A 44,868-nucleotide genomic window follows, 5' to 3' on the forward strand; every position below is an offset into this window, starting at 1 on the left:
CAGGCTGATCATTCCCAAGAGTCCATATCGACGARTGGTTTGGCACCTCGATGTCGGCTCGTCGCATGCTGGGCTGGAGCAGGTCCCAAGGGTTCGGCTGTTCGCCGATCAAAGCGGCACGCGAGCTGGGTTCAGAACGTCGTGAGACAGTTTGGTCTCTATCCTCTGCGCTCGTCGGAATACTGAGGAGACCTGCCCATAGTACGAGAGGACCTGGGTGGACGAACCTCCGGTACGCCGGTTGTCACGCCAGTGGCACCGCCGGTTGGCTGCGTTCGGAAGGGATAACCGCTGAAAGCATCTAAGCGGGAAGCCCGCTCCAAGATAAGTATTCCCTGGCTCTTCGGAGCCGTGACCCCCCATGTAGAACACGTGGTCGATAGGCCGGACGTGGAAGCCCCGCGAGGGGTGGAGCCGACCGGTACTAACGGGGAAGCGCGACACACACATCCCAACCATGTTGGGACGGCATCGACCTCTTTCTGCGAATACACGCGACACGGAGCAACCGTGACGTCACGACAAGACGATCAGCATAGCGTCCACCATCCGGTCCCCAAACCACCAGCCCGAGGGGACACACGAGGAAGCGAGAGCACCTCGCCCCACAATTGAAGATTTGCGGCGGTCATAGCCCAGGAGAGACGCCCGGTCCCATTCCGAACCCGGAAGCTAAGACCTGGCACGGCGATGGTACTGCACCCGAGAGGATGTGGGAGAGTAGCACGCCGCCGCACCACAACGAACAGGACCCCCGGTCGAGCCACACGGCTCCCGGGGGTCCACGCATACCCGGACACGTCTCACCACACGGGCGAAAAGTGGACATCGCCCGTCATTCCAGCCGTTGCCGTTGTTACGATGGGCTGTTATGAGCGAGAACATCATGCGAATCATCGACCTTCGCGGTCAAGTCCTGTCCCGTGCCGAACTGTTGGCCGCGATGCCGCGCGCCGCAATGGGCACCTCCGAGGCCACCGATCTGGTGCGTCCTATCCTCGACGACGTCAAGGAGCGTGGCGCGGCCGCCCTGCGCGACTTCGAGGAGAAGTTCGACCACGTGCGCCCCGAGCACCTCCGCGTGCCCGAAGAGGCCATCCAGGATGCGCTCACCACGCTCGACCCGGAAGTACGCGCCGCCATCGAGGAGTCCGTGCGCCGCGCCCGCGCCGTCGCCGCCAACCAGGTGCCGAAGGACTTCCACACCGATCTCGCGCCCGGCGCCCGCGTCGCCGAACGCTGGATCCCAATCCAGCGCGTCGGCCTGTACGTGCCCGGCGGCAAGGCCGTGTACCCGAGCTCCGTCATCATGAACGCCGTGCCCGCGCAGGCCGCCGGCGTCGAATCCCTCGCCATCGCGACCCCGCCGGCCCGCGACAACGACAAGGGCCTGCCGAACAAGACCATCCTCGCCACCTGCGCCATCCTCGGCGTCAAGGAGGTGTACGCGGTGGGCGGCGCCCAGGCCATCGCCATGTTCGCCTACGGCGCGAAGGGCTCCGAGCCGCAGGATGGCGCCGTGCTGTGCGATCCGGTCGACAAGATCACCGGCCCGGGCAACATCTTCGTCGCCACCGCCAAGTCCCTCGTCTCCGCGTTCGTCGGCATCGACGCTGTCGCCGGCCCCACCGAGATCGGCATCATCGCCGACAAGGACGCGAACCCGAGCCTCGTGGCCGCCGACCTCATCGGCCAGGCCGAGCATGACGAGCTCGCCGGCTCCGTGCTGTTCACCGATTCGCCGGAGCTCGCCGAGAAGGTGCAGGAGAACCTGAACTACCGCGTGCCGCGCACCGAGCATGCCGAACGCGTCCACACGTCCCTGTCCGGCACGCAGTCCGCCATCGTCCTCACCGACGGTCTCGACCAGTCCATCGACGCGGCCAACGCCTACGCGGCCGAACACCTCGAGATCCAGACCGCGAACGCGGACGAGGTCGTCAAGCGCATCAAGAACGCTGGCGCCATCTTCCGCGGCCCCTACTCGCCGGTGCCGCTCGGCGACTACATGTCCGGCTCCAACCACGTGCTGCCCACCGGCGGCACCGCCCGTTTCGCCGCCGGCCTCGGCGTGCACACGTTCATGAAGCCCGTCGAGGTCATCGAATACGACGAGGAGGGCCTGAAGACTCTCGCGGCGCGCATCAACGCGTTCGCCGTCTCCGAGGACCTGCCCGCCCACGGCGAGTGCGTGCTGTCCCGCTTCGTCAAGGACCCGTACGACAAGGCGACCCTGCGCGAGCAGGAGAAGGAAGCTGGTCTGCTGTGAGTGCCATCCCCTCGAACCTGCCCCTCAGGAACGATCTGATCGGCGAGGAGCCGTACGGCGCGCCGCAGCTCGACGTGCCCGTCTGCCTCAACGTCAACGAGAACCCGTACGCCCCCGATCCGACCGTCTGCGACACGATCGCCCGCCGCGTGCGCGAGATCGCGCCCACGCTGAACCGTTACCCGGATCGTGAGCACGTCGAACTGCGTCAGGCGTTCAGCGACTATCTCGCCCGCGAATCCGGCACGCGTCTCGACGTGGACGAACTGTGGGGCGCGAACGGCTCCAACGAGATCATGCTCCAGCTGTTCCAGGCGTTCGGCGGTCCGGGCCGCACCGCGCTCGGCGCCGACCCCACGTACTCGATGTACCCGGAGTATGCGCGCGACACGTTCACCGGCTGGAAGCTCGCCCACCGCAACGAGGACTTCACGCTCAACGTGGAGAAGACCATCGAGGCGATCCACGAGGTCAAGCCGTCCATGGTGCTGCTCACCAGCCCGAACAACCCGACCGGCACGCCGTTGCCGATGGAGGACATCGAGCGCATCCTCGCCGCCTGCGAGACCGCCGAGGTGGAGGGCGCCGGCGAAGGTGTGCACCCGATTCTCGTCATCGACGAGGCGTATGTGGAATTCCGCAACCCCGGCACGCCGAGCGCCGTGAGCCTCATCAAGGACCATCCGAATCTGGCCGTCAGCCGCACGATGAGCAAGGCGTTCGCCTTCGCCGGCGCGCGCGTCGGCTATCTCGCCGCGTCCAAGGGCATCATCGACTGCGTGCGCATCGTGCGCATGCCGTACCATCTGTCGGCCGTCACGCAGGCCGCCGCCCTCGCCGCGTTCGAACACACCGACGAACAGCTGAGCCGCGTCGGCCACCTGCGCGAGACGCGCGAGGCGACCGCCGCATGGCTCAAGGAGCAGACCTACAAGGGCGTGCACCTCGAAGTCGCCGAATCCGGCTCGAACTTCCTGCTGTTCGGCGGGCACTTCGACAAGCGCGACGCGATCTTCGACGAACTGCTGAAGCGCGGCGTGCTCATCCGCGTCGTCGGCCCGGACGGCTGGCTGCGCGTATGCATGGGCACCGACGAGGAGATGGCGCGATTCCGCGACGCCCTCGCCGAGACCCTGCGCATCGTGGAAGCCGAATGACGTCAGGCGAGCAACGTCCCGACATCACCACGTCGCAACGCAGACTTTCCCGCAACTTTCCGAAGGAGCAACACCATGGCGCGCACCGCGCACATCGTCCGTGAGACCAGCGAGTCGCACATCGACCTCGAACTGAACCTCGACGGCACCGGTCAGACCGACATCGACACCTCCGTGCCGTTCTACAACCACATGATGAACGCGCTCGGCAAGCATTCGCTCATCGATTTGAAGATCCACGCGCACGGAGACACCGACATCGACGTGCACCACACCGTCGAGGACACGGCCATCGTGTTCGGCGAGGCGCTGAAGCAGGCGCTCGGCGACAAGCGCGGCATCCGCCGCTTCGCTGACGCCACCGTGCCGCTCGACGAGGCGCTCGCCAAGGCCGTCGTCGACATCTCCGGCCGTCCGTACGTGGTGTGCACCGGCGAGCCGGAAGGCTACGAATACTGCATGATGGGCGGCCATTTCACCGGCTCGCTCGTGCGTCACGTCATGGAGTCGATCGCGCTGCACGCCGGCATCTGCCTGCACCTGCAGGTGCTCGCCGGCCGCGACCCGCATCACATCGCCGAAGCCGAGTTCAAGGCGTTCGCGCGTGCGCTGCGGTTCGCCGTCGAACCCGATCCGCGCATCGAGGGCCTGATTCCGAGCACGAAGGGATCGCTGTGATGTCCGGCTGGGACGACGACAAAAACCTCGGCCCCGACGGTTTCGACGGTTTCGGCTCGGACGACGGTCATCTTTCCGACGACGACATCGCCAAGGCGATGGAAGGCTTCGAGAAGGAGTTCGCGCAGGAGAGCAGTGCCGGTGGTTCCGGCGCATCCGGCGATTCCGGTGACGGCGTCGCATCCGACGGCGACCTGCCGGACATCGACGGCATCGACATCCCCGACGACGCCTCCTCGATCGACCCGTCGACGGGCTTCGAGGACGCGCTTGAGGGTCTGCTGGGCAACAAGGCGAAGATGGCGGCGCTCGTCACGCGTATCGCGTCGGCGCAGCTGCTCGCCGCGTTCTGCCAGCTGTCCGACGTCTCCGCCGACTGCATCGGCTCCAATCAGGGCGCCGTCGCCGTGCTGCGCAATCTCGACGGTGACGCGCCCGAGGCCGCGGCGCGCGACATCACCACCGTCGTCGGCGGGATGAGCGTCGTACTCGGCGTCAACCGCGCCGACAAGCTCGAAGTCACCCTGTACGCGGGCGGACAGGCGGGCTCCACGCTCGCCCCGCCGATCCTGTTCAACTCGACGCCGCGGTTCGTGGAGGATCTCATGCTCGGCATCACCACTGTCGCGCAGTTGGAGACGAAAGGCTTCGAAGTGGTCGACTCGGGGAGCATGGACCACGATCAGGCGATGAAGGTGATCGCCGACCATACGCGCATGGGGCGCGGCGGATCCACCCGCGGCTCCAGCATCGACTGACCGCCGCATCCCCGCGGCCCGGGCCGACGGGGATACGGCATCGCCGCAACAGCAGTGAAGGAGAACGAACCATGACCACTGCGGTCGTATTCGATTATGGTTTCGGCAACGTGCGCTCCATGGTGCGCGCGCTCGCCCGACTCGGCGTGGACACCACGCTCACCTCCGACTATCGGCAGGCGCTTGAGGCCGACGGTCTCGTCGTGCCCGGCGTCGGCGCGTTCGCCGCCTGCATGGAGGGTCTGCGCCACGTGCAGGGCGATCGCGTGATCGTCGACCGTCTGCGCGCAGGACGCCCGGTGCTCGGCGTATGCGTCGGCGAGCAGGTGATGTTCGAGACCGGTCACGAGCACGGCGAGAACGCCGCCGGCGTCGGACTGATCGGCGGTTCCGTCGACCCGCTCGACGCGGACGTCGTACCGCACATGGGCTGGGACACGGTCGAAGGCGCGGAAGGTTCCACGCTGCTCAAGGGCGTGGAAGGCGAACGCTTCTACTTCGTCCACTCCTACGCCGCGCATGAGGCGACGGCGAAGGATCTGTCCGGGCTTCAGATCGACATCACGGACGAGCAGCACGTCACCTGGTGCACGTATGGCCGCAGCCGGTTCGTCGCCGCCTACGAGCGCGGACCGCTGTCCGCCACGCAGTTCCACCCGGAGAAATCCGGTGACGCGGGCGCGCAGCTTCTGAAGAACTGGATCGCCACGTTCTGACCGGTTGTTGCCGGTAATTGCCGGTTGTCGCCGGTCACCATCGCGGTCGGCCGCGCCGTCACGTCCATCTCGTCAACCGTACCAATCCCCGAGAAAGGCTCCCATCATGTCACTCACCCTGCTTCCCGCCGTCGACGTGCGCGACGGCAAGGCCGTGCGCCTGCGCCAAGGCGAATCCGGCTCCGAAACCGACTACGGCTCGCCGCTCGAGGCGGCGCGCACGTGGGTCGAATCCGGCGCGGAATGGATCCACCTCGTCGACCTCGACGCCGCGTTCGGCACCGGCGACAACCGCGCCCAGCTGCGCGAGATCGTCCACGAACTCGGCAATCGCGTCAACATCGAGATGTCCGGCGGCGTGCGCGACGACGCGTCGCTCGACGCCGCGCTCGAAGCCGGCGCCGCCCGCGTCAACATCGGCACCGCCGCGCTCGAGAATCCGGAATGGACCCGTAAGGCGATCGCGAAATACGGCGACCGCGTGGCCGTCGGTCTCGACGTGCGCGGGCACACGCTCGCCGCGCGCGGCTGGACGCGCGAAGGCGGCGACCTATTCGAAACGATGAAGATGCTCGACGACGCCGGATGCTCGCGCTACGTCGTCACCGACGTCGCGCGCGACGGCATGATGAGCGGGCCGAACCTCGACCTGCTGCGCGAGGTCGCCGAGCGCACCGACGCGAAGGTGACCGCCTCCGGCGGCATCTCCAAGCTCGACGATTTGCGCAATATCCGCGAGCTCGCCGAGCTCGGCGTCGACTCCGCGATCCTCGGCAAGTCGCTCTACGCGCGCGCGTTCACGCTCGAAGAGGCGCTTGAGGTCGCGAAGTAGAGGCCGGGTGGTCCGTGCTCCCGCTGGCGAGAGCTGTCGACGAAGTCGACTGAGGGTGGTTTCGGGGTGACCGTGACCACCCTCAGTCTCGCTTCGCGAGCCAGCTCCCGCCAGCGGGAGCGGAATGTCTTCCGTGGGCGGGAGCGCAATGACTTCCGTGGGCGGGAGCGCAATGACTTCCGTCGGCGGGAGCGGTTCTTTTATGCGCAGGGGAGCTGGCCTTTTTTGATCATCTTCTTGAAGACGGCGTAGTCCTCGTCGTTCTGTTCCGCGTAGCTGACGGCGAACGAGGCGATCGCCTGATCGAACTCGTCGGAGCCGCCCAGATAGTTCGCGATCGCGATCGAGTCGCCGGTGCGCGCGTGCGCGTGCGCGAGGCACCAGGCGCACATGCGCGCCAGATCGGACAACGCGGTCGCGTTGAGGTTGTCGATGTCGATCGACCCTTTGCCGTTCCACAGCTGGCGCACGTAGTAGTCGCGCTTCTTGCCGTCCTCGGCGAGGAAGCTCGTCCAGCCGAGCAGCACGTCCGCCGTGGACTGGATGAGCTTCTGGCCCTGCACCACGCGTTCGCCGTGCGTCGCGTACGGGGAGGCGCCGCAGTAGTGTTCCAGCACCGAATGCGTGGCCTCCTTCATCTGGATCATCATCGGATCGTCGATGTCGCGCGCGATCCACACGCTCGCCCAGGCGCGCTGTCCCACGGAGCCGACGCCCACGACCTTGCGCGCCGCATCCTGATAGCGGAAATGGTCGAACACCCAGCGTCGGTCCTCGTACAGGGAATGGCGGTAGTTCTCGAACAGCGTGTCGAGACGGGCCTGCAGCGCGTCGAGGTCCGCGTAGCTGTCGAGCTCGTTGATCGGCACGAGTTCGGGCGGATTCGACTTGAACCTCAGCTTGCCGTCCTTGAGTCGGCAGAGTTTCGCGGCGGCCGCGTCGTTGTCTTTGAGCAGCGCCTTCATCGCGGCCTGACGCAGCGTGCCGTTGCGCTTGCCGCCGCCGGTCGTCTCGAACCGGTCGAGCGTCTCCTCCACGTCGAGATGCTCGTACCAAGCGTCGAGATAATCCATTTCGGAGAACCATTTGATGCGTTCGCGGTATTCGCGCGTGCATTGGAGCACGGCGTTGCGGATGTCCTTCTCCTTGAGCTTGTTCGCCCGGCCGCAGATCTCCACCGACACGGCGAGACGTTTGAGATCCCATTCCCACGGTCCGGTCGCCGTCTCGTCGAAGTCGTTGATGTCGAACACGAGACGTGCGGAGGGGGAGCGGAAGATGCCGAAATTGCCGATATGCGCGTCGCCCACGCACTGCACGGGGATGCCGGTGACCGGCGTGGTCGCCAGATCGTTCGTCATGATGAGCACCGTGCCGCGGTAGAACGTGAACGGGCTGGCGCTCATGCGCTTGTAACGCAGCGGGATCAGATCGGGCACGCGGATCGCGGACTGCTCCTCGAGCAGCGCGATCGCCTCGCGGCGGCCGGAACGCACCTGCCAGACGGCGTGCGATTCGAGCGGCGCCTTCGCGCGGGCGGCGATGCCGGCGCGCGAACGCTCGCGGGGGGAGTCGGCCCGCTTCCAAGACGTGACGTCGACGGGAGGATTGGCGGACGGGGTGAGATGGTCTTGTGCAGCTTCGCTCATGCGCACCACTGTAGCGTGACGTGCGCCGAGGTAACAAAGCCCTAACACGTGGGTGTGAGGATTGGGCACTATGGATAAGCAACAGGAGTTCGCCCTGCGCACCGTCGAGGAACGCGACGTGCGCTTCATTCGTCTATGGTTCACGGACGTGCTCGGCACGCTGAAGTCCGTGGCCATCGCGCCGGCGGAACTGGAGGCTGCGTTCGAGGAGGGGCTTGGATTCGACGGTTCGGCCATCGAGGGCATGACGCGCGTGTCCGAGGACGACATGATCGTCAAGCCCGACCCCTCCACCTTCCAGATCCTGCCGTGGCGCGGCGGACCGCAGGGGACGGCCCGCATGTTCTGCGACGTGCTCACCCCGGACGGCGAGCCGAGCCTCGGCGATCCGCGCCACGTGCTGAAGCGTTCGCTCGCCAAGGCGAAGGAGAAGGGCTTCACGTTCTACGTGCACCCCGAAATGGAGTTCTACCTGTTCGAACAGCAGGAGGACTGGTCGAAGGCGCCGACGCCAATCGACGAGGGCGGCTACTTCGACCACGTGCCGCGCAGCCCCGGCATGGACTTCCGCCGCGCCACCGTGAACATGCTCGAACAGATGGGCATCTCGGTGGAGTACTCGCATCACGAGGCGGGCCCCGGCCAGAACGAGATCGACCTGCGGTATGCGGACGCGCTCACCACGGCCGACAACATCATGACGTTCCGCACCGTGGTCAAGGAGATTTCGCTGGAACGCGGCATCCACGCGAGCTTCATGCCTAAGCCCTTGGCCGACGCGCCCGGCTCCGGCATGCACACGCATCTGAGCCTGTTCGAGGGTGACGCGAACGCGTTCTATGAGGCCGGCCAGGAGTTCAACATGTCCCTGACCGCCCGCCAGTTCGCCGCCGGCATTCTCCACCATGCGGCGGAGATCTGCGCGGTCACCGACCAGTACGTGAACTCGTACAAGCGTCTGTGGGGCGGCAACGAGGCGCCGAGCTACATCTGCTGGGGCCACAACAACCGTTCCGCGCTGCTGCGCATCCCGCAGTACAAGCCCGGCAAGGGCAATTCGGCGCGCATGGAGTTCCGCGGTCTCGACCCGGTCGCCAACCCGTACCTCGCGTACTCGGTGCTGCTGGCCGCCGGCCTCGACGGCATCGAGAAGCAGATGACGCTGGCCGAACCGACGAGCGACGACGTGTGGGAACTCACCGACGAGGAGCGCCAGTCCATGGGCATCGAACCGCTGCCGCGTTCGCTCGGCTCCGCGCTGAAGATCATGGAGAAGTCCGATTTTGTGGCGGACGTGCTCGGCGAACACGCGTTCAACTACTTCCTGCGCAACAAGCGTCAGGAGTGGGAGGAGTACAACCAGCAGGTCACGCCGTTCGAGCTCAAGAAGTATCTGCCGAAGCTGTAGCGCCTGCGGGGAGGGGAGCGGCATCGCGATACGCGCTGTTCCGCCTCCCGACCGCATTGGAGGGGGTCTTCCGGATTGATCGTCCGGAAGACCCCCTCTGCGTGTCATGGGTGCGTTGTTGTAGGGCTGGGCCAATAGCATGCACATGGAACATCACGACGAGGAAGAACCAGACGCATGACGAATACTCCACGCCCCACGACGGCCCCTGAAAAGAAACCGGTTTCACCCCGATCCGACCGCTTCTTCAACCTGCCGGTCACGATCCTCATCCTCGCGAGCTTCATGCTCGGCATGAGCGAATTCGTGGTCGTCGGCATCCTACCCGACATCGCGCAGGGACTCAACGTCTCCGAAGTGACCGTCGGCAACCTCGTCGCCCTGTTCGCGTTCGTCTACGCGCCGGTCACGCCGCTCGGTTCCGCCATCTCCGCGCGTTTCCCGCGCTTCGCGACCTATCTGACGCTCATGGGCGTCTTCCTCGCCGGCAACCTGCTGTGCGCGCTCGCGCCCAACTACGCCGTCCTGCTGGTCGCGCGCATCATGATCGCGCTCGTCTCCGGCACGCTCGTCGCCATCGCCATGACCTACGCGCCCGACGTCACCACCGACAAATACCGCACCAAGTTCATCGCATGGGTGTTCTCCGGGTTCTCCATCGCCTCCGTCGTCGGCGTGCCGTTCGGCACGTGGGTGGCGAACACGTTCAGCTGGCGCATCACGTTCCTCATCATCACCGCCGCCACCGCCGCGCTCATAGTGCTCATGTTCCTCGTCCTGCCGCGCAACTCGCACCCGGTGACCATCGGCTTCCTGCGCCAGTTCCGCCTCTTCTTCGACCACCGCATCTGGGGCGGTGTGCTCACCGTCGTGTGCGGCGCGGCCTCCAGCTACGTGTTCTACACGTATCTGACGCCGATCATGCGCGACGAGATCGGCGTGCCCGAACAATACGTGAGCATCGGGCTCGTCCTGTACGGCGTCGCTTGCCTGTGGAGCAACCTGTACGGCGGCAAGCTCGCCGAACGCGGCCGCGGCGTCGAACCGCTCGTGCACACGCGCCCCGTCTTCTGCCTGCACACCATACTGCTCGCCTCGCTCGCGCTCGCACCCGTCGTTCCCGTGTACGGTGCGATCCTGCTTGTCGCCCTCGGCATGATGATGTACCTGTTCAACTCGTCGTCGCAGGTGCTGTACATGGACGTCGCCGCCCAGTCGCACCCGGGTTCGATGAATCTCGCCGCCTCACTCAACTCGATGAGCTTCAACATCGGCATCGCCATCGGCTCCGCGGTCGGCGGACTCGTCAACGACCATCTGGGACTCACCTGGCTCGGCCCGTTCGGCGCCGTCTTCGCCGCGCTCGCCGTCGTCATCACCACGCTGCTGCGCCGCTATGTGCCGGCGGATGCCGCCCGGAACGACTGAGATGGGCGGTTTGCGGCTCCCCTCCGGCATGCTTCGTACTTCTTAGGTACATTCCGCACTTCTTAGGTAGGTGTTTGCCGGGGAATAGGGGCTGATTACAGGAATTCCCGGCCGGGGTTTGGACTTCCACCTACCTAAGAAACGTTGGATGTGCCTAAGAAGTGATTGACAGGGGGAAAATGGTGCCGATGGCGTAGCGGATGAGCACCGTATCAGATGAGCACCGTGTCAGATGAGACCGGGGAGTATGGCCAGCGCGACGAGTGCGATGAGATACAACACGAGCATGGCGATGAACGCCACGTCGCGTGCGGAGACGCGCATCACCCGCCAATGCGTGCGACGCACGCCCTCCTCATAGCAGCGGGCGTCCAGCGCGAGCGAGAGATTGTCCGCGTGGCGCAGCGCGCCGGCGAAGATCGGGACGATGATCGACGTCATCGCCTTCACCCGCTGCGGCAGAGACCCGGTCTCGATCGAACCGCCGCGCGCCGCCTGCGCGTCCGCCACGGCCTGCGCCTCCACGGCCAATGTGGGGATGAACCGCAGGGCGAGACTCAACACGAGCGCGATCTCCTGCGTGTGCACGCCGAGCCGGTGCAACGGCGAGAGCAGCGAGGCGAACGCGTCGGTGATCGCCGTGGGTGTGGTCGTCGCGAGGAACACGGCACCCAGAATGATGACGAGCGCGAAACGGCACGTGTACAGCACGGCCGTGGCCACGCCGTCGTCCGTCACGGGGATGGGGCCGACCGTGAACAGCGTGGAGCCGGTGCGCACGAAGAACATGTTGAGCAGACCCATCATCGCGAACAGGCCGAGGAACATCCTCACCGAGCCGAGCAGCCGCGCGGGCCGGAGGCGTGCGGCTGCCGTCACGCCCACGGTGAATGCCGCGCCGAGCAGCAGCTGCCATGCGTTCCCGATCGCGAACGCGGAGAACATGGCGACGAGGAACGCCACCATCTTGACACGCGGGTCGAGGCGTGCGATGGGGGAGGATTTCGCGGCCGTATGGGAGACGCTGCGTGAAACATTCCGTGAAACGCGTTGTGAAACGTCTCGTGAAACGTTTTCCGGAGCATTCTTGCCGGCGGGGATGCCGAGCGCGGCATGCGTGTCGGTCCCGCCTGCGCCGGACAACGACACCATGTCGACGATGCGGTCCGCCATGCGACGGGCCTCCGTATGACTGTGCGTGACGACGAGCACGGTCACGCCGCGCGCCTTGAGATCGTCGACGAGACGATAGACGCGTTCGCGCGCATCCGCGTCGAGACCCGCGGTCGGCTCGTCCATGACCAGCAGCTTCGGCCGGCATGCGACGACGCCGGCGATGGCGGCGAGCCGCTGCTGCCCGCCCGACAGGTCGAACGGGGAACGGTCGGCGAGACCGTCCATGCGCGCGATGCGCAACGCCTCGTCGACGCGCGCATCGATTTCGGCCTGCGGCAACCCCTGGTTTGTGGGACCATACGCCACATCATCGCGCACCGTGTCGGCGAACAGCTGGCGTTCCGGATGCTGCATGACAAGTCCCACCGTGCGCCGCAGCACGGCCAGATCACGCCGTTTCGCCTTCTCGACGCGGATGCCATCCACCGTGATCGAACCGGAATCCGGTTTGGCGAGCGCGCAGATGAGACGCAGCAGCGTCGACTTGCCGGAACCGTTCGCGCCCATCAGCGCGACCGTCTCACCACGGCGGACGGCAAGCGACACGTCGTCGAGGATCGGCCCGTCGCCGCCGGCGTAGGCGTAGGAGACGTGGGAGACGGAGAGCATGATGCCGGCGGCAGGGGAGTGCGTCGTCTGTTGCAAGACCACCCCCACCCGCTGCGCGGGAGCCCCCGCCGGCGGGGGCGAGGGGAGTGTGCCGGAGACATCTGCTACTTGGCCGTGTTCTAGGCGTATGATTCGGCGGGCCCGGGCGATCTCGTCGGGATGGTGGGTCACGTGGACGATGGTCGTGCCGGCGGCGTGCAGTTCGTCGAGCACGTCCATCACCTCGCGCCGCGCCAGCGGGTCGAGCATGGCGGTCGGCTCGTCGAGCACGAGCAGCCGCGGTCGCATGGCGAGCATGCCGGCGATGGCGGCGCGCTGCTGCTGGCCGCCGCTCATGCGGATCGGGTTCGCGCGGCGCATATCGTCCAACCGCACGGCGTGCAATGATTCGGCGATGCGTTCGCCGATGCCGCCGCGGCCGCGGCCGTTGTCATTGCCATCGCTGTTGCCATTGTCGTCGCCGTCGCCGTCGCTGCCGCGGCCGTTGCCGTCGTCGCCGCGGCCGTTGTCGTCGCCGTTGCCAATGCCGTTGCCGTTGCCGCCGTCGCCGTCGCGCGGTATGCCGAGATTCTCCGGTCCGAACGCCACGTCGTCTTCGAGCACGGTGGTGACGAGCTGGTCCTCGGGGTTCTGGAACACGGCGCCGATGCCGCGGCGGGCCGCGCGGTAGGCGTCCGCGTCGGGGCCGGCGGGGGAGAAGACGGTGTGGCCGAGCAGGATCACGGTACCGGTGTCGGGGGCGGCGAGACCGGCGATGAGACGAGCGAGCGTCGATTTGCCGGAGCCGTTCGCGCCGGTGAGTGCCACATAGTCGCCCTCGTGCACGGTCAGGGAGGCGTCGTCGAGCGCCCAGGTGGCGCCGCCGTCGTAGCTGAAGCGGATGTGGTCGAGTTCGGCGAGGTTCACGTCGATGGTCCTTATGAGGGTGTGGGAGTGGGAGTGTGTCGGGACGGTCGGTTCCGGGCGGTGGTGCGAGGGGTGCGAAAACGGCGACGGCCGTGCCATGGCTTCGTCATGGCACGGCCTTGCCGGGATACATGTCTTGCGACGCACACCGCCGGGGCGGATGTCGGATACGGGAGGGCGGTCACGGGCCGCCCGTGGCAGCGGGACTACTTGTCGAGCAGTTTGGTGATCGGCTTGTAGATGAGGAACGTGACGACCGCGTGGATCGCGAACTTGAGCACGTTGAACGGCAGCAGGATCGGCACGATTATGGCGGCGACCTGCGCGACGGTCATGTGCGCGTAGATCGGCGTGATGACGAGGTTGCCGAGGATGGCCGCGGCGAGCGCGACGACCGCGCCCACGACGATGCCGATGATCGCGCCCTTGCGCGTGCGGTCGCGGCGGTAGATGACGGACGCCGGCAGCGAGAGCGCGAGCGCGACGAGGATCGCCATGAGGGCGCCCCACGGGTCGGTGAACGCGTGCGGCAGGAAGCCGAGCACGGAGACGATGGCGGCTGCTGCCGGTCCGAACGCGAAGCCGGCGATGAGGCTCACGATGCCGGACGGATCGTACTTCAAGTACGGGGCGGCCGGGAAGATCGGCAGTTCGATGAAGCTGGTGACGATCGCCAATGCGACAAACAGCGCGTAGACGGCGATGCGGCGGGTGGACCAGCGGCCGGAGTCGGCGACGCCCGTGGCGTGCGTCCCGGTGGCGTGGTCGACCGGCTTGGACTGGATATGGCTATCAGAAGATACGCTCATGTTGAGCTCTCCGTTTCTTCCATCCGGACTTTTACCGTTGGCTCCGGATTCTCACCGGATCGGCCGCTTCCGCGGTTCGCGGGCTTCCCGATTCTTCCCGTTATGAATCCCGGGGGTCGGGTTACCGCCAGTAAGGAATTGCACCTTCCCTGAAACTGACAGGAAACTGTATACGCGGATGGATGGGTTCGCGCAAGTCGTGTTTCGCTGTGCGGGCACGGGGCGGTGGCGATCGGGGGCGGCCGGTTGGCCGCGGTACGTAGTGTGGGTGTCGGGACGGCATAGGGGCAATAGGGGGTGCAGGGGGTGACGGAGGCTGACGGGAGGAATATCAGGGTTGCGTTGGAAAATCCAGTGAGTTCTCTGAAAGTGAACAGGAAACGCCGGGGTAAGAGGGGCTTGGAGGGGGTGGCGACACCGGCAATCGGCATGATCGCTTCCCTTGGTATGTAAGCGTTTCCATGTGTCCGTCGGTTCTGCTACCGGGAGTGATTGTCGTGTCCACGGGCTGTCCATGATGTGGATTCTTCGATATGTTATTGGACGTTCCGCTACGGCGTGTCCACTTATATTCCAACCGGTTCGATAAGGCTGGTGCAAGCGTTTGTTCTGAGGGGGGGGGGGTATCACTTTCCATAGCTGTAGCTACGAAGCTACGTATTGAGAGATTGTACGGATACCGCCTTGAGGAGGTGCCTGGAAGTTGCGTGGTTCGAGGAACTTCGATCATGTACGCCGGGTCGTTCGTCGTGTGAGGTCGGCCATGGGCTGGCGGCGCATGACGGCGTTGGTGTTGGCCGCGGCCATGCCGCTTACCTGTTCGGCTTCGGCCGTGGGTACGGCCGGAACGTCGATGCGTGCCGGTGTCGTAAGCGATTCCAGCGGTTTCGGCACGACGCCGGTCACGGTCGTATCCGACGGCAAGATCGTCACCGATCCCACCGTGGTCGCCGCTGCCGCCTCCTCGTACGGAAGTTCCGGCGGAAACGTCGTGACGGTGGCCGATACGGGTTCCACCGGCGGCGATGCGAACGGCAACGGCGGCAACGGCAATGACAGCGGCAACAGCGATAACGGCAATGGAAACGCCAACGGCGGCGACTCGAACGCGAACAACGGTGTAAGCGGTAACAACAACCGAACGGCACCACGGGCGACGGCTCCGCCGACTCCACGAACGGTTCCGACGGCACCGCCGGCTCGAACGGCGTAAACGGTCAGGATTCCTCCGCACAGGGCGATACGCGCGACGACGGCGGGAACGGTCAGGACGCGGCCGCGCAGGACGACGGCGCGCAGGCCCAGACCGCGACGAGCGCGCTCGGCGGCCGCGACTACGAGGGCCAGGTCACCAAGACCATCAACGGCAAGACGTTCATCCTCATCGGCAACGAGCAGCAGCTGCGCGCCATCGGCTCGGACAAGAAGGTGACGAGGCCGGTCTGGAGAATCACGCAGGAATCGAAGCAGACCGGAAGCGTGCTGGGCATCCCCACCTACGAGTGGCAGGATATCGCCGATTCCAAGACCGAGGTGTATGCCGGCGACGCCGATCTGGCCGCAGGCAAGACCCTCGACGAGGGCGCCAGCGAGAAAAACGACGACACCACGATCGCAGGCAAGAACAAGACCCGCTATCGCTATGTGACGTTGGATGACGACGGCAACGAGGTCAAGGCCAAAGGCCACGCGACCCAGAGCGGCGTCACCTATGCGAACGACGCGAACTACATCATCTTCCGCGACATCGACCTGAGCTCCGCCAACTGGAGCCCGCTCATGTTCTCCGGCACCATGCTCGGTGCCGTGAGCGCAGACACCACCACCGCCAAGACCCTGTGGAACACCATCGGCACCGACGGCGCCACCGTCAACGCGGGCACCGCCAAGCCGGTCATCTCCCATGTGACGGTGGAGCAGTCCGGCAAGCGGCTCGACGTCAGCAAGCAGCAGGGCATCGGCTTCTTCGCCTCCATCACCAGCAGGACCGTGATGAACAACGACAGTCTCGGCAGCGCCGGGACCGTCGCGGTCGCCAATCTCAGGCTCAGCGACGTCTCCGTGACCAACAAGGCGAGCGAAGCGTATGTACCGCCGACCCTGCTCGGCACGCTGACCGGCGCCGTGGGCCTGCTGCTGAACGGCCTGGTGGACGCGCTCGAGGTGCTGGCCAAGCTGATAGGCATTAACGTGGAGCTCAACCTGCACCTCGACCAGCTGCTCAAACTGCATAAGGACAATCCGTCGAACCTCGCCACCGGCGCGTTCGCCGGACGCATCTACGGCGACGTGAAGGTCTCCGACTGCGATGTGGCCGACGTCGCCGTCTCCAGCGTGAGCGACATGACCGGCGGCTTCGTCGGCTACGTGCAGGGCGCCACCCGATACGATCCGGTCTCCGGTCTCGTCTCGGCGTTGACGAACCTCCTCTCCAAGATCCTCGGCATCATCCCCTTCCTGGGACTCGGCGATCTGGTCGACTGGCTGCTCGACGGCACGCTCGGCCTGACCACGTTGTATGCGGTGGGCTACTACAACCCCGTCATCTCCGGATCCTCGGTGACCGGTTTCAAGAAGAACGTCGTCATCGGCTCGTCCGACCAGGACTATGCGGGCGGCTTCGTCGGCGACCAGATCGGCGCGGTCATCGAGAACGCGACCGTCTCCAGCGACAACGCCTACACCGTGAAGGCCCGCTACTATGCGGGCGGCTTCTCCGGCCTCACCCGCAACGACGTGATGAAGGGCGCGCTGAAAAGCCTCGGCGTCAACCTGCCCGAAATCCCCATCGTCCAGCCGCAGGGACTCGTCGAGGGAACCACGCTGAAGTCGGCCGTGACCGTCGAAGCCGGCAGTTACGCGGGCGGTTTCACCGGCGCGATGGCGAACAGCTTCGCCGTCAACGACACGTTGAACGGCACCGTCAAGGTCACGGCCCTCGGCATCGCCCAGACCGACGACAACAACGGCACCACCAAGAAGGTGAAGGGCTACGCGGGCGGTTTCACCGGCGCCGCGACACTCGGCTGGTCCAGCGACCTCGGCGCCGGGGACGCGAGCGACACGAACCTCCTCAAATCCCTCGAACAGGTTCTGGTCGACGTGCTCAAGGGAGGCGGGGAGAACGCCACCGCCCTCCTGAGCCTCGTCGGCGTCGACCCCTCGGCGATCCTCGGCGTGGCCATGTCCGGCACGATCACCGTCCGTTCCGACAACGACTATGCGGGCGGCATCGTCGGACGTGGCGACGGCGCGCTCATCGCCGCCTCCGACACGCAGCACCTGAACGAGTTCTCGTATTGGAAGCACGGCCGTACCGCGCCCGCCGCGCGCGACAACACCGTCGACGGCCTCAAATCCGTCACCGCGGGTGGCGACTATGCGGGCGGCATCGCCGGCCAGCTCGGCACCGCCTCCGTCGGCGGTGTCATCAACGGCACGGTCGGACTCGGCGGATTCCTCCCGTTCGAAGTGAGCGCCCTCACCGTCAACGGCGGCAGGAACGGTCTCACCGTCACCGCCGGCGGCGCCTACGCCTCCGCCGGCATCGGCAAGGCCACCGGCGGCGACATCGGCAAGGCCACGACCGCATACGAGGTGAAGGATTCGACCGGCAAGGTCACGTCCAACCCCGTGCCGGACACGGCCGGCGTCACCGTGAACGGCGTCGCCGCCGTCAAGGCCGACAACTACGCGGGCGGCTTCATCGGCGCCGCCGGTCCCGGCGACCTCGTCAACGGCGACAGCCTCAACTTGCTCGGTCTGGGCGTGCTCAAGCTCTCCGGCCTGCTGTCGGTCGCCGAAGGCGTGATGGTGGACGCGCAGACCGTGACCGTGAACGGCATCACCACGGGCATGACCGTCACCGCGACGCACGGCCACGCCGCCGACTCCGTCAAGCAGGTCGTTGCCGGCGGATTCGTCGGACAATCGAACAGCACGCAGGTGACCGACGCGCACGTCACGAACCTCCTCACCGTCACGGCGGACGACGTGAACGGCAACGCGGGCGGCTTCGTCGGCGTCTCCACGACCGGCGGACTCGCCGACGTCGCCGACGACACCTCGATCAAGAACCTCCTCACCGGAGGCAACGGCAGCGTGATCGAAGTCGACCAGCTGGTCACGGCGATCAAATACCTCATCCCCAAGTACGTGAACGCGGACGTGCGCTACGTGAACGGCGGCTCCGTCGCCGCGAACATCGCGGGCGGCTTCGCCGGCGACTTCCAGAGCGGCACGGTCGACGATTCCACGAAGACCACCGCGGGCGCGGACGGCAATACCGTCGCCGACCCGTGGGCCGTCATCAACATCGACACCGTGACCGGCGGCAAGTACGCGGGCGGCTTCGGCGGCAAGGTCCACTCCGGAGCACTCGCCGACGCCGGCAAGGGCGTGAGCGTCCTCGGCGGACTGGGGCTGAACATCAGCGCCTCCGATCTCGCCTCCGTCGCCAGCGTCTATGTTCCGGTCATCACGTCGGCGGGCGTCCATACGGACGGATCCACCGTCGAGACGACCAGCGGCCTCAAGACCTCCGACCCGGACGATCCGGGCCTCAAGGTGACGGCGACCACGTGGGACGACACCGACACGCAGGCCGGTTCGGCCGGCGGCTTCATCGGCTACGGCTCCGGCGTGCAGGTCTCCCGTTCCAACGTGACCCAGCTGCGCCGCACCGACGTCAAGGCCCCCTCGGATCTGGAAACCACCGGTTCCATCGACTCGACCTATCTCAACGCCGCGAAGAGCTCCTACGCGGTCACCGGCGCACGCTACGCGGGCGGCTACATCGGCAGAATGGACGTCGGCTCCGCCGCATCCGTCGGCGGCGGTCTCAAGGTCCTCGGACAGAGCGTCAATGTCGGCGACCTGCTCAGCGTGCTCGGCGTGGTCGTCTCCACGATCGAACACTCCGACGTGACCGGCGGCGTGGGCGGCTATTCGGTGCTCGCCAGCACCGCCGACCACAAGTCCGGCGGCGAGGACGACCCGCTCGGCATGGCGGGCGGCTTCGCCGGCTCCATCACCGGCGGCCACATCCAGGACTCCAACGCGCACGAGTTCGTGTACATCATCGGCCAGGTCTCGGCCGGCGGCTACGCCGGCACCATCGAACCCGGCGACGTGGCGCACGTGCTCGACGACGGCAGCGTGCTCAACAAGCTCGCGGACATCAGCAACCTCGTGTCCGTCGCGCAGGACTTCGTGCCCACCATCCGCAACTCGTCCACCGACGCGGTCATCTGCGGCGGCGCGGTGCGCGCCCAGGGAGTCTCCGGCACGGTCCGCCGCGGCATGGCCGGCGGCTACGTGGGCCACAACAGCGGCGGCCACATCTGGGGCAACAACACCGCCTCGTGGAAGAGCGAGAACACCGACGGCAAGTACAACGGCACCCAGCGCGTCGCCTACGCGGCCCGCATCCGCAGCGTGTACGGCCAGGAGATCGCCGGCGGCTACAGCGGACTCATGGAATCCGCGGACACGGCGGAGGGCGGTTCGCTCTCCCTGCTCTACGGCGTGATCAAGGTCGGCAACCTCGCCAGCGTGCTCACCATGGTGTACCCCACCGAGGAGCACACGAAGGTCACCGGCCCCCTGCGCAACGTGGCGTACTCCCAGTGGGAGACGTGGCGCGACAACGTCGGCAAGTACGGCGCGTACGGCAAGGAGTTCACCGACGTCGTCACGTCCGGCGGTGCGAAGGATGTCACCGATCAGACGCTCAATGCGTTCCTCGCGGACTACGTCTTCGGCTTCAACGTGGTCGCGGGACGCGCCTCCTACGACAAGACGATGACGACGCGCATCGACTCCGGCGTTGCCGGCGGCCACGTGGGCCTCATGCGCACCGGCACCATCACCGACGGCCAATCGGTCGATGTGCGCGACGTCACCGCGATGCGCGCAGCCGGCGGCTACGCGGGCACGATGGAATCCGGCACCGCGGCCAAGTTCGGCTCCGTGGAGCTGTTCGGCAAGGGGAGCCTGTTCGGCGAGACCCTGGCGAGCGTGAACCTCGGTGAACTGCTCGGCGTGGCGCAGGTGTTCGTGCCCGTCGTCAAATCCTCGTCCGTCGTCGGTTACCGCAAGGGCATGAAGGTCGCGGCCACGGGCGTGGGCGTCACGACCGGCGTCGGCAACGCCGGCGGCTACGTCGGCATGGGCGTCGGCGCGCAGATCTGGGGCGACCGCGACGCGAACGGCGACGAACTCGACCTCAAGGCCGACCCGGACGCCTACAAGAAGGCGGCCGGCGCGAACGTGGACAACCTGCGCAAGGTGTCCGGCACCAACAACGTGGGCGGCTACATCGGCATCGCCACCTCCGGCGCCGTGGCCGACGTGAACACCGACGGCATCGGCGGATTCCTGCACAAGATCACCGACCAGGTGCTCACGCCGGGCAAGCTCGTCAGCGTGCTCGACGCGACCGTCGTGACCATCCGCGGCGCGCACGTCACGCCGGACAGCAGCGAATGGGGCTACACGGTCGAAGGCGCCTACCAGGACGGCGGCACGACCCGCTACGCGCTGAACGCCGGCGGCTTCGCCGGATCCCTGCAGGCCGCGATCCTCGGCGACAGGAAGTCCGCCAAGGGCACCGGCACCGCCGTCGACACGGCCGCCGACCCGGCCGCGGTGACGGCCAGCGGACTGCGCGGCGTCGAAGGCGGCCAGTACGCTGGCGGCTTCTTCGGTCTCGCGGACATCTCCTCCGTCGCCTCCGTGGCCGGCGGCGAGGCCGCGGCCGACCAGAGCACCAACCTCGTGCTGAAGCTCGTCAAGGCCGGCAATATCAGCGTGCTCGACGCGTTCCGCACGTTCATCTACGACGGCCGCGTGGACGGCGTCGCCGACGGCATCCAGGTCAGGGCGCACGACTCCACCACGCAGGGCACGCTCGACTCCACGCGCTTCACCGGTTCGGCCGGCGGCTTCGGCGGCGGCCTCATCAACGGCTCCGTCAAGAAGTCCTCGGTCACGAACCTGAACAGCGTGAGCGGTCTCAACTACACGGGCGGCTTCATCGGCCACCTCGGCAAGGCCGGCACCGTGGACGTCGACAACATCGGCGTCGCCCAGCAGTACCTCGTCAAGCTCACCGCGGGCGTGCTCGACATCTGGGGCGCGCACGTGGAGGATTCCTCCGTAGCGGGCATACCCGCCGGCTTCACCGTCACCGCCACGCACGACGGCAAGGACTACGGCCGGGACGAGTCGCTCACCGACTCCACGAACCGCAAGGGCGAGGAGATCGCCGCCGGATTCGCCGGCTACGCGGACCTGTCGCGCATCTCCGGCAGCACGGTGACGAACTTCAAGAAGGCGTCCAGCGGCGAACTCGCCGGCGGCTTCGTCGGCCAGACCACCAAGGCGTATCTGGTGGACTCCGGCGTGAACTCCGAGGTGCTGAACCTGATCATCAAGTACCTCATCAACCCGCTGCTCGACATCCTCTATCTCCCGGAGGCCGAGAACATCGGCAACAAGCTCGACGACTACAAGGAGACGTACTTCAGCGCGCTCACCAAGTATCTCGACCTCGAACTGTTCACCGACGGCAACGCGCTATACGTGAACCTGCTCGGACTCAAGATCGGCGTCGCGCTCGACAAGCACGGCACCGAGAACGACGACACGGACGACACCGCCGAGATCTTCATCGGCGACTCGTCGATCACCGTCGGATGCTCGAAGAAGGGCGTGAACGACGGATCCGTCGACAACGTGCACGCGCAGCTCATCAAAGCCAACCGCACGAAGATCGCCTCCTCCTCGGTCGAGGGCATCGCCGACGGCTACGACGTGTTCGGCGGCGGCGCCACGCAGACGTCCGACGGCGCGGAAGGTGTCAAGACCGGATACGCCGGCGGATTCGCCGCCGTGAACGACGAAGGCCTGCTGGAGAAGAACACCATGACCTACGCGGACACGATCCGCGGCACGAGCGGCCTCGTCGGCCCCTTCACCGGCAAGACGAACCTCAAGTCCGTCTACTCGTTCAACAGCGTGTACGGCATCGAAGGCAACGGCAACACGTACCGCATCTACCGCGACGTGCCGTCCAGCTGGTCGTACGCGCTCACCAAGGACCGCGAACAGTTCACCTACGGTTCGCACCTGGACAACGAGACATACTCGGAGCACGGCGTCGACATGACGGGCGCGCACAAGCTGACGCTCAACCGCTACATCGTGGCGCATCTCGCCAAGAGCGGCGGGAACGGCGACAAGGAGCCCGCCATCAAGCAGTTCTCGGACTACGAGGGCGCGGTCATGTCCAACAACGAGTCCGGTTCGAACAGCGGCCAGAACGCCTCCGGCGCGAACCGCTCGGAGAGCCTCGGCGTGTACGTGTCCGCCGCCAAGGCGGTGCTCATGCTCGACAAGGCGGTGTCCGACAACAACGGCGGCGTCACGCCCGAACCGGATGACGGCCAGGACCCGTGCGGCAAGGACGGCTGCAAGACCGTGGACCTCACCCTGCAGAAGGTGTGGCGCAACGGCCAGCTGGAACGCCCGGACAAGATCACCCTCCAGGTGACCGCCACCTACACGGACGCCCACGGCAAGCAGCAGACCGCCGAGAAGCTCGAATGTTTCAAGGACGACTGCACCACCGAGAAGCGTGACAACCCGTTCACGGTGACCATGACCGCCAAGAACAACGGCTCCGCGTGGAGCGACACCTGGCGCACGAAGCTCACCGGCCTGCCGGTCGCCTTCGTGGACAAGGGCTCCGGGCCGAACGGCGAGGACGTGACGCGCTACTACACGTACACCGTCAAGGAACTCGACATGACCTTCGCCAGCGGCGGCGCCGACGGCAAGGACGTGACGAAGACCCCAGCCGAAGCCGGCTACTCGGTGTCCGTCAAGTACGGCAAGGACAAGGACGGCAAGTATGTGGCCACGGTCACGAACTTCTCGCCCCTGCCCGAAACCGGCGGCAACGGCACGCTGCTGTTCGTCATGCTCGGCGTGCTCATGCTCGCGCTCGGCACCGCATGGTACCTGCGCGCGAACCGTACGGAACCGGCCACGGCCGGGGGAGCGGGCACCTCCCTGCCGTTCGGCGGCAAGCGCGGGCGCCACACCAGATAACCAGATTTCCCGCCGCTCCGGCGGCGGGCCAACCAATGTAACCATCATCGGTTCCGGAACGTCCGGAGCCGGTACAGAAAAAGGGAAAGGAACAGTGATGAACTCACTGATCAGGAAGGTAGCGGCCGGCGTCCTCGCCGCCGTCACCATGCTCGGCATCGCCGGCCTCGGCGCCAGCACCGCCAACGCCGCTCAGACCGACAACGGCAGCATCAAGGTGAGCAGCACCAACGCCGAGTTCGCTGGCAAGGAAGTCAAGGCCTACCAGATGTTCTCCTACGATCTGGATGCCGTCAACGCCGGAACCGCCGACAACGGCGGCTTCACGCTGAACTCCGAGTGGAACCAGTTCTTCATCGACAACGCCACCGAATTCAACCTCAGTGACGTCACCACCGCCAACGTTGCCCAGAAGGCCTACGACTACGTCTCCGGCCTCAAGGACGAGAAGACCCAGGTCGTCCCGTTCGCCAAGAAGGCCTCCGATTGGGCGAAGACCCAGACCGGCCTGACCGTTAAGACCGAGAACGCGGCCACTACCGCCGCGGACGGTAAGTACACGGCGACGTTCACCGGTCTGGCCTATGGTTCCTACCTCGTCAGCCCGAAGGCCGGTTCCACCGATACCAAGGACAAGCGTGGCACCGATGCCATCCTGCTCAATGTGCTGAACGGCACCGCCGTCGAGCGGGACCTCAAGAGCACCTACCCGACCATCCAGAAGACCGTCAAGAACGGCACCGACGACAAGAAGCACAACAGCGTCGAAATCGGCGACACCGTGGACTTCAAGCTCTCCTCCACCGTGCCGGACATGACCGAGTACACCAACGGCTACACCTTCAAGTTCACCGATACCCTGTCCAAGGGCCTCGACCTGAACGGCACCCTCGAGGACGGCACGTTCACTCCGACCGTCAAGATCGGCACTACCGAGCTGATCAAGGGCACCGACTACACCGCCACGTACACCACGAACTCCGATACCGGTAAGACCGCTCTTGAAGTCAACATGCTGAACTTCAAGGATCTGCACAAGGATGACGCCGGCAAGGCCATCACCGTCGAGTACTCCGCCACCCTGAACAAGGACGCCATCGTCGGTTCCACCGGCAACCAGAACGACGCGAAGATCACGTACAGCAACAATCCGAACGGCACCGGTACTGGTGACACTAACGAAGACCACACCTACACCTACACCTTCAACTTCGACATCGAGAAGGTCAACGCGGCCGACCCCACCGAGAAGCTGAAGAACGCCCAGTTCGAACTCCAGAACGACAAGGGCGACAAGATCAGTCTCGTGAAGGTCTCCGAGGGCGTCTTCCGCCCGGTCAAGGGCACCGAGACGGCCGCTGAGGACAAGGATGTGGTCACCGGCACCGACGGCAAGCTGCAGTTCACCGGCCTCAAGGAAGGAACCTACAAGGTGAAGGAGACCAAGGCTCCGGAAGGCTTCAACCTGCTGAAGGACCCGATCACGGTCACCATCTCCGCGCAGTACGACGAGAACACCGGCAAGCTGACGTCTTGGTCGGTGACCAACGGCTCCACCACCGCGGACGGCAAGACCCCGGTCATCACCGTCCAGAACAACAAGGGCGTCACCCTCCCCGAGACCGGCGGCATGGGCACCGTGCTGTTCACCGTGTTCGGCGTGGCCATCGTGGCCCTCGGCGCGGCCTGGTACGTCAAGTCCAACCGCAAGTCCCGCCACACGGCCTGAGAACGCCGCTGACCCCCGGTTCCCCTGACCGGCGTCAAGGGAACCGGGGCACCGGCCTTCCCTGACGGGGAAGGCCCTACCCAAGGAGATCCATGGGAAAGAAGCTGCGCGGCCTCGCGCCATTGCTCGTCATCGTGATAGGACTGCTCGTGCTGTTCTACCCGACGATCAGCAACTTCCTCGTCATGAAGAACGCCTCCCGCGTCGTCAGCAACTACGACGCGGCGGTCGAAGCGCTCTCCGACGAGGAATACCGGCAAATGCTCGAAGCCGCGCACGCCTACAACGCCAAGCTCGCCCAGGAAAGCTCCGGCGACACCAGCGCCCTGACCGGCGCGGTGAACACCGAAGCCACCGACGCCGAGTACATGAAGCTCCTCAACCTCGCCGGCGACGGCATGATGGGCTACATCACCGTGCCCCGTCTCAAGGAGACCATGCCGATCTACCACGGCACCGCCGAAAAGGTGCTGCAGGTCGGCATCGGCCACCTCGAACGCACGTCGCTGCCCGTCGGCGGCGCGAGCACGCACGCGGCCCTCTCCGGCCACCGTGGCCTGCCCACCGCCAAACTGTTCACCGACCTGAACCTGATGAGAAAAGGCGACCGCTTCTACATCAGGATCCTCAAGGACACCTACGCCTACCAGGTCGACCGCATCACCACGGTGCTGCCGACCGACACCAAGGAACTCGCCATCGACCCGGGCAAGGACCAGGTCACGCTCATCACCTGCACGCCGTACGCGGTCAACACGCACCGCCTGCTCGTACGAGCCCACCGCATCCCCTACACGCCCGCCATGGACGACGACTCCAAACCCACGTTCCACGTCGACATCCCCCTGCAGTACCTGCTGCCCAGCCTGGGCCTGATCGCCCTGCTCGTCGGATGGCGCGTGATCCAACACCGACGGCGACGCGCAAACGCCCCGTCACCCACCACGACTTCATCACACGCCGGCGCACGCCGCACGACCAAGAGGAAAGGAACGGCCAGACATGGCAGACATGCATAACCACGCGCAGCGCGGAGCGATCGGCATGCCGCGCACGCTGGCGGCGTCCCGCCTCGCCGCGTGCCTCGCGGCCATCATCATGCTCGTCGGCGTCATCGCGCTCGCCGCCACGCCCGCGAGCGCGCACGCCGCGCAATCCGGCGTAACCGGCTCACTCACCGTCGACGCGCAATGGGACCGCGGTCGGGACGACGCCACGCCGCTCGCCGGCGACACCTATTCGATCGTGCGCGTCGCCTCCGCCGACCTCGACGACAACGGCACCATCGCCGCGTTCCACACGCTCGACGCGTTCTCCCATTTCGACGCCGACTGGGGCAAACTCACCTCGTCCCAGCTCAACGCGGCCGCCAAACGCATGGACGCCCACGCGGCCGAACACCATCTCTACGCGGCCACCGGCGTGACCGACGCGAACGGGCGTGCCACGTTCGCGCGTCTCGCCGCCGGCATCTACCTCGTCGCGCGCACGCACGTCGCCGACGCGAACGCGCGATACGCGTGCGACCCGTTCCTCGTCTCCGTGCCCGACGGCAACGATCTGACCGGCGGCGCACCCGCGTTGAACGTCACCGTCGAACCGAAATTCGCCGACAACGGCACCGTCACGCCGCCCGGCGACCATGACCAGCCCGGCGGTCCCGGCAGCACGGCCCTCACCGGCGCGAACGTCGCCGCCATCGGACTGCTCACCGTCGCCGTCGGCGTCACGGGACTCGTCGTCGCCACGATCCGACGGCGCGCGCGGACGATCGACGAATGATCGACGGACGGTCGGCGCGTACGCCGTCGGATCGTTACTTGTGGAGGAACAGGCCGCCGTCGCCCCACGCCCACTGGCCTTGGCCGGCGCCGATCTGGAAGTGCAGTTTCGCGATGCCCAGATCGTTGAGCGCCCAATGCTCGTCGCCCGCCGAGGGGTCGATGTGCGCGGCGGCCGTATCGTCGTCGGCGTTGTAGGTGAACGTGACCGGCTGGCGGTTCATCGCGCTCGGAGCCTTCATCGCCGCCTCGACGCCCGCCTTGAACCACGCAGGAGCCGCCTCGCGCGCCTCGTCGGACATGCCGGCCGTGAACTGTTCGAACGACTTCGTCGGGCGATGCGTGCGTTGGAATTCGGCGAGCTCCTCGTACGACTTCGCCAAGCGCTCCACGTGATGCTCCGGATGCCCGATCACCACGGCCAAGTACAGTTCCTCGCCGTTGCGGATGTGGCAGTGTCTCGCCGCCTCCGCACGGTCCCAACTGCCCGCCACCCACAGGGTGCCGAGGCCCCTCAAGGTCGCGGCGAGCACGGCGCGCTCCGCGTAGAAGCCGGCGCGCTCCTTGGCCTCCGCGTCGTTCTTCGGGCCGACGACGGCCAGATAGTTCGCCGCGTTCCTCAAATGCCCTGAGGCGTTCGCCTCCGCGAACACCTGGGGACGGTTCCGCACCAGCTGCAGGTGCAGGTCGCCGAGGAGGTTCAGCGGGGCGAGGGTCATGTCGAGCTGGCGGGCCGTGTCGTCGTCGATCGGTTCGTCGTCGAAGGAGCGGATGGCGGTGCGGATGTTCACCGCATCGATCAGTTGGTTGTGTTCTGCCATGCCTCCCATTATGGCACCGCATGGTGCGGCGTCGGCGTCTTCCCGGGAGTGACCTGGGCCACGAACGGGCGGATGGAACGCACACGTGCGCACGACATGCGGGCGTCCGTCCATGGTTTGGGATGCGAGGGCGGTACGATGCAGATAACGGTTAGGAAATCCAATACAAGGAGGAGAATCGACGATGATTGAAACCGCACAGGCGTTCGGCATCGATATCGGCGGCTCCGGCATCAAGGCCGCGCCCGTCAACCTGGAGAAGGGCGAATTCGCCGAACCCCGACTCAAGATCCTCACCCCCGAAGTGTCCACGCCGGACGCGGTCGCCAAGATCGTGCGCCAGCAGCTCGACCACTTCGAAGTGCCTGAATCCGCTCCGGTCGGCATCGCGTTCCCGGCGCCGATCAAGCCGGGCAAGCCGCTCGACTTCATGGCCAACCTCGACCAGTCGTGGGTCGGCGTCGACGTGACCGCCGTGTTCTCCGAGGCCGCGGGCCGCCCCGTCACCGTCGTCAACGACGCGGACGCCGCCGGTCTCGCCGAACAGCAGTTCGGCGCCGCCAAAGGCAAGGACGGTCTCGTCATCGCCACGACGCTCGGCACCGGCATCGGCACCGCGCTCATCATCGACGGCGTGCTCGTGCCCAACACCGAGCTCGGCCACCTCATCCTCTCCGACAAGCACCCGGACGCGGAGAAGTACGCGGCCAGCTCCATCCGCGAACAGGAGGAGCTCGGCTACAAGAAGTGGGCGAAGCGCCTCACCAAGTACTACGGTCTGCTGGAGAAGTACTTCAACCCGGATCTGTTCGTCGTCGGCGGCGGCGTGAGCCGCAAGGCGGACAAGTTCCTGCCGTTCATCGAGATCAAGACCCCAATCGTGCCCGCCGCGCTGCGCAACGAGGCCGGCATCGTCGGCGCCGCCTACTACGCGAGCACCAAGCAGCACTGAGCCTGCCTCCGAGCGCGTCGCGCGCCGGTCGAAGACGGCGAAGGGCCGTCCGGACGTTTGTTCCGGACGGCCCTTTTCATCGCCCGCGCTACAGTGGAGACATGACCGTTCGATTCTCCTCCCGCGTGGACATCTCCGCGCCCAATCCGATCGCCGCCGCCGAAGCGAAGGCGCGCGCGCAGGGCGTGACGCTCGGCAAGCTCAACGACTCCAACCCGACCCGGCACGGGCTCGCCCCGGCCGAGGTGCCGGGGGAGTACACGGCGGAACCGCGCGGACCGCGCGCGGCGAGGGAGGCTTTGGCGAGGTTCCTATCGGCCGGGCTGGACCACCCCCAGTCCGCTTTGCGGACAGCCCCCGCCGGCGGGGGCCGAGAGGAAGGTGTTGATCCGGATTCGTTGTATTTGTTGAGTTCCACTTCGCAGGCGTATTCGTGGCTCATCAAACTGCTGTGCGACGCCGGTGACGCGGTGCTCGCCCCGAAGCCCGGCTACCCGCTCATCGAATCGATCGCGCGTCTCGAATGCGTCGACACGATCGAATACCAGCTCCAGTTCGACGGCTCCTGGTACATCGACACCGCCGCCATCGAGGAACTGCTCTACTCGCCGGAAGGCGACCGCATCCGCGCGCTCGTCCTCATCAACCCGAACAATCCGACCGGCTCCTACGTGAAACCCGAGGAGCGCGCCATGCTCGTGCGCCTGTGTCGGGAACGCGGCATCGCCATCATCGCCGACGAGGTGTTCTACGACTACGCGCTGGAACCGTTCGACGGCAACGCGCGGCTCGCGGGGGAGACCGGCGCGCTCACGTTCGCGCTCGACGGCTTCTCCAAGATGCTCGCCGCGCCGCACGCCAAAGTCGGCTGGATCCGCGTCTCCGGCCCGGAAGGCGACGTGCGCGAGGCGCAGCGCCGACTCGACGTCATCGCCGATGACTACCTGCCGATGAGCGACATCATCGCCGCGCGTCTTCCCGAACTGCTGTCGGTCGCGCCGCGCCAGACGGCGCGCGTGCGCGACCGCGTGCGCGCCAACCTCGCCACTCTGCACACGCTGCTCGCACGTGACGAGCACCGGCTCGTCGACGTGCTGCGCGCGGAAGGCGGCTGGAACGTGCTGCTGCGCGTGCCGGCCGTCATCGACGAGAACGAGCTCGTGCTGCGGCTCATCGGGACGCGGCGGCTCACCGGACAACCCGGCTACTTCTTCGACATGACGACGAACGGCTATCTCGCGTTGTCGCTGCTGCCCGAGGCGGACGAGTTCCGTGCGAACGTGACGGCCGTGCTCGACACGGTCGCCGCGATGCTCGACCTCGACTGACGGCGAACGTGACGGCGGCGACGGCTATCCCGATGACGGCGGACCGGCCTCAGGCCGCCGACTTCGCCGCCTCGTAGCGTTTGCGGATCAGATCCATGTAGAAGGCGACCGCGTCGGCCGGGGAACCGTCGAAGACGACATGCTGCGCGTCGAGCACGAGCGTGCGGTCGATCGCGTATTCGGGGCGGACGATCATGTCCGTGTCATGCGTGGCGACGATCACCTGCTTGTCGTAGGTGAACAGCGCCTCGGCCACATGACGCGTGCCGATCTCGTCCAATCCCTTCGACGGCTCGTCCGCGACGATCGCCGCCGGGTCGAACGCGAGCGCGGCGGCGATGGCGAGCAGGTGGCGCTTCTCCGAATCGAGTTCCGCCGCCTTCGTCTTGCGCATGCGCTGCAGGCCGAAATGCGCGAACAGGTTGCCGATGCGGGCCGCCCGCTCGGCATCCGCGATCTTGTGCTTCTTCAACGACTCGTCAACCGCCTGCGTGATGTTCTCCGCACGGTAGAACACGTTCGGGATCTCCTCGCGGCGCACCTTGCCCACCCACTCGTCGACCGTCTTGAGGTCGCGTTTGGATGAGGTGCTGAGCGTGGGGGAGGCCGGGTCGCCGTCCGTTCCCACGCCGGTGATCGTGACCGTGCCGGCGGAAGGCGTGAGCGAGCCGTCGAGCAGTCCGAGCAGCGTGGATTTGCCGGAGCCGTTGAGGCCGATGATCGCGACGCGTTTCTCCGTGATTGTCAGATTGGTGGGGTTCAGGCCCACGTGGCCGTCATCGTAGACGTGGCCGGCGCCGGAGAGCGTGAAGGTGAGCGACGCCGGCTTCGCGGCGGGTTTGCGGGAAAAGAAAAAGCCCATGCCGCCTACTGTAGTAAGTGGCATGGGCCGATGCGCCTTGAGGGGCCGCGCGGTGCACCCCCCTCAGTCCGCTGCGCGGACAGCTCCCCTGAAGGGGGAGCATCCCACTGTTGCGCCCCTTTTCAGGGGGAGCTGGCGGCCGTAGGCCGACTGAGGGGGTCGGGGCGGGGCGGGCGTCAGGCGAAGTAGAAGCCCTTGAAATCGTAGTGGTAGACGCGGTAGATGTAGCCGGTGGACAGGGCCATCCTGTACTGCGCCTGCAGGTTGCCGGCGTCGTCGTACACGCCGAACACGCCTTGCATGCCCGTGTCCACCAGATTGATCGTGTCGGTGATCTCCTGCGAGGAGCTCACGTACGGGGAGTACGGCACGTCGAACGACTGCACTTCCGTGTAGGTGCCGGCGTTCTCGTCGATCAGGTACTTGCGGAACTGGGAGCGGGAGTTCTCGTCCTTCGAGCTTTGCGCGGTGGAGATGCCCTTGATCGTCGTCCAGTCGAAGTCGGGGCGGGTCATCGCGTAGCCGAAGTTGTTGTCGAACATGTACACGTAGTACTGGCCGTCGGGCAGCGACGGGTCCTCCTCGTAGGTGATCGAATGCTGGCCGCCCGTGTCGCCGAAGTCGCCGATCTTGGTGAGGAACGAATCCTTGTACGAGGTGCCGTCCCACACGCTCGGCTCGCCGACCATCCAGTCGAGCTTCGGCGTGCCCTCGATGTCGTCCACCTTGATGATGGTGGAGGTCTCGCGTGCGGAGAACAGCGCGGAGCCGTCGGGCAGCAGCTGGATCGTGTTGAAGTGGATCCAATCCCAACGGTTCGTGGCGCTCGGATCGGATTCGTCGATGCCGGAATGGTCGGTGGACGCCTTGTAGTCGGGGAACATGTCGCCGAAGTCGATGAGCTGCGTCACCTTGCCGGTGGTCGTGTCCACCTTGATGACCTGGTCCTGCACCGCATGGTCGGAGCGGGTCAGATCGGTGGCGAGCGACACGATGTTGCCGTCCGAATCGAGCGCGTAGTCGTGGTGGAGGATGAACCGGTCGCCCAGATCGATGATCTTCTCCAGTTTGCCGAGACGGTTCATGCCGACGAAGTGCTTCGTCGAGGCGGAGAACCACATGAGGCCGTCGTCGTCGAACAGGAGGCGGTGCGAACGGTAGTAGAGCACCGGCACCTCGCCGCGCAGCACGCCGTTCACGTCGTAGTAGTACATGAAGTCCTGGTCGTTGGAATCGTTGCCGAGGATCGCGTACAGGCCGTTGCCGAGCGCCTGCGTGGCCGCATCGGTCGGTTCGACTGGCTGTTCGAGCCGCACCTCCTCCTCGCCGAGGGTCTTCGCGCCCTTGTGCGTGATCTGCTTGGTGGCGACGGTCTTGCCCGAGGAGTCCTTCAGGGTGAGCGTAATCGTGTTCTTCACGTTCGGGATGAGGCCGAGCACGAGGAATTCGTGCGTGGTCGCATAGTCGTCGCCCTGTTCGGCGGTGGCGGAGAAGTCCGGGTATCCGGCGGCGCTCACCGTGTAGGAGACGCTGGTGGCGTCGTCCGTCGTGAAGTACACGTACAGGGATGTGGTGTTCGTGCCGTACGGGTTCTCCTCGACGAACGGGTCGTCGAGCGTGGCGGCCGACTTGCCGCGTGCGGCGGCGAGGTTCTCGTCGGCCATCTTCTGGTAGTCGGCGGTGTAGATGTTCTCGATGCGCGCGTTCAACCGTTCGACGCGATGCTCCTTGATCGCCGCCTCGACGTTGTCCTGCGTGAGCAGGCACAGGCCGCATGCGACGGCCAGAGTGACGATGGCCGCCACGATCTTCAATGCGGTCTTGCCGCTTGCTGTTCGCTTCATTGTGATGGTTCCGGCTTTCTGGCTACGGACTGCACGTTGACCAGTTCAGTATTATGCCCAAGTCCTTGGAATTCGTGGGGTTCCGCTGGAATTTGCCTGAAAAGGCCGGCGCCGCGAACGCTCAGAGCGTGAACCAGGTCATCACATCATGGAAGAGATCCGGGCGCGTGACGATCATCTGATCCTGACGGCCGATCGTGAACAAACACAATACGTTGACCAGCACCATGACGGCGAACATGACGAGGACGACGATCCGCACGATCCTCGTCCCGGCCGGTGCCGGCGCGCACCCGTCGCCATCACCGCCGTCGCCGTCGCCGTTCACCGCCCGCAGCAGGCCGGGCAGCGCCGCCAACGCGAACAGCCAGCCGAAATCGCCCATGTACCGCCATCCCAGACCGGCGCTCGACGCGTCGAACACGGTGATGAGCAGGGCGAGGGCCAATGCGGTCGCCATCATCGGCATGAGATGCGAGGCGGCGAACCGGCGGCGCAGGAACGGCAACGCGAGCGCGGCGAGCAACGGAGGGCACAGCACGAACAGGCCGCCGACCATCGGCTCCGTGAACGCCCATTCGGCGAGCGGCGTGGGGGAGAGCGCCACGAACGGGAACTCACGCACAATCCGGAGCGGCAGCGCCAGATAGTAGCCGACCATCGCCGGAACGCCGGCGAGCGGCTGCCGGAACGCCGTCATGTCCGTCACCGTGAGCTGGTAGTCGTTGCCGAATTCGAGGAACGAGCCGAACCGCGCATGGTTGTACCAGACGAGCGGCGCCAGCGGGACCGCCGCCGCGGCGAGCACGACGATCGGGGCGCGCAGCGCGTGACCGACCCGCACACGCCGCGCCTTGAGGTTCGCGACGACCGCGCGGATCTGCGGCCAGAACAGCGGGATGCCGAGCAGCGCCGCCAGACAGAACGTGGGACGGCAGCCGAAGTTCGCGGCGATGAGGAACGCGCCGAGTCCCAGCCGCGGCAATGACAGTTCCGGCGCGCCGTCCATGCGCCAACGGTCGGCCGGATTCAACGGGCGTTTCCCGGTCGAGGCGCCCATCCACAGCCACAGTCCCGCCGCGGTGAACGCGAGCGAGGCGGCGAACGGCACCGAATAGAAGTTCGTCCGGTAGACGAGATACGGCATGTTCGCGGCCAACGGCACGAACAGCAGCATCATCGACGTGGCGGCGAGCGACGTGCGCGGCGCGAGACGGACGATCAGCCGGATCGTGAGCAGCCATATGAACACCAGCGCGATGAACATGAACAGGTAGACGGCCGCCGCGCTCGACAGCATGCGGCCCGTGAGCGCACGGTAGGGGGCGAACAGGACCACCGCCGGGACAACGCCGAAATACGAGTACCAGTGGCCGTCATGGAAGGCGTAGTCCCAGTAGATCGGGCTGACGCCCTCGGCGAGCAGCCGCGAGCGCGTCGTCACGTCGTACGGGTCCGGGGCTGCGGCGAGCGCGTCCGGGACGAGCAGATCGAGCGAGACTCGGCCGTTGAGGAGCGCGTCGGCGAGATGACCGTACTGGTCGATGTCGTACGTGTAGCCGTCGGGCTGGTGGAACGTCAACGGCGTCGCATAGCGCATCTGCCAGATCACGTTCGCCGCCGTCGCCACGGCGAACGGCGTGACCAGACCGGCGAACGCGAATCGTTGACGGCGGTTCGACGGGTCGAGCGCCACCCGCCACAGCCGCGATCGGGGCCGCCACAGCGCGGCCAGCAGCAGCACGCCCAGCATGAGCGCCACGCGTGCGGGACTGAACGAAAACGGGACGCGCACGTTCGCGCGGACCGCTTCGATCGGGATGACGGAGCCCTTCGCCTCCTCGACCCACACGCGCATCACGCCCGTGCCGTGCGCCTTGAGGAACAGCGAACGAGGCGACCAGGGCGACACGGATTGCGTGGCATTCGTGGCGGTCGTCCCGTTCGTGCCATTTGCGCTGTTTGTCCCGTTCGCGCCGGCGGGGAACGTGACGCGCAGATGGATGACGCGCAACGCGTCCTGCTTCGGCTCCAACGCGTCCACGCGCGCATAGTCCGACGTGCCGTCCGCCTTCACCTCGATCCAGGCGTCCGTCGGGTCGGTGACGCGCAGCAGTCCCGTGTCCGTGCGTTCGAGTCCCGCGCCCATCGCGTTCGTAGAGGAGGCGGAATCGGTGCTCGCGCCCAGCGTGCGCCAGAACGGCAGGTTGAACCCCACACATTCCACGGCGAGCACGACGAGCACGGCGACGAGTGCGGCGACGGCCGCGCGGCGGCGCGACCCCTTGGCGAACGGATGGGGAAGATGAGGCACCCGACCATTCTATAGGCAGTTATTCTCAGGGCTTCATACCGGGCCCATGTCGGGTTGCGTTGGAACAATGTGAGGCATGTCAGTACGCAAGTCACACCACCACGAACGCCCCTCGGATCCATGGAAGGCCGCGATGGGGCGGGTACGGGGGCTTGCGAAACGGCTGACGCGTTCCGGGCGCGGGGCGCTCGAATCGGTCGACCCGTTCGGCGCGACCATCAGCAAGGCGGCGCAGGAGACGGCCGCCGCCGGATTCGCGCGCGAATCGTCCGGCACCAAGGTCGAAATGGACGTGGCGCAGGAGCTCGCCAGCCATTCGCGCCGTCTCGGCCCGCTCGTCAAACGCCGCATGCTCGACTTCGACGACGTGCCCGGCAGGCTCACGCTCGGCTGGGCGCAGCTGCCGGCCAGGGGAGGGGCGGCCAATCCGGGCGCGGGCGTGGGATTCTCGCTCGGCGTGTTCGCCGACCGCGACCATTTCTCGCAAATCGCCTACGCGGACGGCAAAGGCCGCGTGTACGTGGGCACCGAGATCGGCATGGACGTGCAGAACATGGAACCACGGTTCATGCTCGCCCGTGAGCCGCGGCGCGACCGTGTGGGCGGCGGCGTCGTCGGCCGCGACGACACGGGCCGCATGACCTGGCTCGCCGCATGGCGGCGCGACCGCGAGACCGGCACCTACACGCTCGAACAGATGCGCTACCCGCTGCGCCGCGACATGCGCGAAGGCCTCGAATACCGCGACGCGGTCGCCATCGCGTTCTTCGCCGGCTACATGCTGCCGCAGATGCGCGGCACGCTCGTCGGATTCGGCGCGGGCAACATCTTCCGCCGGCTCAACCGCGAGGCCCCGGTGGGCGCGATCCGCCGGTCCGTACGCGACATGCTCGAAGTGCGCGCGCACGGCATGCGCGTCTCCGGGCTCGAAGACCACTTCGCCGAACTCATGCACGAGGCGGGCGCGCTTGACGAGGCGCCCGGACTCGAAGCCGTGCACGGCGCCGAACCATTGCACCTGTACACGTCCAGCTACTCCGGCTCCTACTTCTTCACCTGGGATTCGTCCCTGTCGCTCGCGCCGGCGCTGCGCGCGCTCGCCATCGAAGGCAACCTCAACCGGTTCGCCTCGGTGAGCGCATGGCTGGAACGCAACGCGCGTCTCGGACTGGAACCCACCGAGGAGACGGTGACGCGCGCCCAGGCCGCCACCATCGACCTGAAACTGCTCGACGATCCGGCGCTGATCGCGCTCGGCACGGACGACGGCCCGGACGGTGATGCGGACACGGCGGCCGGCGCGCGCAACGCCGTCGACGGCGCGGCCGCGGGACGCGACGCGCGCATGGACCGGGAGGGCGACCACAACGCGATGCGTTCGCTGATCCGCGAAGCGCACCGCATCGCGCGTCATCTCGGCGAGCATGTGGGAGAACGCGGCGACACCGGTTCCGAATGGGTGTACCGGCAGAGCATGGCGCTGCTCGTGCGCCGGCTGCGCCTGCCCTACCGGTTCGACGTGGAGATCCGCTCGAACCTCGCGGCGGGACGCGTGGCGGTCGGCTTCACCACGGCCGGCGTGTCGATGATGCCCGCCACCCGCTACGACGAGGCCGAGCATTGTTGGGTGTCGTTGAGCGAAGGCGAACGCGCCGAGATGAGCGCCGCCTACAATCTGCGCGTCGGCCTGATCATGGCGGCGATGAGCTTCGCCGCGAGCGACAGGGTGCGCGAAGTGTCGCTGCACGTCGACTCGCTCGGCTTGGAGGAGGCCGTCGCCGAACAGGATTCCGCCATCGAGACGATGATGAGCGAGGCGTTGAGCGCGTTCGAACGCATGCACACCGGCGGCATGGGCGCGGTGCGCGGCAAGGCCGAACCGAAGGACGGCGACTTCCACGGCGATCCGACGCACACGCCGGTCCGCCCGGTCGCCGATCCCACGCAGACGGGCGACGGCCAGTCGACGACCGGCGACGCGTCCGACGGCGCGGACGGCGACGACAGCATCGAACGCCGGTTCGAGGACCTCATGCAGGGCGTCGACATCGACGAGACCGCGTTCGCGATGCCCGGCGACGGTGTGGACGACGCCGCATCATCCGGCGACGCGTTCGCCATCGCGTCGGCGTCCGGCGACGGCGACGACGCGGATGCCGCGGGCGATGACGCCGATGCCGACGACGCCGATCCGATGAGCGTGCTCAAACGCAATCCGACCGTGCGCAACCTCGCCACCGTCACGTTCACGCGCGACGCGTTCCTCTCCCGCATCGGCGAGGACGCGCTCGACCATCCGATGGACACGTACCGCATGTTCGACGCGGTCATGGACGTGGACGGCGACGGCGCGCTCAAACCCGTCGACGCCGGATTCGACCTGCGCGACCAGCGGTTCGCGCCCGCCGGCTCGCAGGAGCAGCCCGAATCCTCCGATCATGCGTTCACGCCCGCCGCGGCGCGCGTGCTCGGCACGCCGGATGCGGTCGGACTGTCGATCCAACGCGTCGACCTGCTGCAGCGCGCCGAATCCGACTTCCATCGTCTCGCCTCCGACAAGACGATGCCGTCCGTCGCGAAGGCGCGGGAGGCGATGCGCATCATCGACATGATCGGCGATCCGGAACTCGCCGAACAGGCGCCGAACGTGACCAGCGCGCTCATCGACGGACGCGACACGCCACCCGTCACGATCGCCCTGGCCGACGAGCTCGACAAGGAGCGGCTCAAGGCGCGCGACCTGCTGTTCGGCGGACAGGTGAGCCAGGCGCTCGACACCGCGGAGGCGGCGATCGGCCGGCTCGACGCGCTCTATGCGAACGGCGGCGGCGTTCCCCGCTACTTCAACTCGTATGCGGAACGCGTCATCTACAACCGGCTGTTCGCCACGCAGGGGGAGCGCACCGTGCTCATCCCCGACAACCTGTTCTACGCGCACATGGAGCTCGCCGACGTGCTCGCCCAGGTCAAGGGCGCGAAGGCGTCGCTCAAGCATCTCAACATGATGGTCTCCTACGCGCCCGCCTACCCGCTCACGCATCTGAAGCTCGCCGTGCAGCTGGCGCGCAGCGAGGACTGGGATTCGGCGCGCGCCGCATGCCTCAACGCGCTCAACGTGGCGCTCGACCGCGACGACGCCGCGTTTGCCTACTACCGTCTCGCCTACGCCGAATGGATGCAGGACCGTTTCGAGACGGCCGTGGCAGCCTACCTGATGAGCGACCACATCGCACCCGGCCAGATCGGCTCGCTGGAGGGCGAACTGCAGGAGCTCGTCGCGCGCGCCGACTCGCAGTGCATCCGCGTGCCGGAAAGCGTGGACGACGCGGCGCACGTGCTCGCCACCCACGACCTGCCCGTCTGGCCGCACACCGAGGTGGCGGGCATCGTGCGCGACGCGGCGCGCGTCACCGTGGACGAGGGACTGTTCGTGCCCGCGCGCACGCTGTCCGTCGCGTCCGCGCGCATGAACGACGACGAGACCAACGGCATCGACGTGGTGCAGGCGCAGTTCATCCGCTCGCTCAACGGGTGAGCGAACGGCTAGAGGACGGCTAGGGGGGACGGCCTAGAGGGTCACGCGGCCATCAGCCGTTCGGCCAACGCCCTGAACTCGGCGCCGACGCCGTCCGCCCTCAACGCGCCGTCCGCGTCCAGCACGGCCGGACGGCCCGCCTCGCCGGTCTCGCGCAGTTCCGGCTCCAACGGCAATTGCGCCATCAGCGGCACGTCGTAGCCGAGCGCCTCGGTCAACTGCTCGCTCACGCGCTCGCCGCCGCCATGGCCGAAGATCTCCAGCTTCTCGCCCTTGTGCTCGTAGAAGCTCATGTTCTCCACGACGCCGCGCACCTTCATCGGCACCTGCAGCGCGACGAGACCCGAGCGCACGGCCACGTCGGACGCGCTCGGCTGCGGCGTGGTCACGACCACGAGCTCCGCGTTGGGCAGCGCCTGCGCCACCGAGATCGCCATGTCGCCGGTGCCGGGGGCGAGGTCGAGCAGCAGCACGTCCGGCTCACCCCACCACACGTCGGACAGGAACTGTTCGAGCGAACGCTGCAGGCGCGGCCCGCGCCACAGGATCGCGCGGTCCGCGCCGGCGAACATGCCGATCGAGATGAGCTTGACGCCCCACGCGGTGACGGGCATCAGCATGCCGTTCAGGTTCGTGGGCTGCGTGTGCACGCCGAACAGGCGCGGCAGGGAGAAGCCGTAGATGTCCGCGTCGATCGCGGCCGTGTCGTAGCCGAGCGCGGCGAACGTGGCGGCCAGGTTCGCGGTGACCGACGATTTGCCGACACCCCCCTTGCCGGAGGCGATCGCGAAGATGCGGGTCTTGACGCCCGGCTTGTTGAACGGGTTCTGCTTGCGTTCCGCCTTGAGTCCGGCGACGAGGTCGTCGAGCTTGTCGCGGCTCATCGAACCAACCTCGATATGCGGGGTGAGGTCCGCGTCCGGATAGGAGGCGACCGCGCCGTTGATCTGGTTCGTGATGGTCTCGCTCAGCGGGCAGCCGGGCACGGTGAGTTCGACGTGCACGGTCACGTCGTAGGCGTCTCGTGCGCCGGCCGCGGTGCCGTCGTTGCCGTTCCGTGCGGCGGCGGGCGTCGCGTCGATCGCCGCGATCATGCCCAGGTCCGTGACCGAACGCCCCAGCTCCGGATCGATGACCTTGCTCAGCCTCTCGTAGATCGCCGCCTCGATGTGCCTGCTGTCCGTCAACGCGTCCTCCTCTTGTCCGCCGTATCGTCGTTATGCCGCACACCAGCGTAGCGTGCGAACGCCCGCCATGCCAGAGTCAGACCTCGCCGGTCTCCAGCAGCGTCTCGAACTGGGCTTCGTCGAGCATGGGGATGCCGAGCTCCTCGGCCTTCGTGGCCTTAGAGCCGGCGTTCGCGCCGACGACCACGTAATCGGTCTTCTTGCTGACCGACCCGGCCGCCTTGCCGCCGCGTTCGAGGATCGCCTCCTTCGCGGAATCACGCGAATAGCCTTCCAGCGAACCGGTGACGACCACCGTCTTGCCCGCGAGCGTCTGCGGCAACGTGCTCTTCTCGGCGGCCGCGACGCCCACGCCGGCGGCACGCCACGCGCGCAGCGTCTCGCCGCGCCAGTCACCGGGCTCCTTCGCGGCAGTGAACCAGTGCACCACCGATTCGGCAATCTCCGGGCCCACGCCGTCAATCTGCGTGAGCTCGTCGACGCTCGCCTCTTCGATCGCGTCGAGCGAGCCGAGCGACGAGGCGATGAGCCGCGCGGTCGGCGGACCGAGCCGGCGAATCGACAGCGCGACCAGCACGCGCCACAGGTCGGCGTGACGCGCCTTGTCCATCTCGTCGAACATCTTGCGCGTGTTCTCGCCAGGGCGGACGACCACCGGCACATCGGTCTCGCCGGCGCGCGTCTTTTTATGCTCCACGCGCACGACGACCGCGTCCGCAGGCACGTCGTAATCCGGGTAGGCGGTCACGGCCACGTCGTCGGCCGTTGTTTCCGCTCCGGCGCGCGCCGCCAACTGCTTGGCGGTGAGCTTCTTCGCCGGCGCGGGGGCCGTCCAGAAGGCGGGCACCTGATGCCACAGTCCGGAACCGCCCACGCGCTTGCGGGTCTTCTTCTTGCGCCCATTCGCGCCGACGGTCTCGTGGATCTCGATGATCGGCGCCTCGCGCCACACGCGCACGTCGCGCAGGTCGGCGGCGGTCAGCGCGAACAGGCCGGCCTCCGAAGACAGCACCGGCGTCTGGCGCTCCGGCAGTTGCAATCCCTCGACCGGCTCGTACGGTTCCGGCTCCTCGCCGGGCTTGACGAGGATCTCGGTGATGTTCGGCGCGTAGGTGGCGACCGAATCGGGGCGGTTCTCCTCCGGGTTCGTCAGCGCGATCGCCGACTGGTCGCCCAGGTGCTCGATGTCGAACGCCTTGCGCGAGGCGAGCGAGATCACGCGTTCGGTCAGCTGCGCCGGGCAGCTCTCCACGTTCGGGCAGCGGATGTCCTTGTCGCCCTCCTTGGCGGGAGCGAGCGTCGCGCCGCACGAGGGGCACCGCTCCGGCATCACGAACTCGCGCAGCTCGTTCTCGCGGCCCTTGCGGCGTTCCAGCACGGGCCCGACGAGTTCGGGGATCACGTCGCCCGCCTTGCGCACGACGACCGTGTCGCCGATGAGCACGTTCTTGCGTTTCACCTCGGACGGGTTGTGCAATGTGGTGCGCGCGACCGTCGAACCGGCCACGTACACGGGCTTCAGGATCGCGACCGGGGTGACGCGGCCGGTGCGGCCCACCTGCACGGTGATGTCGAGCAGTTCGGTGTTGACCTCCTCCGGCGGGTACTTGTAGGCGATGGCCCAGCGCGGCGCGCGCGAGGTCGCGCCCAGCGTGCGCTGCAATGCGAGGTCGTCCACCTTGACGACGATGCCGTCGAGCGCGTGTTCGATGTCGCCGCGGTGTTCGCCGTAGTAGTCGATCATCGCGAGGATCTCGCTGAACGACGTGACGGTGCGGTTGTGCGGCGAGACCGGCACGCCCCACTTCTCATACAGCGCGTAGGCCTCCGACTGGTCGTTGACCTGATCGTGCCTGCCGGCCGAGTTCGCGCCCCAGCGCAGCGTGCCGAGGCCGTGCGCGTAGAAGCTCAGCCGGCGGGTGGCGGTGATGCGCGGGTCCTTCTGACGCAGCGAGCCGGCGGCCGCGTTGCGCGGGTTCGCGAACGGGGCGCGGCCGGCGTCCTCCTGCTCGCGGTTGAGCTCGTGGAAGTCGTCCCAGCGCATGAACACTTCGCCGCGAATCTCCACGAATTCGGGGATGTCGCTCTTATCTCCGCCCAGGTTCGCCGGGATGGAGCCGATCGTGCGCACGTTCAAAGTGATGTCTTCGCCGGTCACGCCGTCGCCGCGCGTGAGCCCCTGCTCCAGCACGCCGTTGCGGTAGATGAGGTTCAATGCGAGACCGTCGATCTTCACCTCGCAGCTCATCGGCAGCGCCTTGCCTTCCGGCCAGTCGAGGTCGCGGATGACCGAATCGTACCAGTCGCTCAGCTCCTCGATCGAGAAGACGTCGTCGAGGCTCATCATGCGGCTGGGATGGCGCACGGACGTGAAATCGTTCGAGAACGTGCCGCCCACCCGGTGCGTGGGGCTTTGCGGGTTGTCGAGCGCGGGGAACGCGGCCTCCAATCGTTGCAGGCAGCGCAGTCGCGCGTCATAGGCGGCGTCGGAGGAGACCGGCGCGTCGTCGATGTAGTAGGCGATCTGGTCGGATTCCACCCACGCGGCGACGCGCGCCCACAGGCGTGCGGCGTTCTCCGCGTTCAGCGTGTCGACGTCGAGACGGTCGAGACGGACGGCATCCGCGTCGGTGGGCGTCAGCGCGGCGATCCATGCCTCGCTTCCGGGCGCGAGATGCGTGATGCCCTCGTCGGCGACGAGGGCCGGCACGGCCGTGTTCCCGGACTCGCCGCCACCGGCCATCATCGCGTCGAAATCCCATGCAAGCTGCTCGTCCGTCATATCCCCGCCTTGGCCGTATCCGATGGTTTCCGCATCGATTGTACCCGGACGCGGAAGGGGCCGGTGGAAATATGACGGGAGGCTCAGACCTCCTTCGTGCTGAGAAGTAGCAGGATGCCGGCGACCATATTGAGGAAGATCAGGTCGCAGACGGCGAAGGCCGTGGTGTTGGCCTTGGTGCCCTTGTAGATGCCCCAGCTGTGGACGGTCATGGGAATCTCCCAGGCCAGCGGGATGATCAGCCAGCCCGTGAGGATGGTGGTGACGAGATTGAGCACGAAGGCGACCAGCCGCAAGGTCCGGTCGGAATCGGTCATCGCATAGCCGTATCCATAGCCGGGCTGACCGTAAGGCGCTTGTCCGTATCCGTAGGCGGGCTGGCCGTACTGAGGTTGAGTGTACGGGGATTGACCGTACTGAGGTTGACCGTACTGAGGTTGACCGTACTGAGGTTGACCGTACTGAGGTTGCCCGTACTGAGGTTGACCGTACTGAGGTTGCCCGTAGGCGGGGGCGTAACCGTAGCTCGGCGCCTGCTGCTGAGCCTCATATCCGGGGTATGACTGGTACGGCTGTTGCGCGCCATACTCCGGCTGCGAGGGCGTCTCCTGGCCGTAAGGGGTCTCCTGGCTGTAGGGCGTCTGCGGCTGCTGGTCGTCGTTGGTCATCATATGGTCCTTTCGCGGGTGTCGCCGGATGGCCGGTCGCGTTGGTCGTTGTCAGTGCTGGGCGCGCCAGATGTCCGGTTCGACGTAGATCTCCCACTCGTACCAGGGGAGCGCGGTGCGGATGCTCGTCTCGATCTTGTCGACGGTCTGCACGTCATAGTCGCGGTCGAACTTGTCGGTCTCGACCTTGAGGCACAGCAGCACCGCGTCCTCGTCCATGTGGATGGCCTGCATGTTGATGAGCCGGTTCACGCCCTGCGTGCCCTCGACCGCCTCGACCAGCATCTCGCGGGTGCGCGGGTCGATGTCCTCGCCGATGAGTAGCGAACCGGATTTGAACGCGAGCGCCGCCGAGCCGCACACCAGCACGAGACCGACCATGAGGCCGCCGATCGCATCATAGAGCTCGTCGCCGGTCGCGATCGACAGGCCGATGCCGAGACCTGCGAACGCGAGGCCGATCAGTGCGAGCGTGTCCTCCATCATCACGGAGGCGAGTTCGGCGGACTTCGTGCGGCGCCAGAACTTGACCAGCGAATCGCTTTCCACCTTGACGCGCGTCATGCGTTCGCGCGCCTCATGTATGGACGTGTGCAGGCCGTAGCCTTCGAGGCAGGCGGAGACGCCCACGACGACGAGCGCGGCGACGAGTTCGAAGGATTCCGCCTCGCGCGGAATGGAGCCGTCGATGAGCCCGGTGAGTTTGGACGCGGCCTGGGAGACGGCGAACACGCCGCCGACGAAGAACAGGAGCGTCGCGACGATGAAGCTCGCCAGATACTTGATACGGTGCAGGCCGAACGGATGGTCGCCGTCCGACTTGTGGTCGGAGGTCTTGTCTCCGATCATCAGCACGATCTCGTTCGCGCAGTCCGCCACCGAATGTACCGATTCGGAGAACATGGACGATGAGCCGGTGAACGCGGCCGCCGCGAACTTCGCGAGCGCCACGCCGATGTTCGCCGCCAGCGCGGCCTTCACCGCCGCGCCCGCCTTGGTCTTTCCGTTCTGGATGGTCTTGTCGTTGTCTGCGTCGTTATCTGCCACGGTCATCCTCTCCTCTGGAAGCGATTGTAGCCGTGCCGCGGTCGTGACGGCGTTCGTTTGTAATATGGCGGACATGCCGTGATATGGAACGTGGGTGTGGATGGTCCCGATTCGGGACCATCCACACCCACGATGCGTCGGCAGGCGGATGGATCGTATCAGTGCGTCACAGCAGCACGGCGAAACTGGAGGCCGCGGCGGCGATGACGCCGATGATGACAATCAGCAGCCACAGGGCCACGCTGGCGATCACGGAGACGAGCGCGCCCATGCCGGCCATCTTCGCGTCGCCCGGCTTCTGGTCCTTCCACACGAGGAACAGGATGAGGCCGATGAGCGGGATGAAGAAGCCGAGCACGGCCCAGCCGAACGAGCCCTTGTCGTCGACCGGGGCGCCGTAGCCGTAGCCGGGGGCCGGCTGCGCGTACGGCGACTGCTGGGGTGCGCCATAGCCGTAGCCTGGCGCGGGCTGGCCGTATGCGGGCTGCTGGGGCGCGCCGTAGCCGGGG

General features: G+C 66.7%; 27 protein-coding genes, 2 rRNA genes, 1 pseudogene and 1 riboswitch. Of the genes and pseudogenes, 18 read left to right on the forward strand and 12 right to left on the reverse strand.

Annotated elements, in window-relative coordinates:
* From BSTEL_RS06420 to priA, 8 genes are all read left to right on the forward strand, one after another.
* Window positions 1–448, forward strand: a 23S ribosomal RNA gene (locus tag BSTEL_RS06420); the annotation flags it as partial.
* Between the two features lie 172 nt (window positions 449–620).
* A 5S ribosomal RNA gene (gene rrf, locus BSTEL_RS06425) occupies window positions 621–737 on the forward strand.
* 134 nt (window positions 738–871) lie between these two features.
* Window positions 872–2,269 carry a histidinol dehydrogenase gene (gene hisD / locus BSTEL_RS06430; RefSeq protein ID WP_034528538.1) on the forward strand — a complete coding sequence of 466 codons (1,398 nt, stop codon included), beginning with the start codon at window positions 872–874 and terminating at the stop codon, window positions 2,267–2,269.
* Entirely contained in the window at window positions 2,266–3,426 is a 1,161-nt protein-coding gene (locus tag BSTEL_RS06435) for a histidinol-phosphate transaminase (RefSeq protein WP_034528540.1), read from the forward strand. The genes hisD and BSTEL_RS06435 overlap by 4 nt, the downstream gene beginning before the upstream one ends.
* 75 nt (window positions 3,427–3,501) lie before the next feature.
* The gene (gene hisB / locus BSTEL_RS06440) at window positions 3,502–4,104 is read left to right on the forward strand and encodes an imidazoleglycerol-phosphate dehydratase HisB (protein ID WP_034528542.1); all 603 of its coding nucleotides are present in this window, start codon (window positions 3,502–3,504) and stop codon (window positions 4,102–4,104) included.
* Entirely contained in the window at window positions 4,104–4,862 is a 759-nt protein-coding gene (locus tag BSTEL_RS06445; protein ID WP_034528543.1) for a hypothetical protein, read from the forward strand. Before hisB ends, BSTEL_RS06445 begins: the two co-directional genes overlap by 1 nt.
* A 71-nt stretch (window positions 4,863–4,933) precedes the next feature.
* The gene (hisH, locus tag BSTEL_RS06450; RefSeq protein ID WP_034528545.1) at window positions 4,934–5,578 is read left to right on the forward strand and encodes an imidazole glycerol phosphate synthase subunit HisH; all 645 of its coding nucleotides are present in this window, start codon (window positions 4,934–4,936) and stop codon (window positions 5,576–5,578) included.
* A gap of 106 nt (window positions 5,579–5,684) precedes the next feature.
* On the forward strand, window positions 5,685–6,410 hold the full coding sequence (priA, locus tag BSTEL_RS06455; RefSeq protein ID WP_034528546.1) for a bifunctional 1-(5-phosphoribosyl)-5-((5-phosphoribosylamino)methylideneamino)imidazole-4-carboxamide isomerase/phosphoribosylanthranilate isomerase PriA: 726 nt from the start codon (window positions 5,685–5,687) through the stop codon (window positions 6,408–6,410).
* A 200-nt stretch (window positions 6,411–6,610) separates the two neighbouring features.
* On the opposite strand, the gene BSTEL_RS06460 is transcribed toward priA, so the two are convergent.
* Entirely contained in the window at window positions 6,611–8,059 is a 1,449-nt protein-coding gene (locus BSTEL_RS06460) for a DUF2252 domain-containing protein (RefSeq protein ID WP_034528548.1), read from the reverse strand.
* A gap of 70 nt (window positions 8,060–8,129) precedes the next feature.
* On the opposite strand from BSTEL_RS06460, the gene glnA reads away from it, so the two are divergent.
* Both glnA and BSTEL_RS06470 read left to right on the forward strand, forming a co-directional pair.
* On the forward strand, window positions 8,130–9,467 hold the full coding sequence (gene glnA, locus BSTEL_RS06465) for a type I glutamate--ammonia ligase (RefSeq protein ID WP_034528550.1): 1,338 nt from the start codon (window positions 8,130–8,132) through the stop codon (window positions 9,465–9,467).
* A gap of 177 nt (window positions 9,468–9,644) precedes the next feature.
* Window positions 9,645–10,895: an MFS transporter gene (locus BSTEL_RS06470; protein ID WP_051922915.1), complete on the forward strand. Its 1,251-nt coding sequence runs from the start codon at window positions 9,645–9,647 to the stop codon at window positions 10,893–10,895.
* A 228-nt stretch (window positions 10,896–11,123) separates the two neighbouring features.
* Here BSTEL_RS06470 and BSTEL_RS06475 read toward each other — a convergent pair whose 3' ends face one another.
* Complete coding sequence (locus BSTEL_RS06475) at window positions 11,124–13,586, reverse strand: energy-coupling factor transporter ATPase (RefSeq protein ID WP_238567644.1); 2,463 nt, start codon at window positions 13,584–13,586, stop codon at window positions 11,124–11,126.
* A 206-nt stretch (window positions 13,587–13,792) separates the two neighbouring features.
* Entirely contained in the window at window positions 13,793–14,395 is a 603-nt protein-coding gene (locus BSTEL_RS06480) for an ECF transporter S component (protein WP_034528552.1), read from the reverse strand.
* A 7-nt stretch (window positions 14,396–14,402) separates the two neighbouring features.
* Window positions 14,403–14,556: riboswitch (FMN riboswitch) on the reverse strand.
* A 617-nt stretch (window positions 14,557–15,173) separates the two neighbouring features.
* Between BSTEL_RS06480 and BSTEL_RS11430 the strand changes: the two genes are divergently transcribed.
* The 5 genes from BSTEL_RS11430 to BSTEL_RS06505 all read left to right on the forward strand — a co-directional run bounded on the left by BSTEL_RS11430 (window position 15,174) and on the right by BSTEL_RS06505 (window position 27,020).
* Window positions 15,174–15,608: a hypothetical protein gene (locus tag BSTEL_RS11430; RefSeq protein ID WP_156963200.1), complete on the forward strand. Its 435-nt coding sequence runs from the start codon at window positions 15,174–15,176 to the stop codon at window positions 15,606–15,608.
* A gap of 146 nt (window positions 15,609–15,754) precedes the next feature.
* Complete coding sequence (locus tag BSTEL_RS06490) at window positions 15,755–23,509, forward strand: LPXTG cell wall anchor domain-containing protein (RefSeq protein ID WP_051922917.1); 7,755 nt, start codon at window positions 15,755–15,757, stop codon at window positions 23,507–23,509.
* A 97-nt stretch (window positions 23,510–23,606) separates the two neighbouring features.
* Window positions 23,607–25,238: a SpaH/EbpB family LPXTG-anchored major pilin gene (locus tag BSTEL_RS06495; protein ID WP_034528554.1), complete on the forward strand. Its 1,632-nt coding sequence runs from the start codon at window positions 23,607–23,609 to the stop codon at window positions 25,236–25,238.
* 92 nt (window positions 25,239–25,330) lie between these two features.
* On the forward strand, window positions 25,331–26,257 hold the full coding sequence (locus BSTEL_RS06500) for a class C sortase (RefSeq protein WP_034528556.1): 927 nt from the start codon (window positions 25,331–25,333) through the stop codon (window positions 26,255–26,257).
* Window positions 26,241–27,020, forward strand: coding sequence for an isopeptide-forming domain-containing protein (locus tag BSTEL_RS06505; protein ID WP_034528587.1), 780 nt, complete (start codon window positions 26,241–26,243; stop codon window positions 27,018–27,020). Before BSTEL_RS06500 ends, BSTEL_RS06505 begins: the two co-directional genes overlap by 17 nt.
* 34 nt (window positions 27,021–27,054) lie before the next feature.
* Here the strand turns inward: BSTEL_RS06505 and BSTEL_RS06510 are convergent, their stop codons facing one another.
* Window positions 27,055–27,840 carry a nitroreductase family protein gene (locus tag BSTEL_RS06510; RefSeq protein ID WP_034528558.1) on the reverse strand — a complete coding sequence of 262 codons (786 nt, stop codon included), beginning with the start codon at window positions 27,838–27,840 and terminating at the stop codon, window positions 27,055–27,057.
* Window positions 27,841–28,024: 184 nt separating this feature from the next.
* On the opposite strand from BSTEL_RS06510, the gene ppgK reads away from it, so the two are divergent.
* Window positions 28,025–28,792 carry a polyphosphate--glucose phosphotransferase gene (gene ppgK, locus BSTEL_RS06515; RefSeq protein ID WP_034528560.1) on the forward strand — a complete coding sequence of 256 codons (768 nt, stop codon included), beginning with the start codon at window positions 28,025–28,027 and terminating at the stop codon, window positions 28,790–28,792.
* A 101-nt stretch (window positions 28,793–28,893) separates the two neighbouring features.
* A complete protein-coding gene (locus tag BSTEL_RS06520) occupies window positions 28,894–30,120 on the forward strand; it encodes a pyridoxal phosphate-dependent aminotransferase (protein WP_034528590.1) in 1,227 nt (408 codons plus the stop codon).
* Window positions 30,121–30,169: 49 nt separating this feature from the next.
* Here the strand turns inward: BSTEL_RS06520 and BSTEL_RS06525 are convergent, their stop codons facing one another.
* From BSTEL_RS06525 to BSTEL_RS06535, 3 genes are all read right to left on the reverse strand, one after another.
* Complete coding sequence (locus tag BSTEL_RS06525; RefSeq protein ID WP_034528563.1) at window positions 30,170–30,982, reverse strand: ATP-binding cassette domain-containing protein; 813 nt, start codon at window positions 30,980–30,982, stop codon at window positions 30,170–30,172.
* 176 nt (window positions 30,983–31,158) lie between these two features.
* Window positions 31,159–32,826, reverse strand: coding sequence for an aryl-sulfate sulfotransferase (locus BSTEL_RS06530; protein WP_156963202.1), 1,668 nt, complete (start codon window positions 32,824–32,826; stop codon window positions 31,159–31,161).
* Window positions 32,827–32,947: 121 nt separating this feature from the next.
* Window positions 32,948–35,140: a hypothetical protein gene (locus BSTEL_RS06535; protein WP_051922918.1), complete on the reverse strand. Its 2,193-nt coding sequence runs from the start codon at window positions 35,138–35,140 to the stop codon at window positions 32,948–32,950.
* 133 nt (window positions 35,141–35,273) lie between these two features.
* On the opposite strand from BSTEL_RS06535, the gene BSTEL_RS06540 reads away from it, so the two are divergent.
* Complete coding sequence (locus BSTEL_RS06540) at window positions 35,274–38,675, forward strand: tetratricopeptide repeat protein (RefSeq protein WP_162178988.1); 3,402 nt, start codon at window positions 35,274–35,276, stop codon at window positions 38,673–38,675.
* A gap of 41 nt (window positions 38,676–38,716) precedes the next feature.
* Here BSTEL_RS06540 and BSTEL_RS06545 read toward each other — a convergent pair whose 3' ends face one another.
* From BSTEL_RS06545 to BSTEL_RS12570, 5 genes and pseudogenes are all read right to left on the reverse strand, one after another.
* On the reverse strand, window positions 38,717–39,862 hold the full coding sequence (locus tag BSTEL_RS06545; RefSeq protein ID WP_034528569.1) for an Mrp/NBP35 family ATP-binding protein: 1,146 nt from the start codon (window positions 39,860–39,862) through the stop codon (window positions 38,717–38,719).
* 76 nt (window positions 39,863–39,938) lie between these two features.
* Window positions 39,939–42,644 carry an NAD-dependent DNA ligase LigA gene (ligA, locus tag BSTEL_RS06550; RefSeq protein WP_034528570.1) on the reverse strand — a complete coding sequence of 902 codons (2,706 nt, stop codon included), beginning with the start codon at window positions 42,642–42,644 and terminating at the stop codon, window positions 39,939–39,941.
* A gap of 83 nt (window positions 42,645–42,727) precedes the next feature.
* Window positions 42,728–43,312, reverse strand: a complete 585-nt coding sequence (locus BSTEL_RS12745) for a hypothetical protein (protein ID WP_162178987.1) — start codon at window positions 43,310–43,312, stop codon at window positions 42,728–42,730.
* Between the two features lie 51 nt (window positions 43,313–43,363).
* Window positions 43,364–44,365: a cation diffusion facilitator family transporter gene (locus tag BSTEL_RS06565; RefSeq protein WP_034528572.1), complete on the reverse strand. Its 1,002-nt coding sequence runs from the start codon at window positions 44,363–44,365 to the stop codon at window positions 43,364–43,366.
* Between the two features lie 160 nt (window positions 44,366–44,525).
* Window positions 44,526–44,868, reverse strand: a pseudogene (locus BSTEL_RS12570) (hypothetical protein); the annotation flags it as partial.

This window comes from Bifidobacterium stellenboschense (assembly GCF_000741785.1).
In the GTDB taxonomy this organism is placed as follows: Bacteria; Actinomycetota; Actinomycetes; order Actinomycetales; family Bifidobacteriaceae; genus Bifidobacterium; species Bifidobacterium stellenboschense.

Excerpts from the sequence above, each read along its gene's own strand:
- hisH (WP_034528545.1), top strand. The coding sequence starts at position 4,934 with ATGACCACTGCGGTCGTATTCGATTATGGTTTCGGCAACGTGCGCTCC.
- ligA (WP_034528570.1), bottom strand. The coding sequence starts at position 42,644 with ATGACGGACGAGCAGCTTGCATGGGATTTCGACGCGATGATGGCCGGT.
- hisD (WP_034528538.1), top strand. The coding sequence starts at position 872 with ATGAGCGAGAACATCATGCGAATCATCGACCTTCGCGGTCAAGTCCTG.
- BSTEL_RS06510 (WP_034528558.1), bottom strand. The coding sequence starts at position 27,840 with ATGGCAGAACACAACCAACTGATCGATGCGGTGAACATCCGCACCGCC.
- BSTEL_RS06445 (WP_034528543.1), top strand. The coding sequence starts at position 4,104 with ATGTCCGGCTGGGACGACGACAAAAACCTCGGCCCCGACGGTTTCGAC.
- BSTEL_RS06505 (WP_034528587.1), top strand. The coding sequence starts at position 26,241 with ATGGCAGACATGCATAACCACGCGCAGCGCGGAGCGATCGGCATGCCG.
- BSTEL_RS06525 (WP_034528563.1), bottom strand. The coding sequence starts at position 30,982 with ATGGGCTTTTTCTTTTCCCGCAAACCCGCCGCGAAGCCGGCGTCGCTC.
- BSTEL_RS06530 (WP_156963202.1), bottom strand. The coding sequence starts at position 32,826 with ATGAAGCGAACAGCAAGCGGCAAGACCGCATTGAAGATCGTGGCGGCC.
- glnA (WP_034528550.1), top strand. The coding sequence starts at position 8,130 with ATGGATAAGCAACAGGAGTTCGCCCTGCGCACCGTCGAGGAACGCGAC.
- BSTEL_RS06480 (WP_034528552.1), bottom strand. The coding sequence starts at position 14,395 with ATGAGCGTATCTTCTGATAGCCATATCCAGTCCAAGCCGGTCGACCAC.
- BSTEL_RS06565 (WP_034528572.1), bottom strand. The coding sequence starts at position 44,365 with ATGACCGTGGCAGATAACGACGCAGACAACGACAAGACCATCCAGAAC.
- ppgK (WP_034528560.1), top strand. The coding sequence starts at position 28,025 with ATGATTGAAACCGCACAGGCGTTCGGCATCGATATCGGCGGCTCCGGC.
- BSTEL_RS06520 (WP_034528590.1), top strand. The coding sequence starts at position 28,894 with ATGACCGTTCGATTCTCCTCCCGCGTGGACATCTCCGCGCCCAATCCG.
- BSTEL_RS06495 (WP_034528554.1), top strand. The coding sequence starts at position 23,607 with ATGAACTCACTGATCAGGAAGGTAGCGGCCGGCGTCCTCGCCGCCGTC.
- BSTEL_RS06460 (WP_034528548.1), bottom strand. The coding sequence starts at position 8,059 with ATGAGCGAAGCTGCACAAGACCATCTCACCCCGTCCGCCAATCCTCCC.
- BSTEL_RS06470 (WP_051922915.1), top strand. The coding sequence starts at position 9,645 with ATGACGAATACTCCACGCCCCACGACGGCCCCTGAAAAGAAACCGGTT.
- hisB (WP_034528542.1), top strand. The coding sequence starts at position 3,502 with ATGGCGCGCACCGCGCACATCGTCCGTGAGACCAGCGAGTCGCACATC.
- BSTEL_RS06500 (WP_034528556.1), top strand. The coding sequence starts at position 25,331 with ATGGGAAAGAAGCTGCGCGGCCTCGCGCCATTGCTCGTCATCGTGATA.
- BSTEL_RS06540 (WP_162178988.1), top strand. The coding sequence starts at position 35,274 with ATGGGGCGGGTACGGGGGCTTGCGAAACGGCTGACGCGTTCCGGGCGC.
- BSTEL_RS12745 (WP_162178987.1), bottom strand. The coding sequence starts at position 43,312 with ATGACCAACGACGACCAGCAGCCGCAGACGCCCTACAGCCAGGAGACC.
- priA (WP_034528546.1), top strand. The coding sequence starts at position 5,685 with ATGTCACTCACCCTGCTTCCCGCCGTCGACGTGCGCGACGGCAAGGCC.
- BSTEL_RS11430 (WP_156963200.1), top strand. The coding sequence starts at position 15,174 with ATGACGGCGTTGGTGTTGGCCGCGGCCATGCCGCTTACCTGTTCGGCT.